General features: G+C 67.7%; 53 protein-coding genes (2 of these 53 cut by a window edge). 25 read left to right on the forward strand and 28 right to left on the reverse strand.

The features are described from left to right. Positions 1-173 carry the 3' end of a tRNA cyclic N6-threonylcarbamoyladenosine(37) synthase TcdA gene (tcdA, locus tag KVT39_RS19430; protein WP_034178864.1) on the forward strand. Its footprint begins 685 nt before the window's first position, so only the last 173 of its 858 coding nucleotides appear in the window; its start codon lies beyond the left edge, outside the window; it ends in the stop codon at positions 171-173. A gap of 107 nt (positions 174-280) precedes the next feature. Here the strand turns inward: tcdA and trxA are convergent, their stop codons facing one another. Next, positions 281-1,129, reverse strand: coding sequence for a thioredoxin (gene trxA / locus KVT39_RS19435; protein ID WP_034178863.1), 849 nt, complete (start codon positions 1,127-1,129; stop codon positions 281-283). Between the two features lie 52 nt (positions 1,130-1,181). Beyond that, on the reverse strand, positions 1,182-2,063 hold the full coding sequence (locus KVT39_RS19440; RefSeq protein ID WP_217590010.1) for a pirin family protein: 882 nt from the start codon (positions 2,061-2,063) through the stop codon (positions 1,182-1,184). Between the two features lie 232 nt (positions 2,064-2,295). Between KVT39_RS19440 and KVT39_RS19445 the strand changes: the two genes are divergently transcribed. Continuing rightward, positions 2,296-3,174 (forward strand): EamA family transporter, encoded by an 879-nt coding sequence (locus KVT39_RS19445; RefSeq protein WP_175749070.1) that lies wholly within the window; start codon positions 2,296-2,298, stop codon positions 3,172-3,174. A 54-nt stretch (positions 3,175-3,228) separates the two neighbouring features. Here the strand turns inward: KVT39_RS19445 and KVT39_RS19450 are convergent, their stop codons facing one another. Continuing rightward, positions 3,229-4,764, reverse strand: coding sequence for an N-acetylmuramoyl-L-alanine amidase (locus tag KVT39_RS19450; protein WP_217590011.1), 1,536 nt, complete (start codon positions 4,762-4,764; stop codon positions 3,229-3,231). After that, on the reverse strand, positions 4,746-5,297 hold the full coding sequence (gene tsaE, locus KVT39_RS19455; protein WP_034178860.1) for a tRNA (adenosine(37)-N6)-threonylcarbamoyltransferase complex ATPase subunit type 1 TsaE: 552 nt from the start codon (positions 5,295-5,297) through the stop codon (positions 4,746-4,748). The genes KVT39_RS19450 and tsaE overlap by 19 nt, the downstream gene beginning before the upstream one ends. Before the next feature lie 17 nt (positions 5,298-5,314). Between tsaE and queG the strand changes: the two genes are divergently transcribed. The 3 genes from queG to xerD all read left to right on the forward strand — a co-directional run bounded on the left by queG (position 5,315) and on the right by xerD (position 8,031). After that, entirely contained in the window at positions 5,315-6,550 is a 1,236-nt protein-coding gene (queG, locus tag KVT39_RS19460) for a tRNA epoxyqueuosine(34) reductase QueG (RefSeq protein WP_217590012.1), read from the forward strand. A gap of 63 nt (positions 6,551-6,613) precedes the next feature. Further along, entirely contained in the window at positions 6,614-7,081 is a 468-nt protein-coding gene (locus KVT39_RS19465) for a methylated-DNA--[protein]-cysteine S-methyltransferase (protein WP_111016246.1), read from the forward strand. Further along, complete coding sequence (gene xerD, locus KVT39_RS19470; RefSeq protein ID WP_034178857.1) at positions 7,081-8,031, forward strand: site-specific tyrosine recombinase XerD; 951 nt, start codon at positions 7,081-7,083, stop codon at positions 8,029-8,031. The genes KVT39_RS19465 and xerD overlap by 1 nt, the downstream gene beginning before the upstream one ends. Before the next feature lie 66 nt (positions 8,032-8,097). Here xerD and KVT39_RS19475 read toward each other — a convergent pair whose 3' ends face one another. Next, on the reverse strand, positions 8,098-9,660 hold the full coding sequence (locus tag KVT39_RS19475; RefSeq protein WP_217590013.1) for a class I adenylate-forming enzyme family protein: 1,563 nt from the start codon (positions 9,658-9,660) through the stop codon (positions 8,098-8,100). 238 nt (positions 9,661-9,898) lie between these two features. Here KVT39_RS19475 and ybaK point away from each other — a divergent pair, with 238 nt between their 5' ends. Both ybaK and plsY read left to right on the forward strand, forming a co-directional pair. After that, the gene (gene ybaK / locus KVT39_RS19480) at positions 9,899-10,390 is read left to right on the forward strand and encodes a Cys-tRNA(Pro) deacylase (RefSeq protein ID WP_012329097.1); all 492 of its coding nucleotides are present in this window, start codon (positions 9,899-9,901) and stop codon (positions 10,388-10,390) included. 110 nt (positions 10,391-10,500) lie between these two features. Further along, a complete protein-coding gene (gene plsY, locus KVT39_RS19485) occupies positions 10,501-11,139 on the forward strand; it encodes a glycerol-3-phosphate 1-O-acyltransferase PlsY (RefSeq protein ID WP_034178855.1) in 639 nt (212 codons plus the stop codon). 77 nt (positions 11,140-11,216) lie between these two features. Here the strand turns inward: plsY and KVT39_RS19490 are convergent, their stop codons facing one another. Beyond that, positions 11,217-11,702: a YajQ family cyclic di-GMP-binding protein gene (locus KVT39_RS19490; protein WP_011885818.1), complete on the reverse strand. Its 486-nt coding sequence runs from the start codon at positions 11,700-11,702 to the stop codon at positions 11,217-11,219. A 137-nt stretch (positions 11,703-11,839) separates the two neighbouring features. Here KVT39_RS19490 and murB point away from each other — a divergent pair, with 137 nt between their 5' ends. After that, on the forward strand, positions 11,840-12,889 hold the full coding sequence (murB, locus tag KVT39_RS19495; RefSeq protein WP_217590014.1) for a UDP-N-acetylmuramate dehydrogenase: 1,050 nt from the start codon (positions 11,840-11,842) through the stop codon (positions 12,887-12,889). Between the two features lie 92 nt (positions 12,890-12,981). On the opposite strand, the gene argF is transcribed toward murB, so the two are convergent. After that, entirely contained in the window at positions 12,982-13,911 is a 930-nt protein-coding gene (argF, locus tag KVT39_RS19500; protein ID WP_034178853.1) for an ornithine carbamoyltransferase, read from the reverse strand. A gap of 412 nt (positions 13,912-14,323) precedes the next feature. Here argF and KVT39_RS19505 point away from each other — a divergent pair, with 412 nt between their 5' ends. Further along, complete coding sequence (locus KVT39_RS19505) at positions 14,324-14,644, forward strand: DUF3579 domain-containing protein (protein WP_034178852.1); 321 nt, start codon at positions 14,324-14,326, stop codon at positions 14,642-14,644. A 170-nt stretch (positions 14,645-14,814) separates the two neighbouring features. Here the strand turns inward: KVT39_RS19505 and rpsT are convergent, their stop codons facing one another. Beyond that, positions 14,815-15,087 (reverse strand): 30S ribosomal protein S20, encoded by a 273-nt coding sequence (gene rpsT, locus KVT39_RS19510; RefSeq protein ID WP_006482211.1) that lies wholly within the window; start codon positions 15,085-15,087, stop codon positions 14,815-14,817. A 304-nt stretch (positions 15,088-15,391) separates the two neighbouring features. On the opposite strand from rpsT, the gene murJ reads away from it, so the two are divergent. Together murJ and KVT39_RS19520 are read left to right on the forward strand one after the other, a co-directional pair. After that, a complete protein-coding gene (murJ, locus tag KVT39_RS19515; protein WP_034178851.1) occupies positions 15,392-16,942 on the forward strand; it encodes a murein biosynthesis integral membrane protein MurJ in 1,551 nt (516 codons plus the stop codon). An 8-nt stretch (positions 16,943-16,950) separates the two neighbouring features. Further along, entirely contained in the window at positions 16,951-17,793 is an 843-nt protein-coding gene (locus tag KVT39_RS19520) for a SirB1 family protein (protein ID WP_034178850.1), read from the forward strand. A gap of 67 nt (positions 17,794-17,860) precedes the next feature. Here KVT39_RS19520 and KVT39_RS19525 read toward each other — a convergent pair whose 3' ends face one another. The 5 genes from KVT39_RS19525 to lpxK all read right to left on the reverse strand — a co-directional run bounded on the left by KVT39_RS19525 (position 17,861) and on the right by lpxK (position 21,952). Beyond that, positions 17,861-18,619 carry an SDR family NAD(P)-dependent oxidoreductase gene (locus KVT39_RS19525; protein WP_217590015.1) on the reverse strand — a complete coding sequence of 253 codons (759 nt, stop codon included), beginning with the start codon at positions 18,617-18,619 and terminating at the stop codon, positions 17,861-17,863. Positions 18,620-18,961: 342 nt separating this feature from the next. Continuing rightward, a complete protein-coding gene (gene adk / locus KVT39_RS19530; protein WP_034178848.1) occupies positions 18,962-19,624 on the reverse strand; it encodes an adenylate kinase in 663 nt (220 codons plus the stop codon). Between the two features lie 208 nt (positions 19,625-19,832). Then, positions 19,833-20,624, reverse strand: coding sequence for a 3-deoxy-manno-octulosonate cytidylyltransferase (gene kdsB / locus KVT39_RS19535; protein ID WP_059665170.1), 792 nt, complete (start codon positions 20,622-20,624; stop codon positions 19,833-19,835). Between the two features lie 124 nt (positions 20,625-20,748). Then, positions 20,749-20,943, reverse strand: a complete 195-nt coding sequence (locus KVT39_RS19540; RefSeq protein ID WP_010090898.1) for a Trm112 family protein — start codon at positions 20,941-20,943, stop codon at positions 20,749-20,751. Then, the gene (lpxK, locus tag KVT39_RS19545) at positions 20,924-21,952 is read right to left on the reverse strand and encodes a tetraacyldisaccharide 4'-kinase (RefSeq protein WP_217590016.1); all 1,029 of its coding nucleotides are present in this window, start codon (positions 21,950-21,952) and stop codon (positions 20,924-20,926) included. Before lpxK ends, KVT39_RS19540 begins: the two co-directional genes overlap by 20 nt. Before the next feature lie 450 nt (positions 21,953-22,402). Between lpxK and xseA the strand changes: the two genes are divergently transcribed. Together xseA and sodB are read left to right on the forward strand one after the other, a co-directional pair. Next, the gene (gene xseA / locus KVT39_RS19550; RefSeq protein ID WP_217590017.1) at positions 22,403-23,785 is read left to right on the forward strand and encodes an exodeoxyribonuclease VII large subunit; all 1,383 of its coding nucleotides are present in this window, start codon (positions 22,403-22,405) and stop codon (positions 23,783-23,785) included. Positions 23,786-24,011: 226 nt separating this feature from the next. Further along, entirely contained in the window at positions 24,012-24,590 is a 579-nt protein-coding gene (gene sodB, locus KVT39_RS19555) for a superoxide dismutase [Fe] (protein WP_011352986.1), read from the forward strand. Positions 24,591-24,696: 106 nt separating this feature from the next. On the opposite strand, the gene chrA is transcribed toward sodB, so the two are convergent. Both chrA and KVT39_RS19565 read right to left on the reverse strand, forming a co-directional pair. Continuing rightward, a complete protein-coding gene (chrA, locus tag KVT39_RS19560) occupies positions 24,697-25,908 on the reverse strand; it encodes a chromate efflux transporter (protein ID WP_217590018.1) in 1,212 nt (403 codons plus the stop codon). Positions 25,909-25,995: 87 nt separating this feature from the next. Then, on the reverse strand, positions 25,996-26,703 hold the full coding sequence (locus tag KVT39_RS19565) for a Crp/Fnr family transcriptional regulator (RefSeq protein WP_034178843.1): 708 nt from the start codon (positions 26,701-26,703) through the stop codon (positions 25,996-25,998). An 81-nt stretch (positions 26,704-26,784) separates the two neighbouring features. Here KVT39_RS19565 and KVT39_RS19570 point away from each other — a divergent pair, with 81 nt between their 5' ends. Together KVT39_RS19570 and KVT39_RS19575 are read left to right on the forward strand one after the other, a co-directional pair. After that, a complete protein-coding gene (locus tag KVT39_RS19570; protein WP_034178842.1) occupies positions 26,785-27,309 on the forward strand; it encodes a DUF962 domain-containing protein in 525 nt (174 codons plus the stop codon). Positions 27,310-27,462: 153 nt separating this feature from the next. Further along, positions 27,463-28,068 carry a bifunctional 2-polyprenyl-6-hydroxyphenol methylase/3-demethylubiquinol 3-O-methyltransferase UbiG gene (locus tag KVT39_RS19575; protein ID WP_175748891.1) on the forward strand — a complete coding sequence of 202 codons (606 nt, stop codon included), beginning with the start codon at positions 27,463-27,465 and terminating at the stop codon, positions 28,066-28,068. A gap of 19 nt (positions 28,069-28,087) precedes the next feature. Here KVT39_RS19575 and KVT39_RS19580 read toward each other — a convergent pair whose 3' ends face one another. Then, entirely contained in the window at positions 28,088-29,362 is a 1,275-nt protein-coding gene (locus KVT39_RS19580) for an EAL domain-containing protein (protein WP_034178840.1), read from the reverse strand. 184 nt (positions 29,363-29,546) lie between these two features. Beyond that, positions 29,547-30,983 (reverse strand): multidrug transporter subunit MdtD, encoded by a 1,437-nt coding sequence (gene mdtD, locus KVT39_RS19585; RefSeq protein ID WP_217590019.1) that lies wholly within the window; start codon positions 30,981-30,983, stop codon positions 29,547-29,549. A gap of 218 nt (positions 30,984-31,201) precedes the next feature. Between mdtD and KVT39_RS19590 the strand changes: the two genes are divergently transcribed. Beyond that, entirely contained in the window at positions 31,202-31,525 is a 324-nt protein-coding gene (locus KVT39_RS19590) for a DUF2917 domain-containing protein (protein ID WP_034178839.1), read from the forward strand. Here the strand turns inward: KVT39_RS19590 and KVT39_RS19595 are convergent. Then, a complete protein-coding gene (locus KVT39_RS19595; protein WP_217590020.1) occupies positions 31,498-32,730 on the reverse strand; it encodes a citrate/2-methylcitrate synthase in 1,233 nt (410 codons plus the stop codon). The genes KVT39_RS19590 and KVT39_RS19595 overlap by 28 nt on opposite strands. A 148-nt stretch (positions 32,731-32,878) precedes the next feature. Here KVT39_RS19595 and KVT39_RS19600 point away from each other — a divergent pair, with 148 nt between their 5' ends. Then, positions 32,879-34,270: a CoA transferase gene (locus KVT39_RS19600; RefSeq protein WP_217590021.1), complete on the forward strand. Its 1,392-nt coding sequence runs from the start codon at positions 32,879-32,881 to the stop codon at positions 34,268-34,270. Between the two features lie 21 nt (positions 34,271-34,291). Here KVT39_RS19600 and KVT39_RS19605 read toward each other — a convergent pair whose 3' ends face one another. After that, positions 34,292-35,038, reverse strand: coding sequence for a GntR family transcriptional regulator (locus KVT39_RS19605; protein ID WP_105390077.1), 747 nt, complete (start codon positions 35,036-35,038; stop codon positions 34,292-34,294). A gap of 166 nt (positions 35,039-35,204) precedes the next feature. On the opposite strand from KVT39_RS19605, the gene KVT39_RS19610 reads away from it, so the two are divergent. Further along, positions 35,205-36,050: an aldo/keto reductase gene (locus KVT39_RS19610; RefSeq protein WP_217590022.1), complete on the forward strand. Its 846-nt coding sequence runs from the start codon at positions 35,205-35,207 to the stop codon at positions 36,048-36,050. Positions 36,051-36,077: 27 nt separating this feature from the next. On the opposite strand, the gene KVT39_RS38040 is transcribed toward KVT39_RS19610, so the two are convergent. From KVT39_RS38040 to KVT39_RS19645, 6 genes are all read right to left on the reverse strand, one after another. Continuing rightward, on the reverse strand, positions 36,078-37,439 hold the full coding sequence (locus KVT39_RS38040) for a hypothetical protein (protein ID WP_254640562.1): 1,362 nt from the start codon (positions 37,437-37,439) through the stop codon (positions 36,078-36,080). Positions 37,440-37,728: 289 nt separating this feature from the next. Continuing rightward, positions 37,729-38,775 carry a HoxN/HupN/NixA family nickel/cobalt transporter gene (locus KVT39_RS19625; protein WP_105390080.1) on the reverse strand — a complete coding sequence of 349 codons (1,047 nt, stop codon included), beginning with the start codon at positions 38,773-38,775 and terminating at the stop codon, positions 37,729-37,731. A gap of 131 nt (positions 38,776-38,906) precedes the next feature. After that, a complete protein-coding gene (gene fusA / locus KVT39_RS19630; protein ID WP_034178833.1) occupies positions 38,907-41,018 on the reverse strand; it encodes an elongation factor G in 2,112 nt (703 codons plus the stop codon). A 219-nt stretch (positions 41,019-41,237) separates the two neighbouring features. Continuing rightward, positions 41,238-41,738, reverse strand: a complete 501-nt coding sequence (locus KVT39_RS19635; RefSeq protein WP_034178832.1) for a DUF192 domain-containing protein — start codon at positions 41,736-41,738, stop codon at positions 41,238-41,240. Positions 41,739-41,897: 159 nt separating this feature from the next. Next, positions 41,898-42,116, reverse strand: a complete 219-nt coding sequence (locus KVT39_RS19640; RefSeq protein WP_072444916.1) for a hypothetical protein — start codon at positions 42,114-42,116, stop codon at positions 41,898-41,900. A 279-nt stretch (positions 42,117-42,395) separates the two neighbouring features. Next, the gene (locus tag KVT39_RS19645) at positions 42,396-42,974 is read right to left on the reverse strand and encodes a pseudouridine synthase (RefSeq protein WP_217590024.1); all 579 of its coding nucleotides are present in this window, start codon (positions 42,972-42,974) and stop codon (positions 42,396-42,398) included. 276 nt (positions 42,975-43,250) lie between these two features. On the opposite strand from KVT39_RS19645, the gene icd reads away from it, so the two are divergent. Beyond that, entirely contained in the window at positions 43,251-44,507 is a 1,257-nt protein-coding gene (gene icd, locus KVT39_RS19650; RefSeq protein WP_034178829.1) for an NADP-dependent isocitrate dehydrogenase, read from the forward strand. Positions 44,508-44,789: 282 nt separating this feature from the next. Next, a complete protein-coding gene (locus KVT39_RS19655) occupies positions 44,790-47,018 on the forward strand; it encodes an NADP-dependent isocitrate dehydrogenase (protein WP_217590025.1) in 2,229 nt (742 codons plus the stop codon). A 123-nt stretch (positions 47,019-47,141) separates the two neighbouring features. Here the strand turns inward: KVT39_RS19655 and KVT39_RS19660 are convergent, their stop codons facing one another. Together KVT39_RS19660 and KVT39_RS19665 are read right to left on the reverse strand one after the other, a co-directional pair. After that, a complete protein-coding gene (locus KVT39_RS19660; protein WP_034178827.1) occupies positions 47,142-47,366 on the reverse strand; it encodes a hypothetical protein in 225 nt (74 codons plus the stop codon). Positions 47,367-47,689: 323 nt separating this feature from the next. After that, positions 47,690-47,965 carry a hypothetical protein gene (locus tag KVT39_RS19665; protein WP_217590026.1) on the reverse strand — a complete coding sequence of 92 codons (276 nt, stop codon included), beginning with the start codon at positions 47,963-47,965 and terminating at the stop codon, positions 47,690-47,692. A 71-nt stretch (positions 47,966-48,036) separates the two neighbouring features. Here KVT39_RS19665 and KVT39_RS19670 point away from each other — a divergent pair, with 71 nt between their 5' ends. Beyond that, the gene (locus KVT39_RS19670; protein ID WP_105390082.1) at positions 48,037-49,635 is read left to right on the forward strand and encodes a multicopper oxidase family protein; all 1,599 of its coding nucleotides are present in this window, start codon (positions 48,037-48,039) and stop codon (positions 49,633-49,635) included. Positions 49,636-49,817: 182 nt separating this feature from the next. On the opposite strand, the gene KVT39_RS19675 is transcribed toward KVT39_RS19670, so the two are convergent. After that, positions 49,818-50,021 carry a cold-shock protein gene (locus KVT39_RS19675; RefSeq protein ID WP_006478030.1) on the reverse strand — a complete coding sequence of 68 codons (204 nt, stop codon included), beginning with the start codon at positions 50,019-50,021 and terminating at the stop codon, positions 49,818-49,820. Between the two features lie 543 nt (positions 50,022-50,564). Here KVT39_RS19675 and clpS point away from each other — a divergent pair. From clpS to KVT39_RS19695, 4 genes are all read left to right on the forward strand, one after another. Then, on the forward strand, positions 50,565-50,879 hold the full coding sequence (gene clpS, locus KVT39_RS19680) for an ATP-dependent Clp protease adapter ClpS (protein WP_006398529.1): 315 nt from the start codon (positions 50,565-50,567) through the stop codon (positions 50,877-50,879). Beyond that, positions 50,876-53,176, forward strand: a complete 2,301-nt coding sequence (clpA, locus tag KVT39_RS19685; protein ID WP_034178825.1) for an ATP-dependent Clp protease ATP-binding subunit ClpA — start codon at positions 50,876-50,878, stop codon at positions 53,174-53,176. The genes clpS and clpA overlap by 4 nt, the downstream gene beginning before the upstream one ends. Positions 53,177-53,279: 103 nt before the next feature. Next, positions 53,280-54,659 (forward strand): amino acid permease, encoded by a 1,380-nt coding sequence (locus tag KVT39_RS19690; RefSeq protein ID WP_175749843.1) that lies wholly within the window; start codon positions 53,280-53,282, stop codon positions 54,657-54,659. A 154-nt stretch (positions 54,660-54,813) separates the two neighbouring features. Continuing rightward, positions 54,814-55,062, forward strand: partial view of a membrane protein gene (locus KVT39_RS19695; protein WP_034178824.1) — the start only. The gene runs 522 nt beyond the window's last position; 249 of the gene's 771 nt are visible here — the first part of the coding sequence; it begins with the start codon at positions 54,814-54,816; its stop codon lies beyond the right edge, outside the window.

Here is a 55,062-nt window from a genome sequence, read left to right on the forward strand (position 1 = left end):
ACCCGGAAGCGGCTGCATGCGACATCGAGGACGGCGCGGAGCCGTCCACGGCCGCGCACGTCGCGGGGCTCAACTGTGCGGGATTCGGTTCGAGCGTGTGCGTGACCGCGAGCTTCGGCTTCGCGGCCGCCGCGCATGCGCTGCGCGCGATCGCGGCGCAGGCCGCGGGCTGAGCTGCTGAGCGGCGACGCGCGGGCGTTGCTTCATGCTGCGGCGCGGGACACGCGCTGCCGGCGATACGGTGCCCCAGCCGGGCCATTGCGGCCCGGCCGGTCGTTCGTCAGTTGAGCGCCATGCTCAGCTTGCGCCGCCATCCGGCGACGATATCGGGGCGGTCGCCCGCCAGCTCGAACACCGAAATCATCGTCTTGCGGCCGAGATCGTCGCCGTACGCGCGGTCGCGCAGCACGATTTCCAGCAACTGCTCCAGCGCGCCTTCATACTCGCGCCGCGCGATCAGGCTCTGCGCGAGGTCGAAGCGCGCGTCGAGATCGCCGGGGTTCGCCGCAATGCGCGCTTCGAGCGCGTCGGTCGGCGGCAGGTCGGCCGTTGCGTCGAGCGCGTCGAAACGGGTCTTGATCGCCTGGTAGCGCGGATCGCCGTCCTGCACGATCTGCGGCGACAGGCGTTCGGCCTCGGCGCGCGCGACTTCGACCTGGTTGTTCGCGAGCAGCAGTTCGATCAGGTCGAGGCGCGCGTCGTCGAAACCGGGGTTCAGCGCGAGCGCCGCTTCGAGGTGCGTGAGCGCGTCGTCGTAGCGCGATTCTGCCATCGCGTACTGCGCGGCGCGGCGTTCGGCTTCCTCGGGCGCCGGCAGCAGCCGGTCGAGGAACGCGCGCAACTGGCCTTCGGGCAGCACGCCGACGAACTGGTCGACCGGGCGCCCGTCCGCGAACGCGATCACGTGCGGGATGCTGCGCGTCTGGAAGTGCGCGGCGAGTTCCTGGTTCTCGTCGACGTTGACCTTCACGAGCTTCCAGCGGCCGTCGTAATCGGCTTCGAGTTTTTCGAGCAGCGGGCCGAGCGTCTTGCAGGGGCCGCACCAGGGCGCCCAGAAGTCGACCAGCACGGGCGTGTCCAGCGACGCCTCGATGACGTCTTTCTCGAATGTGGCAAGCGTGGTGTCCATGTCGTTCTCTTCCGTTCGAATATCGTCAGGATGGGGGCGGCGCGCCCGTTTTTCAACGCGGCTTCGACTCGGGCAGCGGAATCCACTCGGTCTCGCCCGGCACCTTGCCCATTTCCTGGCGCGTCCAGGCTTCCTTCGCGCGCGCGATCGCGTCGCGGCTGCTGGCGACGAAATTCCATTCGATGAAGCGCTCGCCGTCGATCCTGTCGCCGCCGAGCAGCATCGCGCGCGCGCCGCCGGCGCTCGTCAGCGTGACCGCCGCGCCCGGCGCGAGCACGGCCATCTGCTCGGCCGGAACCGGCGTGCCGTCGATCGCGAGATCGCCGTCGACCACGTAGACCGCGCGCTCCTCGTGCGACGCGTCGAGTTCGATGCGGCCGCCGGCCGCGAATTCGGCCGCGACGTACAGCGTGCGCGAGAACGTCGTGACCGGCGAGCGCAGCCCGAACGCATCGCCGGCGATCACCGTCAGCGACACGCCGTCTTCGTCGCGCTTCGGCAGCGTGTCGGCCGCATGGTGCTCGAACGACGGTTCGGTGGTTTCGTGCGCGCGCGGCAGCGCGACCCAGGTCTGGATCCCGTGCACCGTGTGGCCGTTTGCGCGCTGCGCATCGGGCGTGCGTTCGGAGTGGACGATCCCGCGGCCGGCCGTCATCCAGTTCACGTCGCCCGGCACGATTTCCTGCCGCGAGCCGAGGCTGTCGCGGTGCAGGATCGCGCCGTCGAACAGGTAGGTGACGGTCGCGAGCCCGATATGCGGATGCGGCCGCACGTCGAGCCCTGTGCCGGCCGGCAGCGTGGCGGGCCCCATGTGATCGAAGAAGATGAACGGGCCGACGAGGCGCGCGGCGAGCGCGGGCAGCGTGCGGCGCACCTGCAGATTGCCGATGTCGCGCACGTGCGGCTTCAGCAGGGCTTTGATCGAGTCGGTCATGGCGGGTCCGGTGATGCGATGGGGATGCAGGTCATTGTAATAGCCGCCCGCCGACGATTCCATGCGCGCCGCGCGGGTATCGGGCCGGGCGGCGAAACCCGGTAGACTGACGCGCTTCTCAAGAAAACGCCGGGCCGCCCCAAGTTTTCCTGACCCCCTCAGGGGGCCTGGCGCGAAGCGACAGGGTTTGGGTACTTTGCACAACGATTCGACAATCGAGGAGACGCCGATGATGGCCCCGAAGGACTTGCTGCTCGCGCTGGTCGTGATCCTGGCGTGGGGCGTGAACTTCGTCGTGATCAAGGTCGGCCTGCACGGGATGCCGCCGATGCTGCTCGGTGCGCTGCGCTTCACGCTCGCGGCCGTGCCCGCGGTGTTCTTCGTGCGCCGGCCGCAGATTCCGTGGCGCCTGCTGCTGCTGTACGGCGCGACGATCCAGCTCGGCCAGTTCGTGTTCCTGTTCACCGGCATGTACGTCGGCATGCCGGCCGGCCTCGCGTCGCTCGTGCTGCAGTCGCAGGCGTTCTTCACGCTGGTGTTCGCGATGCTGTTCCTCGGTGAGCGGCTGCGTGTGCAGAACCTGGTCGGGCTCGCGATCGCCGCGGGCGGGCTCGTCGTGATCGCGGCGCAGGGCGGCCGCGCGATGACGCTCGCGGGTTTCCTGCTGACGATCTGTTCGGCCGCGATGTGGGCGTTCGGCAACATCGTCACGAAGAAGGTCGGGAAAGCGAACCTCGTGTCGCTCGTCGTGTGGGCGAGCCTCGTGCCGCCCGTGCCGTTCTTCCTGCTGTCGCTATGGTTCGAGGGGCCGCAGCGGATCGCGACCGCGCTCGCCGGGCTCGACGGTGCGTCGATCTTCGCGGTCGTCTATCTCGCGTTCGTCGCGACGCTGCTCGGCTACGGACTGTGGAGCCGCCTGATGTCGCGCTACCCGGCCGCGCAGGTCGCGCAATTTTCGCTGCTGGTGCCGATCGTCGGGCTCGCGTCGTCGGCGCTGCTGCTCGACGAGCACCTGACGCGCGCGCAACTGATCGGCGCGGCGCTCGTGATGGGCGGGCTCGCGGTGAACGTGTTCGGCGGGAAACTGATGCGCCGCTTTGCGGCGTCGTGACGCGCCGGCACGCGCTGCGTGCCGGCGGCGGGGCGGGGTGGCCGGGTACGGCCGTCAGGCCATCCGGTTCTTCGCGAGCGGCGGATTCGCGGCGAAATAACGCTTGATGCCGCGGAAGATCGCGTCGGCCATCTCGTCGCGATAGCTGTCGTCGTTGAGCCTGCGCTCTTCGTCCGGGTTGCTGATGAACGCGGTCTCGACGAGGATCGACGGAATGTCGGGCGCCTTCAGCACCGCGAACCCGGCCTGCTCGACCGAGCCCTTGTGCAGCTTGTTGATGCCGCCGACTTCCTTCAGCACGTAGTTGCCGTAGCGCATCGAATCGCGGATCTGAGCGGTCGTCGACATGTCGAACAGCGCGCGGCTCACGGCCGCGTCCTGCGTCTTGATGTTGATGCCGCCGATCAGGTCCGACGAATTCTCCTTGTTCGCGAGCCAGCGCGCCGCGGCGCTCGACGCGCCGTGATCGGATAGCGCGAACACCGACGAGCCGCGCGCGGACGGCGTCGTGAACGCGTCCGCGTGGATCGACACGAAGAGATCGGCGCCGACGCGGCGCGCCTTCTGCACGCGCACGTTCAGCGGCACGAAGAAGTCGGCGTCGCGCGTCATCATCGCGCGCATGTTCGGCGCGCCGTCGATCTTCGCGCGCAGCTTCTTCGCGATGTCGAGCGCGATGTGCTTCTCGTACGTGCCGCCGCCGCCGATCGCGCCCGGATCCTCGCCGCCGTGGCCCGGATCGATCGCGACCGTCAGCAGGCGCACGGTGCCGCCCTTGCCGGATTTCGGTGCGGTGAACTTGTAGGTGTCGCCGTCGTCGTCGCTGTCGTCGCGGCGCGCGATGACGGGCGGCGGCTTGACGGCCGGCTTCGCGGGCTTCGCGGGCGTCGCGGGCGTGCCGGCAGCCGGCGGCGTGTGCGGTGTGCCCGGCGTGTTCTGCGCGAAGCGCTGGAAGAACGCGTCGCTGTTGTCGTTGCCCGCGACGGGCGGCGTGGCCGGCCCGTTCAGCGCGCTCGGCGGCTGCATCTGCTGCGCGCGCGCCGTGTCGTTGAGCGCCTGTTCCTTGCGTTCCGTCTGCGCGATCAGGTCGGTCAGCGGATCGGGCGCGACGGCCGGATACAGGTCGAACACGAGCCGGTACTTGTAGGTGCCGACCGGCGGCAGCGTGAACACCTGCGGCTTCACCGAGCCTTTCAGGTCGAACACCATCCGCACGACGTGCGGCTGATACTGGCCGACGCGCACCGACTGGATCTGCGGATCGTTCGGCGCGATCTTCGACACGAGGTCGCGCAGCGCCTGGTCGAGATCGAGGCCGTTCAGGTCGACGACGAGACGGTCGGGACCCTGCAGCAGTTGTTGGCTATTCTGCAGCGGCTGGTCGGATTCGATCGTGACGCGCGTGTAATCGCGCGCGGGCCACACGCGCACGCCGAGCACCGATGACGCGTGCGCGAGCCGCGGCGCGACGAGGCCGAGCACCAGCGTCGACGCGCCCGCGCGCAGGATCTGGCGGCGCCGCCAGTTATGCGTCGCGGTGGCCGCCGATTCGATCGAGCGGAACGGTTTGATCAACATCTTTCGAGACATGCCTTTCCTGAAGCGCTGTACGCCCGGACGGTGAGGGCGCGGCCGTCGCCATCCACGTCGAGCGAGAAAACCAGGTCGGGCACGCCGAGCAGCACGCCCGCCTGTTGCGGCCATTCGACGAGGCAGATCGCGCTGGAATTGAAATATTCGCGAAAGCCTGCGTCGGACCATTCGGCCGGATCGTTGAATCGATACAGATCGAAGTGATAGACCTCAAGTTCCCCATCGCTGCGTTCGAGCGCGTACGGCTCGACGAGCGTATAGGTCGGGCTGCGCACGCGGCCCTGGTGGCCGAGGCCGCGCAGGATCGCGCGCACGAGGGTCGTCTTGCCCGCGCCGAGATCGCCGACCAGCTGGATCTGCAGCCCGTCGAACGCATGCGCGCGGGCGAGATCGAGGCGCGCCGCGTCGAGCGCATGCGCGAAGCGGGTGCCGAAGGCCTCGGTCGCCGCTTCGTCGGCGAGCGCGATCACGCGCTCCGCGAGCGGGGCGGGCAGCGTGGCGGCATGAGGCGTATGGGACGTGGCTGGCATTCTCGTAAAATAGTGCGATGAACCGATTACCGGAACTCGCCGCATCCGACAGGCCTTCGACTCATGCCGAAGGCGCGGCGCCGTGCGCGCTCGACGATGCGGCCTTGACTGCGCTCGCCGCGCGCATCAGGGCGTGGGGGCGCGAATTGGGTTTCGGGGCGATCGGCATCAGCGATACCGATCTCTCGGATGCCGAAGCAGGCCTCGCCGCCTGGCTGGAAGCCGGATACCACGGCGAAATGGATTATATGGCGAAACATGGGATGAAACGCGCGCGGCCGGCCGAACTTGTGGCCGGTACGCGACGCGTGATTTCCGTGCGACTCGCCTACCTGCCGGCCGAAACGCTCGCCCCTGGCGCGCCCGGCGATGTGCCCGGTGCGCTCGCGCCGCACGACTGGCGCGCACGCGAACGGGCGCGGCTCGACGATCCGCAGGCGGCCGTCGTGTCGATCTATGCGCGCGGCCGCGACTATCACAAGGTGCTGCGCAACCGGCTGCAGACGCTCGCGGAGCGCATCGAGCACGAGATCGGCGCGTTCGGCTACCGCGTGTTCACCGACTCGGCGCCCGTGCTCGAGGTCGAGCTCGCGCAGAAGGCCGGCGTCGGCTGGCGCGGCAAGCACACGCTGCTGCTGCAGCGCGATGCGGGTTCGCTGTTCTTCCTCGGCGAGATCTACGTCGATATTCCGCTGCCGACCGACGCGCACACGTCGCCCGATACCGCACCCGAGACCCCGGGCGCGCATTGCGGCAGTTGCACGCGCTGCATCGACGCGTGCCCGACCGGCGCGATCGTCGAGCCGTACCGCGTCGATGCGCGCCGCTGCATCTCGTACCTGACGATCGAGCTGAAAGGCAGCATTCCCGAGCCACTACGGCCGATGATCGGCAATCGCGTGTACGGCTGCGACGACTGCCAGCTCGTGTGCCCGTGGAACAAGTTCGCGCAGGCCGCGCCGGTGGCCGATTTCGACGTGCGGCACGGCCTCGACCGCGCGACGCTCGTCGAGCTGTTCGGGTGGGATGCGGAAGCGTTCGATACGCGGATGCAGGGCAGCGCGATCCGGCGCATCGGTTACGAAAGCTGGCTGCGCAATCTCGCGGTCGGGCTCGGCAATGCGCTGCGCGCGAGCGCCGACCGGCTTTCGCCGCAGGCGCGCGACGCGATCGTCGCCGCGTTGCGCGCGCGGGCCGACGATCCGTCGCCGGTCGTGCGCGAGCATGTCGAATGGGCGCTGCGCGCCGCGTGAAGGCGGCGTAAAGTGTCGTCGGCGCGCGGCGGTGCCGCGCCATCCATCGCTCAGGAGAGGGCAATGTTCAATGCAGTCATCGACGCGCCGTTCGGCAAGGTCGGCATCCGCACGGACGCCGCGGTGGTGCGCGAGATCGTCTATCTGCCCGAATCGGTGAAGTCGGTCGAGCCGGATTCGCCGCTCGCGAAGCGCGCGGTCAAGCAGATCGAACGTTATTTCGAGCGTGCGTCGGCGCGCTTCGACCTGCCGCTCGCCGAAGTCGGCAGCGCGTTCCAGCACCGCGTGTGGGACGTGATCAGCGATATCCCGCCCGGCACGGTGCTGACCTACGGGCAGGTCGCGAAGCGGATCGGCAGCGCGCCGCGCGCGGTCGGCCAGGCGTGCGGCGCGAACTACTTCCCGCTCGTGATCCCGTGCCATCGCGTCGTCGCGGCAGGCGGCCTCGGCGGCTTCGCGAACCACGACGACAACGGTTATTACCAGAAAGTGAAGCGCTGGCTGCTGGCGCACGAAGGCGTGCCGTACTGATGAGCGAACCGCTGATTTCCCCCGAAGCCGACGACGATGCCGCCGCGGCATCGCCCGCGCTGCTTGCGAGCCGCGCGTCGATCGACGTGTTCTGCGATGCGCTGTGGCTCGAGCACGGGCTGTCGCGCAACACGCTCGACGCGTACCGGCGCGATCTGGTGCTGTTTTCCCGATGGCTGGCCGCGACGCACGACGCGCCGCTCGATTCGGCCGACGAGGCGATGGTGACGGGCTACATTGCCGCGCGCAGCGACGGCAAGGCGACGTCGTCGAACCGGCGGCTGTCGGTGTTCCGTCGCTATTACGGCTGGGCCGTGCGCGAGCATCGCGCGAGCGCGGACCCGACGCTGCGGATCACGTCCGCGAAACAGGCGGCCCGGTTCCCGTCGACATTGTCCGAGGCGCAGGTCGAGGCGCTGCTCGGTGCGCCCGACATCGACACGCCGCTTGGCCTGCGCGATCGCACGATGCTCGAGCTGATGTACGCGAGCGGGCTGCGCGTGAGCGAGCTCGTGACGCTGAAGACCGTCGAGGTCGGCCTCAACGAGGGCGTCGTGCGCGTGATGGGCAAGGGCTCGAAGGAGCGGCTCGTGCCGTTCGGCGAAGTCGCGCACGGCTGGATCGAGCGCTATCTGCGCAATGCGCGGCCGGCGCTGCTCGGCGCACGCGCGGCCGACGCGCTGTTCGTGACCGCGCGCGGCGACGGAATGACGCGCCAGCAGTTCTGGAACATCATCAAGCGCCACGCGCAGCAGGCCGACGTGCGCGCGCACCTGTCGCCGCACACGCTGCGGCATGCGTTCGCGACGCACCTGCTGAACCACGGCGCCGACCTGCGCGTCGTGCAGTTGCTGCTCGGCCACAGCGACATCTCGACCACGCAGATCTATACGCACGTCGCGCGCGAGCGGCTGAGGACGCTGCACGCGCAACACCATCCGCGCGGCTAGCGCACGGGGGCGCGCGATTCCGGCACGGCGCGTTCTTCGCTGCGCGCGCCTGCCGGCCGGCTGGCGTCAGGCCAGGTCGCGCAGCTTGTGCTTCAGCACCTTGCCGGTCGATGCGGCCGGTAACGCGTCGAGCACGCGGATGTGAGCAGGGCGTTTGTAAGGCGCCAATCGCTCCGCGCACCATGCATGCAACGCCGCTTCGTTGGCCGCCGCACCCGGCACCAGCTCGACGAATGCGAGCACTTCCTCGTTGCCTTCGACCGCGCGGCCGATGACGGCCGCCTGCACGACGTCCGGATGCGCGTTCAGCACCTGCTCGACTTCGACCGGATACACGTTGAAGCCGGACCGGATGATCAGTTCCTTGCTGCGGCCCGCGATCGTCACCGCGCCGTCCGCGTCCTGCCGCGCGAGATCGCCGGTGCTCAGCCAGCCGTCCGGCGACACGGCCGCGCGCGTGGCGTCCGCGTTGCGGTAGTAGCCGAGCATCACGTTCGGCCCGCGCACGCGGATCTCGCCGACTTCGCCTTGCGGCACGTCGGTGCCGTCCGGCGCGACGATCCGCATGTCGACGCCCGGAATCGGCACGCCGACCGAGCTGTCGGCGCGCGGCGCGTCGAGCGGCGTCTGCGTGATGGTCGGGCTGCTTTCGGTCATCCCGTAGCCGTTGTGCAGCGGCACGCCGTACACGCGCTCGACGCGCGCCTTCAGGTTCGCATCGAGCGGCGAGCCGCCCGAATACGCGAAGCGCAGGCGCGGCGCGTGCCACGCGTGGCCGTGCGTGTGCAGGTGTTCGAGCAGCTTCGCGTGCATCGCGGGCACACCCTGGAAGATCGTGACGCCTTCGTCGGCGAGCGCGATGCGCACGGCCTCCGGCGCAAAGCGCGGTGCGAGCCGCAGCGTCGCGCCTGCGTACAGGCTGCCGAGGCAGACCGACGCGAGCCCGTACACGTGCGACACGGGCAGCACCGTATAGACGACGTCGTCCGGCGACACGCGGCGCAGCGTGCTCGACGTCGCCGCGATGAACAGCAGGTTGCGGTGCGACAGCATCACGCCTTTCGGCGTGCCGGTCGTGCCGGTCGTGTAGATCAGCGCCGCGCATTGCGCGGCACCGTCGGCGGCCACCGGTTCGGCAGGCGCGCTCGCATCGACGCGATACGACCATGTGCCGATGTCGACCGGCAGCGCGCCGGCGGGTGTCGCGCCGAGCCGCGCCGCGTGGGCACGTGCGTCGGGCGACGCGTCCGTCGCGAACGCGATCAGCTTCGGACGCGCGTGCGCGGCGATCGCATCGAGTTCGCCGGCAGACAGCCGCGCGTTCGACACGAGCGCCCACGCATCGACGCGGGCGACCGCGAACAGCAGCACGATCTGCGCGACGCAGTTTTCCGCGACGATCATCACGCGGTCGCCGCCTTGCACGCCGAGGCTCGCGAGCCGTGCGGCCGCCGCATCGACGGCCTGCGACAAGTCGCCGTACGACAGGCGGCGCGCGTCCTCGATCAGCGCCGGATGCGCGGGCGCCCGCGTGGCCCAGCGCGCGGGCACGTCGGCGATGCGGTTAGGCAGCGCGGCGAGCAGCGCATCGACGTCGAGCGACTCGGAAGAGCGGATGGGCGAGGGCATGGCGTCTCCAGAAAAGGGGCGGGCGGCGGCGTGACGATGTTTGCGAACGATCGTGCCATGACGATGCACGCGCCACAATCGGCCAAACGGGCAATAGCGTTTCGCGATGTCTGCAATGATGATGGGCGGAATCGCCACGGCGACGCCGCGGGCCGCCCGGCGGAAAACGGGCCGCGAGTATACCGCCGGCGCGGGCGCGCCATCGCGCGCGCCGGTCGTTCGCCATTAGAATGCCGCCATGAGTAAATCCAGACACGTGTCCGAAACCCCTGCGACCCAGCTGTTGCGCCGCCACGGCGTCGCGTTCGGCGAGCATCCGTACGAATACGTCGAACACGGCGGCACCGGCGAATCGGCGCGCCAGCTCGGCGTCGACGAGCACAGCGTCGTGAAGACGCTCGTGATGGAAGACGAGCACGCGAAGCCGCTGATCGTGTTGATGCACGGCGACCGCACCGTGTCGACGAAGAACCTCGCGCGGCAGATCGGCGCGAAGCGCGTCGAGCCGTGCAAGCCCGAGGTCGCGAACCGCCATTCGGGTTATCTCGTCGGCGGCACGTCGCCGTTCGGTACGCGCAAGACGATGCCCGTCTACGTCGAGGCGACGATCCTCGAATTGCCGACGATCTACCTGAACGGCGGCCGTCGCGGCTACCTCGTCAGCCTCGCGCCGGCGGTGCTCACGTCGCTGCTCGGCGCGCAGCCCGTGCAGTGCGCGAGCGTCGACTGAGGGTTTCACCTTCGTGGCAGGCCGCGCTCGTTCGGTAGAATGGGCGCCGTTTCGGCTTGCCGCGCACCGAGCCGTCCCTTTACCGATACGTTGAAAGAAGAGTCCTCCGCATGCAGATCCTGCTCGCCGCCCTCGTTGCCTACCTGATCGGTTCGGTGTCGTTCGCCGTCGTCGTCAGCGCCGCGATGGGCCTGGCCGACCCGCGTTCATACGGGTCGAAGAATCCCGGCGCGACCAACGTGCTGCGCAGCGGCAACAAGAAAGCCGCGATCCTGACGCTCGTCGGCGACGCATTCAAGGGCTGGATTGCCGTCTGGCTCGCGCGGCGCTTCGGCCTGCCCGACGTCGCGGTCGCATGGGTCGCGATTGCCGTGTTCATCGGCCACCTGTATCCGGTGTTCTTCCGCTTCCAGGGCGGCAAGGGCGTCGCGACCGCGGCCGGCGTGCTGCTCGCCGTGCACCCGGTGCTCGGGCTCGCGACCGCGCTGACCTGGCTGATCGTCGCATTCTTCTTCCGCTATTCGTCGCTCGCGGCGCTGGTGGCGGCGGTGTTCGCGCCGGTGTTCGACGTATTCCTGTTCGGCACGAGCCACAACCCGGTCGCATGGGCCGTGCTCGCGATGAGCGTGCTGCTCGTGTGGCGTCACCGCGGCAACATTTCGAAGCTGCTCGCGGGGCAGGAGAGCCGGATCGGCGACAAGAAGAAGGCGGCCGCGGACGGCGGCGCGCAGGACGGCGGGAAAGCCTGACGACGCGGCGCTTTCCGCGCGCCGGGCGCGCCGCGTGTGCGGGGCCCGGCGGGATGACGGGACGGATCGGCCGGCGATCAGTCGCGGAAGTTGTTGAAGTCGAGCGGCGTGTCGGTCACGTCCTTGCGCAGCATCGCGATCACGCTCTGCAGGTCGTCGCGCTTCGTGCCCGCCACGCGCACCGCGTCGCCCTGGATGCTCGCCTGCACCTTGATCTTGCTGTCCTTCACGAGCCGCACGATCTTCTTCGCGAGATCGCCCGTCACGCCTTTCTTCACGGTGACGATCTGCTTGACCTTGTCGCCGCCGATCTTCTCGACCTTGCCGTAGTCGAGGAAGCGCACGTCGACGTTGCGCTTGGCCAGCTTGCCGATCAGCACGTCCTTGACCTGGCCGAGCTTGAAATCGTCGTCGGCGAACAGCGTCAGCTCGCGTTCCTTCTGCTCGACGCGCGCGTCGGAGCCCTTGAAGTCGAAGCGCGTCGAAATTTCCTTGTTCGACTGCTCGATGGCGTTCTTCACTTCGATCATGTTCGCTTCGGAAACGACGTCGAACGATGGCATGGCATTCTCCCTTGAGATGCGGGCACCCGGCTCGCGCGCGGGCACTCGCTATAATTGCGGACTGTTTGCCATTTTACCGATGCCCCTCCGTTTGCCCAAGACCGGCCTTCCGCCGGCCCGGGCCGACGTGACCGCGAATGCCGATGCCTCCTGACGATTCCGCCCTGTCGCTGCTTCCCGACCATCCGCTCGCCGCGCACAACACGTTCGGCATCGACGCGAACGCGCGCTTCGCCGCGCGCATCACGCACGCGTCGCAGTTCGAGGCGCTGCATCGCGACCCGCGCGTCGCGAACCTGCCGCAGCTCGTGCTCGGCGGCGGCAGCAATGTCGTGTTCACACGCGATTTCGACGGCGTCGTGCTGCTCGACGAAATCGCGGGCCGCCGCGTCGTGCGCGAGGACGACGACGCGTGGTACGTCGAGGCCGGCGGCGGCGAGAACTGGCACGACTTCGTCGCGTGGACGCTCGAGCACGGGATGCCGGGCCTCGAGAATCTCGCGCTGATCCCGGGCACGGTCGGCGCCGCGCCGATCCAGAACATCGGCGCGTACGGCCTCGAGATGAAGGTGTATTTCGATTCGCTGGTCGCCGTCGAGCTATCTACGGGGCGCAGCGAGCGCTTCGATGCCGCGCGCTGCGCGTTCGGCTATCGCGACAGCTTCTTCAAGCGGGAAGGGCGCGGCCGGTTCGCGATCGTGTCGGTGACGTTCCGGCTGCCCAGGCGATGGGCGCCGCGGCTCGGCTACGCGGACGTCACGCGCGAGCTCGACGCGCGCGGCATCGCGCCCGATGCGGCGACGCCGCGCGACGTGTTCGACGCGGTCGTCGCGATCCGCCGCGCGAAGCTGCCCGATCCGCTCGTTCTCGGCAACGCGGGCAGTTTCTTCAAGAATCCGGTGATCGACGCCGCGCAGTTCGCTGCGCTGTGCGCCCGCGCGCCCGATGTCGTGTCGTATCCGCAGCCGGACGGGCAGGTGAAGCTCGCGGCCGGCTGGCTGATCGACCGCTGCGGCTGGAAGGGGCGCGCGCTGGGCGCGGCGGCCGTGCACGACCGCCAGGCGCTCGTGCTCGTCAATCGCGGCGGCGCGACGGGCGCCGACGTGCTCGCGCTGGCACGGGCGATCCAGGCCGACGTGCGCGAGCAATTCGGCGTCGAGCTCGAGGCCGAGCCGGTCTGCCTGTAGCGCGGGTCCGCGCCGGTTTTCACGTACCCAAACAAAAAGCGCCGATCGTCGATCGGCGCTTTTTGCGTCTGCTGCCGGATTCCGCCGGCGCGTCAGTGCTTGAGGCGGCCGAGCAGCAGGAACTCCATCAGCGCCTTCTGCACGTGCAGGCGGTTTTCCGCCTCGTCCCACACGACGCTCTGCGGGCCGTCGATCACGCCGGCCGTCACTTCCTCGCCGCGGTGCGCGGGCAGGCAGTGCATGAACAGCGCGTCCGGGTTCGCGTGCCCCATCATTTCCTCGTCGACGCACCAGTCGGCGAACGCCTTCATCCGCGCTTCGTTCTCGGCTTCGAAACCCATGCTCGTCCATACGTCGGTCGTCACGAGATCGGCGCCCTTGCATGCTTCGTTCGGATCGTCGAACACCTCGTAGAACGGTGCGCTGTCGGGCGACACGAGCTTCATGTCGAGCGCATAGCCGGGCGGCGTCGACAGGCGCAGCTTGAAGCCGAGGATCTGCGCGGCTTCGATCCACGTGTAGAGCATGTTGTTCGCATCGCCGACCCATGCGACGGTCTTGCCGGCGATCGGGCCGCGGTGCTCGTAGTACGTGAAGATGTCGGCGAGCACCTGGCACGGGTGGTATTCGTTGGTCAGGCCGTTGATCACCGGCACGCGGGAGTTTTCCGCGAAGCGCTGGATGACCTCCTGCTCGAACGTGCGGATCATGATGATGTCGACCATCCGCGAGATGACCTGCGCGGAATCCTCGACGGGCTCGCCGCGGCCGAGCTGCGTGTCGCGCGTGCTCATGAAGACGGCGTGGCCGCCGAGCTGGAAGATCCCGGCCTCGAACGACAGGCGCGTGCGCGTCGAGCTCTTCTCGAAGATCATCGCGAGCGTGCGGTCGTGCAGCGGGTGATAGGTCTCGTAGTTCTTGAACTTGCGCTTCAGGATACCCGTGCGTTCGAGCACGTACTCGTAGTCTTCCAGCGAGAAATCCTTGAACTGCAGGTAGTGACGAATGGTTTTGGCGGTCATGAAGCGAAATACGGCGGGTTTCACCCGGCAGCGAGGCCGGACGGCGCCGCCGTCGGGTGTGGATAACTCAAAGCAGCATAAAGGATTTTCTGTGCTTTGACGAGCCGCGAAGAGAAGCGGGGCGCGATCTCCGCGCGCGGCCGGCGGTACGGGAAGGGGGCGTCGGGACGACGCGCGATGGCGCGCTGCGGTATAATCCAAAAGTTTTCTCCAGCCCGGCAGGCAAGCCTCTTCGCGCTCTGCCGGACACAAGCTGTGCGCTGCACAAATCCGGTGCGGCACACCGGCAGCACGCGTCGGCGTCCTGTTTTCGGGATATCGGAATGCTTGTGCCGCCGTCCATTCCAGCTTTGTGTTCGCGTATCCAGGCGCCGTCGCCTGGGCATCGCCGGGCCGTCACTTGGGTAACCACATGGCTGAAACCCCTCCGACCGAATTCTTTATCCAGGGCATTACGAAAGACGGGAAAAAGTTTCGCCCGAGCGACTGGTCGGAACGTCTGGCCGGTGTGATGGCCTGCTTCGGGCCGGGGGCGAGCGGGCCGAATGCACGTCTCAAGTATTCGCTGTACGTGCGTCCGACGATGCTCGGCGACCTGAAATGCGTGATCCTCGATTCGCGGCTGCGCGACATCGAGCCGATGGCTTTCGATTTCGTGCTGAATTTCGCGAAGGACAACAACCTCGTCGTCACCGAGGCGTGCGAGCTGCCGGACTACGGCGCGAAGAAGTGATGCGGTGATGCCGAAGGGCGAGGGCGCCTGGTGCGCCCGCCCTGGCTGTCGTCGGTCGGCACGATCGCCGTACGACAGGCAACAAAAAAACCCGCCTAGGCGGGTTTTTTTGCGATCGCAGGAAACAGGAACGCCCGCGTGAGCGGGCGCCCTTGCCGGTCACACCGGATTTACGCTGCTGCCTGCAGGCCCTTGACGGCTGCGGCGAGGCGGCTCTTGCTGCGAGCGGCCTTGTTCTTGTGAACGATCTTCTTGTCGGCGATCGTGTCGATCGTCTTCACGGCAGCCTTGAACAGCTCGGCAGCCTTTGCCTGGTCGCCGGCTTCAACAGCCTTGCGAACCGACTTGATCGCGGTACGGAATTTCGAGCGCAGCGCCGAGTTGTGCGAGTTTGCCTTCGCGGCCTGGCGGGCGCGCTTGCGTGCTTGTGCGGAGTTAGCCATGACGGTTCCTTATCCTGTCCTGTTTCCAGAGCTTGGAGCCTGACGGCCAAGCGCTGCTTTTCGATCCGTCCCCTGAGAACGATTGCCCAGGGGCGCATAAAAAAACGGTGATTTTAACCGAGGCCGGAACATGGAAACGGCAGTTGCCGTACATGTACAGGCCTAGAAACGGGCGATTATAGCAACAAAATCAAGCGAGTGGCAAGATCGATGTGACACCCGCCGGGCGGGGCGCCGGCGGCGGGCGCGCTTTTCGGCATCGGGCGGTGGCCGGGTCACGCAACGTCCGTATAATAAGCGCCCCATGAATCTATTCCGAGCCCTGCTGACGGTCAGCGGCTTCACGCTGCTGTCGCGCGTGACCGGACTGGCCCGCGAGACGCTGATCGCCCGTGCGTTCGGCGCCAGTCAATACACCGACGCGTTCTACGTCGCCTTCCGCATTCCGAACCTGCTGCGCCGCCTTTCCGCGGAAGGTGCGTTCTCGCAGGCGTTCGTGCCGATCCTCGCCGAGTTCAAGAACCAGCAGGGGCACGATGCGACGAAGGCGCTCGTCGACGCGATGTCGACCGTGCTTGCGTGGGCGCTTGCCGTGCTGTCGGTCCTCGGGATCGCCGGCGCGTCGTGGGTCGTGTTCGCGGTCGCGTCCGGCCTGCACACCGACGGCCAGGCGTTCCCGCTCGCGGTCACGATGACGCAGATCATGTTCCCGTACATCGTGTTCATCTCGCTGACGACGCTCGCGTCCGGCGTGCTGAACACGTACAAGAGCTTCTCGCTGCCCGCGTTCGCGCCGGTGCTGCTCAACGTCGCATTCATCGCCGCGGCCGTGTTCGTCGCGCCGCACCTGAAGGTGCCGGTGTTCGCGCTCGCGTGGGCCGTCATCGTGGGCGGCGTGCTGCAGTTCCTCGTGCAGCTGCCGGGCCTGAAGAAGATCGACATGGTGCCGCTGATCGGCCTCAACCCGCTGCGCGCGCTGCGGCACCCCGGCGTGAAGCGCGTGCTCGCGAAGATGGTGCCCGCGACGTTCGCGGTGTCGGTCGCGCAGCTGTCGCTGATCATCAACACCAACATCGCGTCGCGGCTCGGGCAGGGCGCCGTGTCGTGGATCAACTACGCCGATCGTCTGATGGAATTCCCGACGGCGCTGCTCGGCGTCGCGCTCGGCACGATCCTGCTGCCGAGCCTGTCGAAGGCGCACGTCGACGCCGATTCGACCGAATATTCGGCGCTGCTCGACTGGGGGCTGCGTGTCACGTTCCTGCTCGCGGCGCCGAGCGCGCTCGCGCTGTTCTTCTTCGCGACGCCGCTCACCGCGACGCTCTTCAACTACGGCAAGTTCGACGCGCATACCGTCACGATGGTCGCACGTGCGCTCGCGACCTACGGGATCGGCCTGGTCGGCATCATCCTGATCAAGATCCTCGCGCCGGGCTTCTATGCGAAGCAGGACATCAAGACGCCCGTGAAGATCGCGATCGGCGTGCTGATCGTCACGCAGATCTCGAACTACGTGTTCGTGCCGCTGATCGGCCATGCGGGCCTCACGCTGAGCATCGGCGTCGGCGCGTGCCTGAACTCGCTGCTGCTGTTCCTCGGGCTGCGCAAGCGCGGCATCTACCAGCCGTCGTCGGGCTGGCCGCGCTTCTTCATGCAGCTGGTCGGCGCGACGCTCGTGCTCGCGGGTGTGATGCACTGGTTCTCGATCAGCTTCGACTGGACCGGGATGCGCACGCAGCCGCTCGATCGCATCGCGTTGATGGCCGCGTGCCTGGTGCTGTTCGCTGCACTATATTTCGGTATGTTGTGGGTGATGGGCTTCAAATACGCTTACTTCAGAAGGCGCGCCAAGTGACGACCGCTATGACCCGCGTCCTCGACTACTTCAGCACGCTCGTGGCGGACGACGACAGCCTGCCCGTCACGGAGACCGCGCTGTCGCTGGCGCAGGACGCGTATCCCGACCTCGACCTGCAGGGCACGCTGGCCGAACTCGACATGCTGGCGGCGCGGCTGCGCCGGCGGCTCGCCGACGATGCGGACCTGAAAGGCCGCGTCGCCGCGCTGAACGACTTCTTCTTCCGCGAACTCGGCTTCGCGTGCAATCACAACGATTACTACGACCCCGATAACAGCCACCTGAACGCCGTGCTGAAACGGCGGCGCGGGATTCCGATCTCGCTGTCGGTGCTGTATCTGGAGCTCGCCGAGCAGGTCGGCGTGCCGGCGCGCGGCGTATCGTTCCCCGGCCATTTCCTGCTGCGCGTCACGCTGCCGGACGGCGACCTGATCATCGATCCGACCAACGGCCATTCGCTGTCCGAAGCCGAGATGGTCGAGATGCTCGAGCCGTACGTCGCGCGCGCGGCCGGCGCGGTCGACAGCGCGTTGCGCGCGCTGCTGCAGCCCGCGACGAGCCGCGAGATCATCGCGCGGATGCTGCGCAACCTGAAGACGATCTATCTGCAGACGGAACGCTGGCAGCGGCTGCTCGCGGTGCAGCAGCGGCTCGTGATCCTGTTGCCCGAGCAGCTCGACGAGGTGCGCGATCGCGGTTTCGCGTATGCGCGGCTCGACTACCTGCGCCCCGCGCTCGAGGATCTCGAGCAGTATCTCGGCGAGCGGCCGGAGGCGGACGATGCGACCGTCGTCGAGTCGCAGGTGACCGAATTGCGGCAGCGGATGCAGCGCGACGACGAGGACTGAGCCGGTCGCGCGACGGCCGGAACCCGGAATGAAGAACGCCCGCATCGCGGGCGTTTTGCATGCGGGCTTACTTCGGCTGCATCCGGATCGCGCCGTCGAGGCGGATCACTTCGCCGTTGAGCATCGGATTCTCGACGATCTGGCGCACCAGCATCGCGTATTCGGCCGGTTTGCCGAGCCGCGGCGGGAACGGCACCATCGCGCCGAGCGCGTCCTGCACGTCCTGCGGCATGCCGAGCAGCATCGGCGTCTCGAACAGGCCGGGCGCGATCGTCATCACGCGGATGCCGCTGCGCGACAGGTCGCGCGCGATCGGCAGCGTCATGCCGGCGACGCCGGCCTTCGAGGCCGCGTACGCGGCCTGGCCGATCTGCCCGTCGAATGCGGCGACCGATGCGGTACTGACGATCACGCCGCGCTCGCCGTCCGCGGTCGGCGCGGTTGCGGCCATCGCGGCCGCTGCGAGCCGGATCATGTTGAACGTGCCGACGAGGTTCACGTTGATCGTCTTCGCGAACACGTCGAGCGGATGCGCGCCGTCCTTGCCGACGGTCTTCGCGGCGGGCGCGATGCCCGCGCAGTTGACGAGGCCGCGCAGTGTGCCCGCGTGCGTCGCCGCGTCGACGGCTGCCTGCGCGTCGGCTTCGCTCGACACGTCGCAGCGCACGAATTCGCCGCCCAGCTCGGTCGCGAGCGCGACGCCCGCCGCGTCGTTCAGGTCGGCGAGCACGACCTTGCCGCCGGCCTGCGCGAGCATCCGCGCCGTTCCGGCGCCGAGGCCCGACGCGCCGCCTGTGATCAGAAAGACGTTGCCGCGAATCTCCATGACTGTCTCCTTTGTCGACCGCCCTTAGCGCTTTAGCGCTTAGGGAGGTCCCATGCAAGGCGGTCGACCGCCCTTAGCGCTTTAGCGCTTAGGGAGGTCCCATGCAAGGCGGTCGACCGCCCTTGGCGCTTTAGCGCTTGGGAAGGTCCCATGCAAGGCGGCTGTACTGTCCGATGCCAAGCGATCGGTTGAAAAACCGTGCGGCGGTTGGCAGCGCGCATGCATCCGACCGATTGTACGGGGCGCCATCGCGCGGCGGCGAGACAGGCACGGTCGTGCGAATCTCGGCCGGGCGAAAAAAAACCGCCCGGAAAGGGCGGCTTGAGGTGCGCGATGCGGTGCTTACTTCAGTGCGTCGAACGCGCGCTCGCGGATTTCCTCGACGCTGCCGAGGCCCGAGATCTTGCGATACTGCGGCGCCTTCAGGCCGTTTTCCTCGCCGCGCTGCGCCCAGTCGCCGTAGTACTTGATCAGCGGCTTGGTCTGCGCTTCGTACACTTCGAGACGTTTCTTGACGGTTTCTTCCTTGTCGTCGTCGCGCTGGATCAGCGGTTCGCCCGTCACGTCGTCGTGGCCTTCGACCTTCGGCGGGTTGAACTTGACGTGATACGTGCGGCCCGATGCCGGGTGCGTGCGGCGGCCGCTCATGCGCTCGATGATTTCCGAGAACGGCACGTCGATTTCGAGCACGTAGTCGATCGCGACACCGGCGTCCTTCATCGCGTCGGCCTGCGCGATCGTGCGCGGGAAGCCGTCGAACAGATAGCCGTTCGCGCAATCGGATTCCTTCAGACGCTCCTTGACGAGGCCGATGATCAGGTCGTCCGTCACGAGCTTGCCTTCATCCATGAAGCGCTTCGCTTCGATGCCGAGCGGCGTGCCGGCCTTCACGGCCGCGCGCAGCATGTCGCCCGTCGAGATTTGCGGGATGCCGAATTTTTCCTTGATGAAGTTTGCCTGGGTGCCCTTTCCCGCGCCGGGCGCGCCCAACAGGATCAAACGCATGGTGATATCTCCAAGTATGTAGATTCGTGTGGCGAGACGCTAAGGCGCCGGCGACAACGTGCGCGGGGCTTGCCTGGCGCGCGGCGGACCGGTCTGATGCGGCGCGTCGGCTTCGGCGACGCGCGGCTGCCGGCAGGGCCGCGGGCGGGGTCAAGCGAGGACGCGCTGGTCGCGGACGGCTCGCACAATCGCCTGATTATGCCACGGGTTATTTTGAACCCGGCTGAAAAAGGGCCTGCACGCGCGCGAGATCGGCCGGCGTGTCGATGCCGGCTTCGGGTGCGGACTCGGTGATCAGCACTGCGATGCGCTCGCCGTGCCACAGCGCGCGCAGCTGTTCGAGCTGCTCGGCTTGTTCGATCGGTGCCTGCGCGAGCGTCGGATACGTGCGCAGGAAACGCGCGCGATACGCATAGAGACCGATGTGCCGATAGACCGGAAATGCAGGGGCCGGCATCGCCGCGACGTCCGGCCAGTGCGGCTGGTATGCGTCGCGGCTCCACGGAATCGGCGCGCGCGAGAAGTACAGCGCGACGCTCTGCGCGTCGAGCGCGACCTTCACGACGTTCGGGTTGAACACGTCGGCTGCATCGTGGATCGGGTGGGCCGCGGTCGCGATCGCGCAGGCCGGATGCGCGGCCAGGTGCGACGCTACGTCGCGCACGAGCACGGGGTCGATCAGCGGCTCGTCGCCCTGCACGTTGACGACGACGGTGTCGTCGCTCCACCCGAACGTCGCCGCGACTTCCGCGAGCCGGTCGGTGCCGGACGGATGGTCGGCACGCGTCAGCACCGCCTCGAAGCCGTGATCGCGCGCCGCATCGAGCACGCTTTGCGCGTCGGATGCGACGAGCACCTGCTGCGCGCCCGCTTCGCGCGCGCGCTCGGCGACGCGCACGACCATCGGCTTGCCGCCGAGATCGGCGAGCGGCTTGTTCGGGAGGCGCGTCGACGCGAGCCGGGCGGGAATGACGGCGATGAAGGGTTGCGGGTGAGTCATCGGAGGGAACGGTGAGAGGGACGGGGCGGGTGGCGCGTCCGGCGCCGGTCGCCCGGCGGCGTTCGGCGACCGGCCGGGGCCGGGTCGCCTTCAAGCGATTGCGCCGGTCGAGCGGCCTGGCGGTTTATCGGCCGGCCGGGTCGACCGGCGTGCCTTCGACGGTCTGGCGCGCTTCGTCGACGAGCATCACGGGGATGCCGTCGCGGATCGGGTAGGCGAGCTTGTCCGCGTTGCAGATCAGCTCCTGCGCGGCGCGGTCATAGTGGAGCGGGCCTTTGCAGATAGGGCACACAAGGATTTCAAGCAGGCGAGCGTCCACGGAGTTTCTCCACAACGAGGGCAATGAGGCGAGGGTCGAGCGCGGCTTCGACAGGGACGACCCAGAGTCGAGCGTCGCGCCAGGAAGCGCCCAATTTTACTGCATCCTTCTCGGTGATCAGGATCGCATCGACGGCGTCGTCGACGAACGGATTGTCGGCGAACGCGTAGTGGTCGGGCAGCGCGCGCGTCGCCGGCGCGAGACCGGCCGCGCGCAGCGTCGCGAAGAAGCGTTCCGGCGCACCGATGCCGGCTGCGGCGAGCACGCGCTCGTGCGCGAACTGCGACAGCGGGCGGCGCATTGCGGGCTGGTCGAGGTGCCATGCGGCGCCCGGCGTGAGCGCGAGCGCGTAGGTGTCGGGCCACGGCGGCAGCGCGCCGCTGTACGGGTCGTTGACGAGCGTGGCGTCGCGGTGCCGCGACAGCGGCTCGCGCAGCGGGCCGGCCGGCAGCAGGAAGCCGTTGCCGCCGAGCCGGTGGTCGAACACGACGAGCTCGACCGTGCGCGCGAGGCGGTAGTGCTGCAGGCCGTCGTCGCTGACGATCACGTCGACGTCCGGATGCGCGGCGCGCAGCGCCTGCGCGGCCGCCACGCGGTCGGGGCACACCCAGACGGGCGCGGTGGTGCGGCGCGCGATCAGCAGCGGCTCGTCGCCGCCCACGCTCGCGCGCGACGCGGGCGTGACGGCGGTCGGCGCTTTCACGTTCGCGCCGTAGCCGCGCGACACGACGCCGGGCGTGAAGCCGGCCGCGCGCAACGCGTCGACGAGCGCGATCACGGTCGGCGTCTTGCCGGTACCGCCGACGGTCACGTTGCCGACCACGACGACGGGCACGCCGACGTCGACCGGTTTCTTCCAGCCCTGTGCGTAAGCGGTGCGCCGCAGCGCCGCGCACAGGCCGAACACGCATGCGAACGGCGTGAGCGCCCACGCGAGCGCGCCGCGCCGCAGCCATTCGCGTGTCAGGCGCGCTTCGAGCCGGGCGAGCGGGCCGCCGGGCGCGCTCATCGGACCGGGCGCGGCGCGTCGTGCGCCGCGGCGTGGGACGGATTCGTCAAGGCGGATTCTCCGTTGGGCGGCGCATGCCGCGGGGTCTGCGGAAGGCGGCACTCTAGCGCGCCGCATGCGGACGCGGCAAGCGCGACCGGCCGACGCGGCCCGCGGGGCCGGATCGCGCCGGGTTGTGGATAACTCTGTGAAGAACTCCCCGGTCGATGGCCTCAAACGCCCGCCGGGTGGGCCTCGAATCGGATGAGAATCATTCCGAAAGGTTTAAAAATATATAAAAATCAATGTGTTATCGGGAATTGTCTGGTTTTTTTCGCGGTTTCCAAGCGTTTTAGGCGGACGATTGCCAGAATGTGGACACCTTTCGAGCGCCGCGACGCATGCGCTCGGTGCTGGACGCCGCGCGTGTGTCGGACTATCGTGTCGCCGCCAGCATTCATCCGACCGTCCATGCCTTCCGACTCCTCTTTTGCTGCACCCGGCGCGACCCGCGGCGGCGACGAAGTGATTCCCGTTTCGGCGCTCAATCGCGCGATTTCGACGATGCTCGAGCGCTCGTTTCCGCTGCTGTGGATTTCGGGTGAAGTATCGAATTTCACGCGCGCCGCGAGCGGCCACTGGTATTTCTCGATCAAGGACCAGCAGGCGCAGATGCGCTGCGTGATGTTCCGCGGCCGCGCCCAATACGCGGAATTCACGCCGCGCGAAGGCGACCGGATTGAGGTCCGCGCGGTCGTCACGATGTACGAGCCGCGCGGCGAAGTGCAGCTCAACGTCGAGGCCGTGCGGCGCACCGGGCAGGGGCGCCTGTACGAGGCGTTCCTGCGGCTGAAGGCGCAGCTCGAAGGCGAAGGGCTCTTCGCGCCCGAGCGCAAGCGGCCGCTGCCGGCCCACCCGCGCGCGATCGGCATCGTCACGTCGCTGCAGGCCGCCGCGCTGCGCGACGTGCTGACCACGCTCGCACGCCGTGCGCCGCACATTCCGGTGATCGTCTATCCGGCGCCCGTGCAGGGTGCCGGTTCCGCCGAAAAGCTCGTCGCGGCCGTCGAGGCCGCGAATGCGCGCCGCGAGGTCGACGTGCTGCTGGTCTGCCGCGGCGGCGGCTCGATCGAGGATCTGTGGTCGTTCAACGACGAGGCGCTGGCGCGTGCGATCGCGGCGAGCGAGCTGCCGGTCGTCAGCGGCGTCGGGCACGAAACCGATTTCACGATCGCGGACTTCGCGGCCGACGTGCGCGCGCCGACGCCGACCGGCGCGGCCGAACTCGCGAGCCCGCAGCGCGCGCTGCTGCTGCGCGAGGTCGGCGAGCGCCAGCGTGCGCTCGCGCGCGGCATGGAACGCCGGCTCGAACAGCGTGCGCAGCAACTCGACTGGCTCGCGCGCCGGCTCGTGAGCCCGGCCGAGCGGCTGCAGCGGCAGCGCACGCACGTCGAGCAGCTCGCGGCGCGGCTCGCGTCGGCGGCGTCGCGGCCGGTGCGCGACGCACGCGCGCGCTTCGCGCTCGCGCAATTGCGCTGGCAGCGCGCGCGGCCCGATCCGTCACAGGCGCGCCAGGCGCTCGCGGGGCTGTCGCAACGTCTCGCGCTCGCATTGCAGCGCCGTCACGAACGCGACACGGCGCGTGTGTCAGCCTGTGCGGCGCGGCTCGAGGTGCTGAGCCCGAAGCGCACGCTCGAGCGCGGCTATGCGGCGCTCATCGATGCGCAGACGGGCCGCGCGGTGCGCGCGCCGAGCGCGCTGAAGCCGCAGCGGCGCCTGACCGTGCATCTCGCCGAAGGCTCGGCCGACGTGTCGCTCGCCGACGTGCAGCCGAGGTTGACCGATACGATCTGACGTAACCGGCGCAAGCGAAACGAAGGTCCCGCAACGGACGCGTCCCATGCGGGAACGGATACTGCGCATCGCCGGTTGGTCCTGCCGGACGTTGCGCAAACAGCGCTTTTCCGCATACCGCGGATAAATTGCCCGTGAGTTTGCGGGGTTATTCGTCCTCGCCTACAATCGGACGCTCGGCAGCATTCAACACAAGCCCCCCTACATACTCAACGAAGGAATCGCCATGGCTCATACGCTCCCGCCGCTCCCGTACGCTGAAGACGCACTCGCGCCGACCATCTCGCTCGAGACGATCCAGTACCACTACGGCAAGCACCATCAGGCTTATGTGACGAACCTGAACAATCTGATCCCGGGCACGGAATTCGAAAACCTGTCGCTGGAAGAGATCGTGAAGAAGTCGTCGGGCGGCATCTTCAACAACGCCGCGCAAATCTGGAACCACACGTTCTTCTGGAACAGCCTGTCGCCGAACGGCGGCGGCGCACCGACGGGCGCGCTGGGCGATGCGATCAACGCGAAGTGGGGTTCGTACGACGCATTCAAGGAAGCGTTCACGAAGGCTGCAGTGGGCACGTTCGGTTCGGGCTGGGCATGGCTGGTGAAGAAGGCCGACGGTTCGCTCGACATCGTGTCGACGAGCAACGCAGCCACGCCGCTGACGACCGCCGACAAGGCACTGCTGACGATCGACGTGTGGGAACACGCGTACTACATCGACTACCGCAACGCACGTCCGAAGTTCGTCGAAGCGTTCTGGAACATCGTGAACTGGGACTTCGCAGCGAAGAACTTCGCGTAAGGTCCGGCGCCTGCGCGCCGCTGCGGCGCGCGGCACCCACGAAAAAGCCCTCGTAACGAGGGCTTTTTTTGTTTTGGTCCGGCAGGATCGTGCCGCGCTTGCCGGCTCAGCCGACCATGCCGAGCACCCAACCGAGCGCCGCGCTCGCGATCACGACGGCCCACGGTGGCACGCGCCAGAACACCAGCGCGACGAATGCGACGAGCGCGGCGGCCAGGTCGCGCGGCGCCACGACCGTGTCGGTCCAGACCGGGTGATAGAGCGCGGCGAGCAGCAGCCCGACGACGGCCGCGTTCACGCCCGCGAGCGCGGCCTGCATGCGCGTGCTGCGGCGCAGGCGCTCCCAGAACGGCGCGGTGCCGGCAACGAGCAGGAACGACGGCGCGAAGATCGAGACGAGCGCGATCGTGCCGCCGAGCCAGCCGTTCGGCGCATCGCGCAGCGAAGCGCCGAGGAATGCCGCAAACGTGAACAGCGGCCCCGGCACGGCCTGCGCGAGCCCGTAGCCAGCGAGGAACGCCGAATCGCCGACCCAGCCGGGCGCGACCACGGCCGCCTGCAGCAGCGGCAGCACCACGTGCCCGCCGCCGAACACGAGCGCGCCGGTGCGGAAGAACGCATCGACGACGGCAAGCGTATCGGAGCGGAGCGCGCGTGCCGCGAACGGCAGCGCGACGAGCAGCGCCGCGAACAGCGCGAGCCACAGCACGCCCGCGCGGTGCGATACGTGCAGCGGCAACGGCTCGTGGGCGTCGCGCGCCGGCTGCGGCAGCAGGACGAGACCGGCCGCACCGGCCGCGACGATCACCGCAATCTGCGTCCACGCGGCCGGCGCGAGCAGCGCGACGCACGCGGCCGCGGCCATCAGCGTGACGCGGCGCGCATCCGGGCACAGCGTGCGCGCCATGCCCCAGACGGCTTGCGCGATCACCGCGACCGACACGATGCGCAGCCCGTGCAGCGCGCCGGCTTCGATCGGCGCGCCCGTCGCGTGAACGCCGAGCGCAAACAGCATCATCAGCAGCGCCGACGGCAGCGTGAAGCCGAGCCACGCGGCGAACATTCCCGCATAGCCGGCGCGCGCGAGGCCGATCGCCATCCCGACCTGGCTGCTCGCGGGCCCCGGCAGGAACTGGCACAGCCCGACCAGATCCGCATACGTGCGCTCGGTGAGCCAGCCGCGCCGCGTGACGAATTCGGCGCGGAAGTAGCCAAGATGCGCGACCGGGCCGCCGAACGACGTAAGGCCGAGCCGCAGGAATGCGACGAACACGGGCCACGGATGACGGGAAGGGACGGGGACGGTCGATGTGTTCAAGACGGGGCACGCGATGGGCGGAGCGAGCCGACACGATAGCGCAACGCGGCGACGGCGGGGTGTCGCGTGGCGGGCATTGCGCGACGTTCAGGGCGTATCGCCGGCCAGCCCGCTCGCGCGGCGCAGTGCGTCGATGTCGACGAGTTCGATCTCGCCGACATGCAGTCGCACGACGCCGTCGGCCTGCAGCGCCTTCAGCAGCTGGTTGGTGGTCTGCCGCGTCAGCGACAGCATCGACGCGAGCGTTTCCTGCGACAGCCGCACGCGCGTGCGCCCGGCGCTGATGCCGCCGTAGCCTTCGGCGATCATCAGCAGGCGCGCGGCGAGCCGTTGCGCGGCCGGCATCACGCTCATCGATTCGACGGTCAGGAAGCTCAGGCGCAGCTTCTGCGCCATCAGCAGCGCGAACTGCCGCCAGTATTGCGGCGTCGCGTCGAGCAGCGCGAGCAGCGCGGCCTGCGGCACGTGCAGCAGCAGCGCGTCGTCGAGCGCGATCGCGTCGTGCGTGCGCGGCTGGCCGTCGAACAGCGCGATTTCGCCGAACCACGTGACGGGCTCGGCGACCGTCAGCAGCGCTTCCTTGCCCTGCGGATCGACCGCACCTATCGTGAGTGAACCGGCCAGTACCGCGTACAGCCCGCACGGCGGGTCGCCGCGCCGGAACAGCGGCTGGCCGGCCGGCAGGCGGCGCAGCGCCGCACGGTCGAGCAGGTCCGCGCGCAACGCGGGCGGCAGCGCGGCGAACCACGGGTTCGCCTCGATCTGCGGCAGGTAGGGGGCGAGCGACGAGGGCATGGGTACGCGATGTCGGGTAGCTGACAGAGGTTCTCGGGCGTGACGCGCATCATAGCGCTCGACGACCGACCAGGAGACGCGATGAAGACGCTCGAAGACCATCTTTCCCAGTATGCGGCCTACCATCGCGACGCGCGCAACATCGCGACGCATCTGGTCGGCATTCCGATGATCGTGTTCGCGGTCGAGGTGCTGCTGTCGCGGCCGGCGATCGGCATGCTGGCCGGCATCGCGCTGTCGCCGGCGCTGCTGCTCGCCGTCGCGTTCGCGGTGTTCTACCTGCGTCTCGACCTGCGGTTCGGGATCGTGATGACCGCGCTGTTCGCGCTCGGCCTGTGGGCCGCGCAGGCGCTCGCGCTGCTGCCGACCGCGCAATGGCTCGGCATCGGCATCGGTGCGTTCGTCGTCGGCTGGATCGTGCAGTTCGTCGGGCACTGGTTCGAAGGGCGCAAGCCCGCATTCGTCGACGATCTGGTCGGCCTGATGGTCGGGCCGCTGTTCGTCGTCGCCGAAGTCGCGTTCTTCGCGGGGCTGCGCGGCGACGTGCGCCGCGAAGTCGAGCGGCGGGCCGGGCCCGTGCACGGCGGCGCACACTCGCATGTCTGACGCGATCCGCGCGCGGCCGAAGTGCGGGTCGCGTAGGGCCGGCTTTGCGCCGGCTTTGCGCCAGCGTTGCGTGGGCCGCGCGCGATGCCACAGGCGGGGCGCAACGGCTAAGATGCGGGATGCGTCATACGACGCCTATGCGGAGCAATCGCCATGGTGGATCGCCCGACTCTCGACGCCTACGATGCCCATGCCGCGCAATATGCGCAGGACTGGCTCGACCAGGCCGCGCCCGACGACATGTACGCGCTGCTCGAACAGCATTTCTCGCCGGGGCCGACCGCGGACGTCGGTTGCGGAGCAGGGCGCGACACCGCCTGGCTCGCTTCGCGTGGCTTCGACGCGCGCGGCTACGACGCGAGCGCCGCGCTGCTCGACGAGGCGCGACGGCGCCACCCCGACCTGATCTTTGAATTGGCCGCACTGCCGGCGCTGGCCGGCGTGCCATCGGGCGCGTTTCGCAACGTGCTGTGCGAGACGGTCGTCATGCACCTCGAACAGGCGGACGCGGCGGCCGCCGCCGCGCGGCTGGCCGATCTCCTGATGCCGGGCGGCACGTTGTACCTGAGCTGGCGGGTGGCCGGAAACGGTGCGCTGCGCGACGAGCGCGGCCGCCTCTATACGCCGCTCGACTCCGCGCGGATGCATGCGGCGCTCGGCGCCGGCATGCACGTGATCGACGAGCACGAGGTCGTCAGCGCGTCGTCCGGCAAGCGCGTGCATCGGCTGATCGTGCGCAAGGCGGCCGCCGCCGCGTGAAGGCGGCACGCCGTCGCGTTCACTCGCGGTTGAGCGCCGCTTCCCAGTTGATGTCGACGCAGAGCACCTGCATGCCGGCCGCGGCGGGCGCGGCGACCGATGCGGTCACGCACAGGTGCGCCTCGTTGATCGACAGGTAGGGCGGCGTCAGATGCACGCGGCCCGGCGCGCGCATCGCGTCGATGAAGTACGGGCGGCGCTCCCAGCTCGCACCTTCGGAATGCAGCAGCGGCCGGAAGCGCTTGGCGCGCTGCGACACGCTGCCGCGTGCGAGCACGTTGTCGCCGATCTGGCGCCCCGATGCGTCGAGCAGGAAGCAGCGCGCGGTCTCGGGCAGCCCGAGCACGGCGGCGGCCGCATCGGTGAGCGATTCGCCCGCAGCGAGCTTCCGGCTCGCTTCCTCGAGCGCGGCGACATACGGTGCGAGCCGTTGCGCCTGCGTGCGCTCGCGTTGCGCGACGCGCAGCCGCAGCGCGGCCGACAGCGTATCCATGCAGCCCGCCGCAGCCTGCGGTTGCACGGGGTCGACGCTCGGCCCCGCGAAATACTGGCCCTGCACGAAATCGACGTTGCACTCGAGTGCGATCAGCGCATCGCGCTCGGTCGACAGGCCGCCCATCAGCACGAGCTGGCCGGATTCGTGCAGCAGCGACACGAGCCCCGGCAGCACGCGTTCGAGGTGCGAGTGCTCGCTCGCCTGCGCGAGGATGCCGCGGTCGAGCGTGACGATGTCGGGATGCAGGTGCCACACGCGGTCGATGTTCGAATGCTTCGCGCCGAACCCGCCGAGCGCGATCAGGAAGCCGGCCTTGCGCAGCCCGTCGACGATCGCCGCATAGCGCGGCGTCTCGCCGCCCGCCTGCTCGGGCACCTCGAGCACCACGCGGTGCGGCGGCAGCCCGAGCGCCTTCAGGTTCGCGAGCAGCGCGTCGCCGTAGACGGTGTCCATCAGCGCGGCCGGATGCAGGCTCAGGAAGAGCCATTCGTCGTGACTGTCGAACGCGTGGAAATTGCCGAGATGCAGCGATTCGGCGAGCCGGCCGAGTTCGAGCAGGTCGCCGCGCCGTGCCGCCTGCGTGAACACCTCGTGCGACGCCACCTGACGGCTTTCCTCGTCGTGCGCGCGCAGCGATGCGTGATAGCCGATCGCGCGGCGGTGCGACACCGAGAAAACGGGCTGGAACACGCTGAACACGGTGTAGCCGCCGTACAGCACGGTGCGCCGGTTCCCGTCGTCGCCGGCGACGGGGCGGGGCGGCTGAAAGCCGGGGGGATCGATTTCGATCATGCTCATGATGTCGGCCGAAGGAAGACTGCCAGTTTACCTAGAGAATAGGCGAGCAAGAAGCGTGCACGGCATCGTGCCTCATGCGGCGGCCCGTCGCGGCCGGTGGACGGGATATCGCAGCGCGCATCGCAGGGGCGGGCTGCACCGCGATGGTGCGAGCGGTGGCGGTGCGGTGCCCGAAACGCGCGCGTTATGCGCGCTCGGACGGGTCGGTCTTGCGCGCGGTGCTGCGAATTTCGGGCGCGAGCTGCGCGAAGATCCAAGCGGACGCGGCGGTGATGATCCCGACGCAGATGAACGTCGCGTGGAACGCCGGCAGCGTGTTGCTCGGCGTCACGGTGCGCAGCATGCCGGTGAACGTTGCGAGCAACGCGCCGGCGACCGTGACGCCGAGGCTCATCGACAGCATCTGCACGAGCGAGAACAGGCTGTTGCCGCTGCTCGCGCCGCCCGTGCCGAGATCCTTCAGCGTCAGCGTGTTCATCGCGGTGAACTGCATCGAGTTGAAGCCGCCGAACAGCGCGAGATGCACGACCTTCACCCAGACGGGCACCGTGTCGCGCATCAGCGCGAAGCTCGCCATCATCACGCCGACTATGATCGTGTTCGCAAGCAGCACCTTGCGGTAGCCGTGCTGCGTGATCAGCCGCGTGATGATCCGCTTCGAGAACATCCCGGCCGCCGCGACCGGCAGCATCATCAGCCCGGCCTCGAACGCCGAGTAGCCGAGGCTCACCTGCAGCAGCAGCGGGATCAGGTACGGCATCGCGCCGCTGCCGATCCGCGCGAACAGGTTGCCGAGCAGCCCGACGCTGAACGTGTGGATCCTGAACAGTTCGAGCGAGAAGATTGGTTGCGGCGCGCGCACCGCGTACAGCCCGTACGCGACGAAGCACGCGAGGCTCAGGATCAGCAGCACGAGCACGGCTGCGTGCTGCATGCCGAGATCGGCGAGCCCGTCGAGCGACAGCGAGATCGCGACCATGCCGATCGTCAGCAGCAGATAGCCCTTCAGGTCGAAGCGGCCGACGGCCGGGTTGCGCGAATCGGGCATCGAATAGAAGGTCGCGATGCAGCCCGCGACGCCGACCGGCACGTTGATCAGGAAGATCCAGTGCCACGACGCGATCTTCACGAGCCAGCCGCCGAGCGTCGGCCCGATCAGCGGGCCGATCAGGCCGGGAATCGCAACGAACGACAGCGCGGACAGGTAGCGTTCGGCCGGGAAGGTGCGCAGCACCGCGAGCCGCCCGACCGGTAGCAGCATCGCGCCGCCGACCCCCTGCACGACGCGGAACGCGACGAGTTGCGTCAGCGTATGCGCGTTCGCGCACAGCAGTGAGCCGAGCGAGAACACCAGGATCGCGCTGAAGAACACGCGCCGCGTGCCGAACGTATCGGCGAGCCAGCCCGACACGGGGATCATCACCGCCATCGTCAGCGAGTACGCGATCACGACCGACTGCATCCGCAGCGGCGATTCGCCGAGGCTCGCGGCCATCGACGGCAGCGCCGTGTTGACGATCGTCGCATCGAGCGTCTGCATGAAGAAGCCCGTCGCAACGAGCCAGAGCATCACGGTGAGGTTCTTTTCGCCGGGAGCGGCGGCGGGCGGGCTTTGGAACATGAAGGCGTGGCGGTGGCGCGGGACAGCCGACATTGTAGGGAAAGCCGCCGTGCCGTGCAGGTTCGGTGCAGGTGCAACGCGAAGTCCGGCCGGGGGATGCCCGTCTCCGTCGATTGACCAGTACAGTTCAGCCGAAAGTGTCTGTAGCCGTATCTGTCCGTGTGCTGCCACTGTCCGAAATACTGGAGGCATCGAACCCGTGCGACCAGGAGGCTGCCATGCGCGAACTGCGACTCTACGTGATGGACGGTGACGAGCCGGCAGGACGGTGGCGGATCGTCGATCGCACCGTACTCGAGGTGGCCGAAGGCGACGTCTGGGTGACCGTCGAGGGCCGTCCCGACGACCACTGGCTCGCTGCCGGCGATTCGCTGACGTTGCTGTCAGGCATGCGCGTATGGGTCAGCGCGGGGCCGCACGGCGCGACGTTCGCGTTCGGCCCGCTCGCAGTGCCGGCCGTGCGCGCCGCGCAGGCGTGGTGGCGGCCGCTCGTCGCGTGGCGCGACGGCCGTCGTCACGCGGCCGCGTCGCTGCCGACGTAGCGCGCCCGGGGCCGGATCAGCTTGCCGTCCGCGTATTGCTCGAGCGCATGCGCGATCCAGCCGGCCGTGCGGCCGGCCGCGAACAGTGTGAACGCCGCGCCGTCCGGCAGCGCGAGCGTGCGCTCCAGCACCGCGAGCGCGAAATCGATCGCCGGCCGCAGGCCCGTTGCCGCTTCGACGCGCGCGGCGAGCGCGCGCGCCAGGTGCAGCGCCGGGCGGTCGGGCACCGCCGCGTGCAGTGCGTCGAGCAGCGCCAGCGCGCGCGGATCGCCGTCGGGATAGAGCGGGTGCGCGAAACCGGACAGTGCCGTGCGGCCGCCGTCCGCGCGTTCGTCATGCGCCAGCCGCAGCGCGAGATAGCGATCGAGGTCGGCGGCGCGGGCCGCTTCGTCGAGCAACGTGCCCGCGCGGAACGTCTCGCCGCCGTGGCGCGGCCCGGACAGTGCAGCCAGCCCGCCCGCGATCGCGCCGAACAGGTGAGTGCCGGTCGACGCGATGCAGCGCACCGCAAAGGTCGACGGATTCAGTTCGTGATCGGCGCACAGCACGAGCGCGCGGCGCAGCAGGTCGGCTTCGTCGCGCCGTCGCAGGCGCCAGGCGGCAGCGAGCTGCCGGTGCACGGGCGCGTCGCCCGGCGCGATGCCGGCGAGCGCGGCCGTCGCGACGCGCAGCAGCAGCGCGGCCGAGTCGAGCTGCGCGTCGCGCCCCTGCGCCCACAGGCGCGGCAGCGCCGCGGCCGCGGCGGGCAGCAGCACCAGCGTGCGTTCGAGTGGCGCGAGATGCGCCCAGCGGCGCGCCCAGTCGTCCCACTGCGCGGCGTCGAAACCGGTCGACGCGAGCGATGCTGCGGCAAGCCGCGCGGGCGAACACTCCCAGAGCCTGGCGGCCGTCTGTTCCAGCGTCGCCTCGTCGGCAAGCGCGATTGCATCGGCGCCGCGGTAGCGCAGGCGGCCGTCGGCGATCTGCGTGATCCGCGATTCGAGCACCGGCACGCCCCAGTCGAGCGACCGCTCCGCGACGCCGCCCGCGCGTTTCGCGTCGGCGCGGCGGCGCGCGAGCAGGCGCACCTCGTTCGCGTCGTAGCGGCGGCGCTTGGTCGCGCCGTCGGGCAGCGAGCGCAGCAGGCCGCGGCTCACATACGCATAGAGCGTGCTCACGCTGACACCGAGGGTGCCGGCGGCTTCCTGCGCGCTGAGGGATGTCATGCCGGTCGCTCCTGTCGGGGCGCATGAAGCGCGGCCCCGCTACAACTATTCGTTATGTATTGATTCTCGCAATCAAGATTGATCGCGCCTGTCGCGAATTCTAGACTCGATTCCGTCTCTTCCACGACGCTGAGGCGCTCACTTCACCATGACACCCGAACTCGCATTGACACATCTGTGGCAACTCGCGCACGGCGACCGCGACGCGCTGGCCCGCGCGACCGTGACGGGCCGGGACCCGACGCTGCCGTCGACGTTCCATGTCGGCACGCTCGCCGCGGCGACGATCGCGGCCGCCGGGCTCGCGGCGGCCGAATGCCACCGGCTTCGCACGGGCGTCGCGCAATCCGTCGACGTGTCGGTGCGCGACGCGCTCGTCGCGTTCCGCAGCGAACGCTACCTGCGCGTGGACGATGGCCCGCCGCCGGAGTTGCGTCACCCGGTGACGGGCTTCTTCGAGACGCGCGACGGGCGCTGGATCCAGTTGCACGCGAATTTTCCGCATCACCTGCGCGGGATCCTCGACGTGCTCGGTTGCGATGCGCATCCGGCCGACGTCGCCGCGGCGATCCGTACGTGGGATGGCGCGGCGCTCGATACCGCGCTGGCCGAGGCCGGCCTGTGCGCGGCATTGATCAGAACACCTGATGAATGGGCGGCGCACGAGCAGGCGCGCGCGATTGCGTCGCTGCCGCTGTTCGAGATCGAGCGGATCGGTGACGCGCCGGTCGAGCCGATCGGCCGCGGCGAAGCCGGCCATCCGCTCGCCGGCGTGCGCGTGCTCGATCTCACGCGCATCATCGCGGGGCCGGTCGCGGGCCGCACGCTGGCGTCGCACGGCGCGCAGACGCTGCTCGTCAATGGCCCGCACCTGCCGAACATCGCGCCGCTCGTGATCGACAACGGGCGCGGCAAGCGTTCGACGTGGATCGACCTGCGCGATGCGGCTGGCGTCGATGCGCTGCACGCACTCGCGCGCGGCGCGGATGTGTTCCTGCAGTCGTACCGGCCCGGCGCGCTCGCGGCGCGCGGTTTCGCACCGCAGGCGCTGGCGGAGTTGCGGCCGGGCATCGTGTGCGTGTCGGTGTCCGCATACGGGCACGCGGGGTCATGGGCGAAGCGGCGCGGCTTCGACAGCCTCGTGCAGTCGGCGAGCGGGATCGCATGGCAGGAGCAGCAGGCCGCGCACGCGAACCAACCGCGCCATCTGCCGTGCCAGGCGCTCGATCATGCGACGGGTTATCTCGCGGCGTTCGGCGCGATGATTGCGCTTGCGCGCCGGGCGCGCGAAGGGGGAAGCTGGCACGTGCGGCTGTCGCTCGCGCAGACGGGGCGCTGGCTGCAGTCGTTCGGCGCCGTGCCGGACGGCCTGCAGGCGCCCGATCTCGCGGCTGCCGACGTGCGCGACCGGATCGATCGCATCGCATCGCCGTTCGGCACGATCGATGCCGTGCGGCCGGCCGAGCGGTTGTCGGCGACGCCGCCGTCGTTCGCGCGGCCGCCCGTGCCGCTCGGCACCGACGATGCGAGCTGGCTGTGAGCGCCGGCGGCGCGGCTTGCGTTACTTGCGCAGCTCGACGACGAAGTCGTAGTAGTCGTTGCGGCAGTAGGTATCGGTCAGCTCGATCGCGCGCTGGTCCGACGTATAGCCGATCCGCGTGATCAGCAGCAGCGCGTCGTGTGGCGCGATGCCCATCTGTTCGGCGATCTCGTCGGTCGCGTTGACCGCGCGGAAATGCTGCAGCGCGCGCACGATCGGCGTGCCGCGCGCTTCGAGATAGCTGTACAGCGAACCGCCGATTGCCTGCGGATCGGGAATCAGCGTCGCGGGGAACGTCGAGTTCTCGACGGCCATCACGATGCCGTCGGCGAGGCGCAGGCGTTTCAGGCGCGTAACCGACGCGGCCGGCGACAGTCCGAGCTGGATCACCTCGTCGCGGTTCGCGGGCTGGATCTCGCGCGCGATCCATTGCGAACTCGGCTTGAAGCCGCGGCGCTCGAGCATTTCGCTGAAGCTCGACAGCCGCGACAGCGGATCCTCGTAGCGCGGCTGGATGAAGTTGCCGGCGCCTTGCGTGCGGCGGATCAGGCCCTGCTCGACGAGCAGCGCGATCGCCTTGCGTGCGGTGATGCGCGACACGCCGAGCGCATCGGACAGCACGCGCTCGGACGGCAGCGCCTCGCCGGCCGTCCAGCGGTTCTCGTGGATCGCGTCGCCGAGCTTGCGGGCGAGCTGCAGGTAGAGCGGCGTGTCGTTGTCGGGGTCGGGGCGCAGGTCCTGCCAGCGGTCGTCCGTGGGTGACTTCATGGAATGGGTATCGATCAGGTTGCGGCCATTCTAAGTCATCATGCGGCGCCGTTATAGCCGGTTTTTGCCTTGCAATAGGCCGGTGCCGCGCCGATTGACTACACTGATGCGTCGTATTCCATGCTTCGGCCGCGGTGCGCGGCCACGAATCCGCAGCGAGGAGCGCATGACAGACACGATCGCCACGGTCGTCCTGCCGGACGGCGAGACGATTCCGAAGCTCGGCCAGGGCACCTGGGAAATGGGCGAGCGGCCGGCCCGCCGCGCGGACGAGATCGCTGCGCTGCGCGAAGGCGTCGAGCTCGGGATGACGCTGGTCGACACCGCCGAGATGTACGGCGAAGGCGCGACCGAGGCGCTCGTCGGCGAGGCGCTCGCCGGCCTGCGCGACGACGTGTTCCTCGTCAGCAAGGTCTACCCGCACCATGCGAGCCGGCGCGGCGTCGTCGCCGCGTGCGACGCGAGCCTCAAGCGCCTGCGTACCGATCGGCTCGACCTGTACCTGCTGCACTGGCGCGGCTCGGTACCGCTCGAGGAGACGGTCGAGGGCTTCGAGGCGCTGCGACGCGCGGGCAAGATCCGTCACTGGGGCGTGAGCAACTTCGATACCGCCGACATGGCCGAGCTCGTCGACGACGCGGGCGGCGACGCGTGCGTGACCAACCAGATCCTCTACAACATCGCGCGGCGCGGCGCGGAATTCGACCTGCTGCCGTGGCTTGCCGAACACCGGATGCCGGCGATGGCGTACAGCCCGGTCGATCACGGACGGCTGCCGAAGCGCTCGCCGCTCGACGAGATCGCGCGGCAGCGCGGCGTGTCGGTGATGCGCGTCGCGCTGGCATGGGTGCTCGCGCAGCCGGGCGTATTCGCGATTCCGAAGGCGGCGCGGATCGAACATGTGCGCGACAACCGTGCCGCGCACGATTTCGTGTTGAGCGATGACGAGCGCGCGCAGCTTGACGCGTACTTCCGTGCGCCGCGCAGCAAGCGCGCGCTCGAGATGCTCTGACGTCACCCGGCCGGGCAACGCTTCCGGTCAGTGGTTGCCTCCGGACGATCCGCCACCGCCGTGACCGCCGCCGTTGCCGACACCGTTGGCACCGCCATTGCCGGCGCCACCACTGCCGTTGCCGTTGCCATTGCCACCGCCATTACCATGGCCGCCGTTGCCGCCGTTGCCGCCGTTGCCGCCGTTGCCGCCGGCGCCACTGCCGTTACCCGTGCCGCCACTGCCGTTACCACCGCCATTGCCGTGGCCGCCATTGCCGCCGGCGCCGCTGCCGTTACCGCCGCCGTTACCCGTGCCGCCACTGCCGTTACCACCGCCATTGCCGTGGCCGCCGTTACCGCCGGCGCCGCTGCCGTTACCGCCGCCGTTACCCGTGCCGCCACTGCCGTTACCACCACCATTGCCGTGGCCACCGTTGCCGCCGCCGCTGCCGTTACCGCCGCCGTTACCCGCGCCGCCACTGCCGTTACCACCATTGCCGTGGCCGCCGTTGCCGCCGGCGCCACCGCCGTTACCCGCGCCGCCTCCGTTGCCACCGCCATTGCCGTGGCCGCCGTTGCCGCCGGCACCGCCGCCGTTACCCGCGCCGCCTCCGTTGCCACCGCCATTGCCGTGGCCGCCGTTGCCGCCGGCGCCACCGCCGTTACCCGCGCCGCCTCCGTTGCCACCGCCATTACCGTGGCCACCGTTGCCGCCACCGTCGCCATGGCCACCACCGTTGCCGTGGCCACCGCCATTGCCTTGGCCGCCTCCGTCACCGCCGCCATGGCCACCATGGCCTCCGCTACCGGAGGTACCGCCACCCGAAGTGCCGCCGCCCGAAGTACCGCCACCCGAAGTGCCGCCGCCCGAAGTGCCGCCACCCGAAGTACCGCCACCCGAAGTACCGCCACCCGAAGTACCGCCACCCGAAGTACCGCCACCCGACGTGCCGCCACCTGAAGTGCCGCCACCCGAACCGCCGGTGCCGGACGCATTGCCCCCGCGGCCCGTGCCGCCCGTGCCACCGGACGTTGCGCCTGTCGCTCCGCCGACACCAGCTGGTCCGACAGCGCCGTTTCCGTTATTTCCGCCGCTCCCGCTCCCGCTCCCGCTCCCGCTCCCGCTGCCGGGGTTACCGCCACTGCCGCTCGCGCCGGCGCCGTGACCGCCGATGCCACCGCCGGCATAGACCTGCGCCGCGCACGCAGCTGGATTGGCTGCGCACGACGAAGCGTCGTCGACCAGCATCATGACGGTGTCGGCGTTGGCGATCGCGTCGGGCGCGGAGTCGGGCGCCGCATTCTGCGCGACTGCATACGAGCAGCAGCACGCAAACGCGGCTGCGGCGATCAAGGTCGCGCGATAGCACCGTCCCGCCGCGCGGAACGGCTGTTTTGTCTTCAGCATTATGGCCTCCCAATGCGCGCGAAGCCTCGTAGCCGCGCGGCTATCTACGTGTGGTGCAGGGGGCCAGCAATGATTCGTTGTCCTTTCGGTTGCCGATTGCCTTCGGGCTGGCGCTTGAAGTCAGCCGCGAACGCGGATCGGCACGCGGGCCCGCCGTGCGAGGCCCTATGTGCGAGATTCGTGCCATCGGCCGCTTATGCCCGTGGCGCAAGGCGCACGCATGCGTGCGACGGCGCATGAAACGTCGTTGCGGGGGTTTTGTTTCCGAAATGAAACGTCTGAACGATGCTCAGCGCGCCGGCGCGTCGGCCGCGCGCTGCCAGCGGTGGAACAGGATCGATGCGATCCAGCAGACGAGGAACAGCGCGACGATGCCGTAGCCGATCGAGCCGAAGCGTTCGCCGAGCGCATCGAGCGCGTCGCGCACGGGGCCCGTCAGCGACAGCTTGTCGGCGAGCAGTCCGGCCGCCTCGATCCCGCCGATCGCAAGCGCGACGGCCGCCGACACGAACGTGATGCTCGCGTTGTAGAGCAGCTTGCGCTGCGGATCGTCCATCGCCCAGCCGTACGCATGAATCATCAGCACGTTGTCGGTCGAGTCGATCAGCGTCATGCCGGCGGTGAACAAGGCGGGAAACAGCATGACCGTATAGACCGGCAGGCCCTGGCTCGCCTGTGCGGCGGCAATCGCGAGCAGGCCGATTTCGGTTGCAGTATCGAAACCTAACCCGAACAACACGCCGACCGGATACATGTGCCAGCTTTTCGACACGAACCGGAACAGCGGGCGCAGCAGCCGCGACACGAGTCCGGCCGGGCGGTGCACGTGCGGCGCGCCGTGCGCGTGCTCCGGCGCGCCGCGATAACGCCGCCACACGTCGCGCAGGATCATCAGGTTCACGCACGCGAGCACGAGCAGGAAGGTGGCCGACACCGCCGTGCCGATCGTGCCGCCGATCTCGCGAAACGCATCGAACCGGTCGCGCAGCGCGAACGCGGTCAGCGCGATGCCGAGCGTCGCGGCGATCACGATCGTCGAATGGCCGAGCGAGAAGAACAGCCCGACGCTCACCGGACGCTGGCCGTCCTGCATCAGCTTGCGCGTCGCGACGTCGATCGCGGCGATGTGATCGGCGTCGACCGCATGACGCAGCCCGAGCCCGTACGCGATCGCCGCGGTGCCGAGCAGCAGCGGATGGTCGCGCAGCACCGCGAGCGCCCACAGCCAGACGGCGACGTTGGCGGCGATCAGGCCGGCGTAGAGCATCAGCAGACGGCGCAGGGCAGAAGTGGGCGGCGGCATCGGGACGGTTCCATCAGACGAATCGCATGGCATTGTGGCATGCGAAAAAAACGCGTGGCGGGCCGATCAAAAAGCCGCGAACGGTGCGCATCGGACAAAAAAAGCCCGTCCGGCGGAACCGGACGGGCTTTGCATGATGCGGCAGGGCGCAAGCGCCCGGCGCCTTACTTCGTCTTCGCGTTGATCACGCCTTCCGATACGTTGGCCGGCGTTTCCGCGTAGTGCTTGAACTCCATCGAGTACGTCGCGCGGCCCTGCGTGGCCGAACGCAGCGACGTCGAATAGCCGAACATCTCCGCGAGCGGCACTTCGGCGCGCACGAGCTTGCCGCCGCCGCCCGCGATGTCCTCCATCCCCTGCACGATGCCGCGCCGGCTCGACAGGTCGCCCATCACGTTGCCCATGAAGTCCTCGGGCGTCTCGACCTCGACGGCCATCATCGGCTCGAGCAGCACGGGTTTCGCGCGGCGCATCGCTTCCTTGAACGCCATCGAGCCGGCCATCCGGAACGCGTTTTCGTTCGAGTCGACGTCGTGGTACGAGCCGAACGTCAGGTGCACCTTCACGTCGACGACCGGGTAGCCCGCGAGCACGCCGCTCTTCAGCGTTTCGGTGATGCCCTTGTCGACGGCTGGGATGAACTCACGCGGAATCACGCCGCCCTTGATCTCGTCGAGGAACTCGTAGCCCTTGCCCGGGTTCGGCTCGAGCGTGATCACCGCATGGCCGTACTGGCCGCGGCCGCCCGACTGCTTGACGAACTTGCCCTCGACATCGGACGCCGTCGTGCGCACCGTCTCGCGATACGCGACCTGCGGCTTGCCGACCGTCGCTTCGACGCCGAACTCGCGCTTCATCCGGTCGACCAGGATTTCGAGGTGCAGCTCGCCCATCCCCGAAATGATCGTCTGGCCGGACTCCTCGTCGGTCTGCACGCGGAACGACGGGTCTTCCTGCGCGAGGCGGTTCAGCGCGAGGCCCATCTTTTCCTGGTCGGCCTTCGTCTTCGGCTCGACGGCCTGCGAGATCACCGGCTCCGGGAATTCCATCTTCTCGAGGATGATCGGCTTGGTCGGATCGCACAGCGTGTCGCCCGTCGTCGCTTCCTTCAGGCCGACGGCCGCCGCGATGTCGCCCGCGCGCACTTCCTTGATCTCCTTGCGTTCGTTCGCGTGCATCTGCAGGATCCGGCCGAGCCGTTCCTTCTTGTCCTTCGTCGCGTTCAGCACCGTGTCGCCGGATTCGACGACGCCCGAATACACGCGGAAGAAGATCAGCTGGCCGACGAACGGGTCGGTCATGATCTTGAACGCGAGCGACGAGAACGGCTCGTCGTCGCTCGGATGACGTTCCGCCGGCTTTTCCGGATCGGCGAAGTCGTGGCCGAGGATCGCCGGCACGTCGACCGGCGACGGCAGGTAGTCGATCACCGCGTCGAGCATCGCCTGCACGCCCTTGTTCTTGAACGCGCTGCCGCACAGCATCGGCACGATCTCGTTCGCGATCGTGCGCTTGCGCAGCGCGGCCTTGATCTCGTCCTCGGTCAGCGATTCGTGGTCGTGCAGGTACTTCTCGAGCAGTTCCTCGCTCGCTTCCGCCGCGGCCTCGACCATCTTCTCGCGCCATTCGTGCGCGAGCTCGACGAGATTCGCGGGGATCTCCTCGTACGAGAACTTCACGCCCTGGCTTTCGTCGTCCCAGACGATCGCCTTCATCTTCACGAGATCGACGACGCCCTGGAAATGATCTTCCGCGCCGACCGGAATCTGGATCGGCACGGCGACGCCCTTCAGGCGCTCGCCGATCTGCCGCTGCACGCGGAAGAAATCGGCGCCGACGCGGTCCATCTTGTTGACGAACGCGATGCGCGGCACCTTGTACTTGTTCGCCTGGCGCCACACGGTTTCGGACTGCGGCTGCACGCCGCCGACCGAGTCGTAGACCATGCACGCGCCGTCGAGCACGCGCATCGAGCGCTCGACCTCGATCGTGAAGTCGACGTGGCCCGGGGTATCGATGATGTTGATCCGGTGTTCCGGATAGTTGCCGGCCATGCCTTTCCAGAAGGCGGTGGTCGCCGCCGACGTGATCGTGATGCCGCGTTCCTGCTCCTGCTCCATCCAGTCCATCGTGGCCGCGCCGTCGTGCACTTCGCCGATCTTGTGGCTCACGCCGGTATAAAACAGGATGCGCTCGGTCGTCGTGGTCTTGCCGGCATCGATGTGAGCGCTGATCCCGATATTGCGATAGCGCTCGATGGGGGTTTTGCGGGGCACGTGAACCTCCTGGTGGTTCGGATCGTAAGCGGGCAGGCTGGGCCGGCCCGGGTTTGGAACAAGCTAGACTTAAAGCATAGCGCTTGCGCGTGGCTTTTGCAGATGGGGCCGGCGCCGGCGGAGTCAAGCCGGGCGGCGGCGCCGGCTGGCGAAAAAAAAGCCGGCGCGCAACGGGCAGCCGGCTTCGGTCGGGGCGCGGCGCGAGGCCGCGGACCGCCGTTACTGGGCCTTCGGCAGGCCTTCGAGCTTCATGCCGGGCTTGATGCCCTTCGCGGCGAACCAGCCCTTGCTCATTTCGAGCGCATAGACGCCGTTGTTGCGCGGGCAGTGGTTGTCGGTCGTCTCTGCCTTCATTTCGTCGATGTCGGTGATCGTGCCGTCCGCGCGGATGAACGCGATCGACAGCGGGATCAGCGTGTTCTTCATCCAGAAGCAGTGCACGGCATTCTCGTTGAACACGAACAGCATGCCTTCGTTCGGCGCGAGCTGCGAACGGTACATCAGCCCCTGTTCGCGGTCGGCGTCGTTCGCGGCGACGGCCGCGTCGATCACGTACATGCCGGCGCGCAGCTTCACGTGCGGGAACTCGCTCGGCTGCTTGGCGCCGGGCGGCATCTGCGCGCTGGCGGCCTGCATGCCGAGCGCGAGGACGGCGAGCGCGGCGGGAAACACGGCGGCGCGCGCAAGGCGGCCGAGCGACGAGCGCAGGGAGAATTGCACAGCAAGGCTCCTATCTGGAAAACGAGACCCGCATGGTACGCGATGCGCGCCGGCGGGCACAAAAAGAAAAAGGCAGATCGCCTTGCGGTGATCTGCCTTTCAACGCCGTAAGAACGGCAAGACTGCGTGTTCTTGACTGCGTTATTACAACTTGCTTGCTTAGTTCGAAGCAGCTGCCGGGGCTTCGGCTTCGCTAGCTGCCTTCTTCGCAGCGTGGTGCTTCTTCGCTGCGTGGTGCTTCTTGTGCGTTGCCTTCTTAGCCGGTGCCGAAGCAGCTTCTGCCGGAGCAGCAGCAGCCGGAGCGGCCGGAGCCGAAGCTTGTGCGAAAGCAGCCGTTGCGAAGAGACCAGCGACCAGAGCGGCGATCAGTTTGTTCATGTTGTGTTCCTCAGCTTTAGTTAATTAACCAAATGACCCGGCATAGGAGTCATGACGTCTAACGGTGCCATCCACCTTTCGGTTGACAGACGCTTCGAGAAATTTCTCATTGCGCTGCGGGCGCCGAATCGTATTCGAAAAAGACGTCGCTTTCGTGACGCAAACACGTTCGGCTGCCGATACCGGATAGCTCAGAGTGGCATCTGCGTGGTTTAACGCGCGATCTTTGCAGGTGGTTGACGAAAAAGACGACGAAAAAAATCGTGCGTCCCGAATCCGTCATCCGGCGGGCGCGAAACCGTCCCACGGCGCGCGCGGCGGCAGTGCGATTGTTTCGCCTGGTGCAATGCCGAGCGCGAATATATCCAGCGCGCCGATGCCGACGCGCACCAGACGCAACGTCGGGAAGCCGACGGCCGCCGTCATCCGGCGCACCTGTCGATTCTTGCCTTCGGTGATCGCGAGCTCGATCCACGTGGTCGGGATCGCGGCGCGGTAGCGGATCGGCGGGTTGCGCGGCCACAGCGCGTCGGGCGGCTCGATGAATTCGGCGCGGCACGGGCGCGTCACGTAGTCGCCAAGATCGACGCCGCGCGCGAGCGCTTTCAGGTCGGCGAGGCCGGGCGCACCTTCGACCTGCGCCCAGTAGCGCTTGACTAGCTTGTGGCGCGGCTCCGCGATGCGCGCCTGCAGCGCGCCGTCGTCGGTGAGCAGCAGCAAACCCTCGCTGTCCGCGTCGAGCCGGCCGGCCGCATAGACACCGGGCGTTTTTACCCAGTCGCCGAGCGACGGCCGCGTCTCGTGCGCGGAAAACTGGCAAATTGTGCCGAACGGCTTGTTGAGGGCGATCAGGTTCATGGCGGGGCGCCCGCCCGGCGGGCCGCGGGAAGCGGGCAGGGCGGTCTATGGCAAATGGCGGAATCTTAATGCATAATACGGAACGGCAAGTCCTCTGTCTTATATAAGACATAAGTGAGGTCTTGATACGCAGTGCCGCGCTTCATGCCGAAGTGCCCGGTTGGGGCGCTAGAATAGCGGCTCGCTGTTGCCGTCACGGGGTGGCCATGCCGCGCCCCCGCCGCGCGCGCAGCTTCGACCAGCATCACCTGCTCAGCCACGTCACTGGAGTCGATCATGCCGTATCAGCACATCAAGGTTCCGGAAGGCGGTGACAAGATCACCGTCAACAAGGACTTCTCGCTCAACGTTTCCGATCAGCCGATCATTCCCTATATCGAAGGCGACGGTACGGGCTTCGATATCACGCCGGTCATGATCAAGGTCGTCGATGCGGCGGTCGCGCATGCCTACAAGGGCAAGCGCAAGATCCACTGGATGGAGATTTTCGCGGGCGAGAAGGCGACGAAGGTGTACGGGCCGGACGTGTGGCTCCCGGACGAAACGCTGCAGGTGCTGAAGGAATACGTGGTGTCGATCAAGGGGCCGCTCACGACCCCGGTCGGCGGCGGCATCCGTTCGCTGAACGTCGCGCTGCGCCAGGAACTCGACCTGTACGTGTGCCTGCGTCCGGTCCAGTATTTCAAGGGCGTGCCGTCGCCGGTGCGCGAGCCGCAAAAGATCGACATGGTGATCTTCCGCGAGAACTCGGAAGACATCTACGCGGGCATCGAATGGGCCGCGGGCTCCGAGCAGGCGAAGAAGGTGATCAAGTTCCTGCAGGACGAGATGGGCGTGAAGAAGATCCGTTTCCCGGAAACCTCGGGGATCGGCGTCAAGCCCGTGTCGACCGAAGGCACCGAGCGCCTCGTGCGCAAGGCGATCCAGTATGCGATCGACAACGATCGCAAGTCGGTCACGCTGGTGCACAAGGGCAACATCATGAAGTTCACGGAAGGCCTGTTCCGTGACGCCGGCTATGCGCTCGCACAGAAGGAATTCGGCGGCGAGCTGATCGACGGCGGCCCGTGGATGCGCGTGAAGAACCCGAAGACGGGCAACGAGATCGTGATCAAGGATTCGATCGCCGACGCGTTCCTGCAGCAGATCCTGCTGCGTCCGGCCGAATACGACGTGATCGCGACGCTGAACCTGAACGGCGACTATATCTCCGACGCGCTGGCCGCGCAGGTCGGCGGCATCGGGATCGCGCCGGGCGCGAACCTGTCGGATTCGGTCGCGATGTTCGAGGCGACGCACGGTACCGCGCCGAAGTACGCGGGCAAGGATTACGTGAACCCGGGTTCCGAGATCCTGTCGGCGGAAATGATGCTGCGCCATCTCGGCTGGACGGAAGCGGCCGACACGATCATCGCGTCGATGGAGAAGTCGATCCTGCAGAAGCGCGTCACGTACGACTTCGCGCGCCTGATGGAAGGCGCGACGCAGGTGTCGTGCTCGGGCTTCGGCGAAGTGCTGATCGAGAACATGTAAGTCCCCTTCCGGGGTGGGCCGGAGCGTTTCCGGCCGCCCCGGCGCCTACTGCCGGCGCCGGGGCGTTTCGTGGATGGCAGGTTTGTTGGCAGGGTGGTCCGGCATGCGGGCCGCGGCGCCGCGATGCGGCCCGGATGCCCTGCAAGGTAGAACATGACGGCCCTCGCAATACCACCGCCCGGCTGAGCCGGCGCGGCCCCATTCGTGACCGATCCGGTCGCCCCTCCGCCGGTTACCGCCGGCGTTCTTCAGTTCCAATATTCACGTAGCAACGCATCGACCATGTCCACTTCGCCCAAGATCATCTACACCCTCACCGACGAAGCGCCCGCGCTCGCGACCTATTCGCTGCTGCCGATCGTCAAGGCCTTCACGCGTTCGTCCGGCGTCGCCGTCGAAACGCGCGACATCTCGCTCGCCGGCCGCATCATCGCGGCATTCGCAGACGTCCTGCCGCCGGAGCAGAAGGGTTCCGACGATCTGGCCGAGCTGGGCCAGCTCACGCTGAAGCCGGAAGCGAACATCATCAAGCTGCCGAACATCAGCGCGTCGGTGCCGCAGCTCAAGGCCGCGATCGCCGAACTGCAGGCGCAGGGCTACAAGCTGCCGGCCTATCCGGAAGACCCGTCGACCGACGAGGAAAAGGCCGTCAAGGCCCGCTACGACAAGATCAAGGGCAGCGCGGTGAACCCGGTGCTGCGCGAAGGCAACTCCGACCGCCGCGCGCCGCTGTCGGTCAAGAACTACGCACGCAAGCATCCGCACAAGATGGGTGCGTGGCAGGCCACGTCGAAGGCGCACGTCGCGCACATGAGCGAAGGCGACTTCTACGGCAGCGAGAAGTCGGCGCTGATCGCCGATGCCGGCAGCGTGAAGATCGAACTCACGACGACCGACGGCGCGAAGAAGGTGCTGAAGGAAAAGACCGCCGTGAAGGCCGGTGAAGTCATCGATGCATCGGTGATGAGCCGCAACGCGCTGCGCAGCTTCATCGAAGCGCAGATCGCCGATGCGAAGGCGCAGGGCGTGCTGTTCTCGGTGCACCTGAAGGCGACCATGATGAAGGTCTCCGATCCGATCCTGTTCGGCCATTTCGTGTCGGTGTTCTACCGCGACGCGCTCGCGAAGCACGCGGACGTGCTGGCGCAGATCGGTTTCAACCAGAACAACGGGATCGGCGATCTGTACGCGCGCCTGAAGGACCTGCCGGCCGACACGCGCGAAGCGATCGAAGCCGACATCAAGGCCGAATATGCGGTGCGCCCGCGCCTCGCGATGGTCAACTCGGACAAGGGCATCACGAACCTGCACGTGCCGAGCGACGTGATCGTCGACGCATCGATGCCGGCGATGATCCGCGAGTCGGGCTGCATGTGGGGCCCGGACGGCGAGCTGTACGATGCGAAGGCCGTGATTCCGGACCGCTGCTACGCGGGCGTCTACCAGGCCGTGATCGAGGACTGCAAGCAGCACGGCGCATTCGATCCGGTCACGATGGGCAGCGTGCCGAACGTCGGCCTGATGGCGCAGGCGGCCGAAGAATACGGTTCGCACGACAAGACGTTCCAGATCCCGTCGGACGGCGTCGTGCGCGTCACCGATGAAGCCGGCAACGTGCTGCTCGAGCACGCGGTCGAGTCGGGCGACATCTGGCGCATGTGCCAGACGAAGGACGCGCCGGTGCAGGACTGGGTCAAGCTCGCGGTGAACCGCGCGCGGGCAACCGGCGTACCGGCCGTGTTCTGGCTCGATCCGGCGCGCGCGCACGATGCGCAGATCATCGCGAAGGTCGAACGCTACCTGAAGGATCACGACACGAACGGCCTCGACATCCGCATCATGACGCCGGAGGACGCGACCCGCTTCTCGCTCGAGCGCATCCGCGCGGGCAAGGACACGATCTCGGTCACCGGCAACGTGCTGCGCGACTACCTGACCGACCTGTTCCCGATCATGGAGCTCGGCACCAGCGCGAAGATGCTGTCGATCGTGCCGCTGATGGCCGGTGGCGGGATGTTCGAGACGGGTGCGGGCGGTTCCGCGCCGAAGCACGTGCAGCAGTTCGTCGAGGAAGGCTTCCTGCGCTGGGATTCGCTCGGCGAATTCCTCGCGCTGGCTGCATCGCTCGAACACCTCGGCCACGCGTACCAGAATCCGAAGGCGGTCGTGCTCGCGAAGACGCTCGACCAGGCGACCGGCAAGTTCCTGGACGAGAACAAGTCGCCGGCGCGCAAGGTCGGCGGCCTCGACAACCGCGGCAGCCACTTCTACCTGTGCCTGTACTGGGCGCAGGCGCTCGCCGAGCAGACCGAGGACGCCGCGCTGAAGGCGCAGTTCGAAGGCGTGGCGAAGGCGCTGTCCGGCAGCGAAGCGCGCATCCTGGAAGAACTGGCGGCCGCGCAGGGCAAGCCGCAGGCCATCGGCGGCTACTACCGTCCGAACGTCGATCTGACGAGCCAGGCGATGCGCCCGAGCGCGACGCTGAACGGCATCGTCGACGCGGTCGCCTGACGCCGGCCGCGCAATCGCGCGGGCCGATGCAGGAGTCGGCGCGGCGGGTTTCACCGTCCGCCGCTCTACGCAAAAGAAAAACGCCCCGGACGCCCGGGGCGTTTTTCGTTGCAGGCTAGCCATTCAGACGTGAACGATTTCCCACTCGGCGATTTCGTGCGGCACTTCGAGCGTCGCCGTGTCCATGTCGGACAGTTGCGGGCAGTCGCCGCGGGAGATGTGGTCGGCTGCCACTTCGGGGCACGAGAACGCGCCGAGCAGGGCGTTGCCGAACGTCGCTTCCCAGCCGCCGTTACCCGGCAGGATGTAGAACGACCCGAGCGCTGAACCAAAGCGAAATCCCTTCATTTCCGTTCTCCCTTTCTGATCACAAGCGATTCTGTTGTGCCGCCTGCCGGCTCGGCCGGCTATGGCCCGACTGGCTGCTTGCGCCGGGTTCCGTATCGAACGTCGTGGCGAAGCGTCAGTGCATGGAACAAAGTCTACGTCCGCGACCCGCTCGGATGGTGCGTGTAGAACAGCTTCTCGAAACAAAAATTCCCTTTTAAAAACATTGCGTTATTTCTGTCGTTTTGTATTGCGGAACGTTTTTTGGCATCGCGAAACAGGAAATTTGTGCCCTGCACCAAGAATTTTTACAACGCAGAGACTTGTTCCACATCATGAAATATTTACGGGTTCGCGGGGGATGACGCGACGAGCGCCAATGCAGGGACGAACGACAGGCGCCAAGCGGTGGCCGGGAGTCCGCAATTGGAGCGGATGAGTGGCGGCGGCGGTTGCCGGTGAACCGGTGTACAGCGCTGCTCGATGATGCCGGTCGATGCGTATCGAATTCGGTGCGGCACCATCGCGCGCTGCGGCGTATTGCCGCCCGACCGGCGGCGGCGCGTTTCGATGGGGCTCGCGGTTATGATGACGCGGGCATCAGGTTTCGCGTCGCGCATCGGCATTCGAGCCGGCCGGCGCGGGCGTCGCGGCTGCCGCGCGACGCAGCATGGATAACGAGGAACGATTGATGATACGGAGAACTTTCCTGTCGCGCGCCATCGGTGTCGCGGCCGCGTCGCTGTTCGCGCGCACCGCGTGGGCGCAGCATGCCGGTCATGAGGGCATGGCCGGCATGGATTCGATGGACGACATGCCCGGCATGTCAGGGATGTCGGGGCACGCGCAGCACGGCAAGCCCGCGCCGGCCGCGCTCGCGGCCGCCGACGCGCTGCCGGCCGGCGCGCCGCTCGCGGCGTTGCGCACGCTTGCGAACGAAAGCCGCGAGCCCGGCACGTTCCGGGCCACGCTGGTGGCGCAGCCCGTTGCGCGGCCGATGCTGCACGGTGCGCGGCCGACCGCCTTCTGGCAGTTCGGCGCGGGCACGCAGGGCCCCGTCGTCGGCCCGCTGATCGACGTGCGCGAGGGCGATACGGTCGAGATCAAGTTCGTGAACAAACTGCCGCAGCCGTCGACGATCCACTGGCACGGGCTGCCCGTGCCGCCCGACCAGGACGGCAATCCGTCCGATCCGGTCGCGCCCGGCGCGTCGCGCGTGTACCGCTTCACGTTGCCGAAGGGTAGCGCCGGCACCTACTGGTACCACCCGCATCCGCACATGATGACGGCCGAGCAGGTGTTTCGCGGGCTGGCCGGCCCGTTCGTCGTGCGCGCCGCGGACGATCCGCTCGCCGGCTGGCCCGAGCGCAACCTGTTCGTGTCGGACCTGAAGCTTGCGCGTGACGGCACGATTGCACCGAACGACATGATGGACTGGATGAACGGCCGTGAAGGTCAGTTCGTGCTGGTCAACGGCGCACGCCGGCCGCGGATCGACGTCGCCGGCGACGAGCGCTGGCGGGTATGGAATGCGTGCAGCGCGCGCTACCTGCGCGTCGCGTTCGACGACGGCCGTGCGTTCGAGCATGCGGGCACCGACGGCGGGCTGTTCGACGCGCCGCGCCGCGTGACGTCGCTGCTGATTGCGCCGGGCGAGCGCGCGGAGTTGCTGGTGCGCGCCGGCGATCGTGCGTCGCGCGCGGTGCTGCAGGCGGCCGAATACGACCGGCGCAAGATGGCGATGTCGCACGACGACGGCCACGGCAGCCTGCCGCCCGATCCGGCGCTGGCGCTGGCCGATGTCGCGTTTGCGCCCGCCGCGGCGCGCGCGCTGCCCGCCGTGCTGCGCGCGGTGCCGCCGCTGGGCGAACCGGTTGCGCACAAGACGGTCGCGTTCGGCGAGGAAATGGACATGGACGCGATGATGAAGGGCGCGGCGCACGGCCGCCCGGCAGGCATGCGCTTCACGATCAACGGCGACACCTACACGCCGCACCGCGCGACGCTGACGAGCCGCCGCGGCGACGTCGAGCGGTGGGAGATTCGCAATACCACCGACATGGATCACCCGTTCCACCTGCACGGCACGCAGTTCCAGGTGATCGAGCGCGCGTCGGGCGGCTCGCGCACGAGCGAACCGTTCCGCGCATGGCGCGATACCGTGAATGTGCGCAGCGGCGAAACCGTGACGATTCTCGTCACGCAAGACATGCCCGGCGAGCGCATGTTTCATTGCCACATTCTCGAACACGAGGATCTCGGCATGATGGGCACGCTGAAGGTCGTGTAACGAAACGGTGAATGTGTTTCACATGCCGGATCGGTATTCGATCTGCATGCGTGACAAGACAATGAATGTTCAATTACCGGGATTGAACGAAAAGGCCGGCCAATCGATTATCGATTGGCCGGCCTGAAAAAAAAGAAACCCGGCGCAATGCGCCGGGTTTCTTCGTCCGATATCCGATGCCTTTATGCGGCCTGGATGTTCGACGCTTGCTTGCCCTTCGGTCCTTGAACGACGTCAAAGCTCACCTTCTGGCCTTCCTTCAGCGTCTTGAAGCCATTCATGGTGATAGCCGAGAAGTGCGCAAACAGATCCTCACCGCCCTCGTCGGGAGTGATGAAACCGAAGCCCTTCGCGTCGTTGAACCACTTAACGATACCAGTTGCCATACCTACTTCCCCTGTCACACAGTCGCTGCTACTTACCACGAGCACGCTCGAAAAGCTAAACGACCGGAAAATGCAGCCGTTCCCCCCTCACAAGCTCACCTCGGCCTCTTTCATTTCACCAACCGGCGATATGAAAAAAGTGCCAGCTTGATTGTTGGCGCTCTTTATTGGAGTGTCAAGTGGAATTTTTAGACGGTTGGAGGGCCGTTGTAAAGAACCCATTTTCAGGGTTTTTCCGGCTTTGCTTCGCAGCATGCGGCCAAGCGCGAGGACTTGAAAAGCCGCATAATCGGCTCATATACCAGGCTCGAGTGACACGCGTTCGAGTCGTCCCGGCTTGTGGGATACTGGATGCGGATACGACGTTCCGGTGCGGTTCCCCTGACGGTTCGTGTTCCGCGCCACGCGTGAAAGCCGGCACCGCAGCCGGCTTTCGTATGGCACGAAGAAGATCGCGTGTTCCGGGATACCGGGGAGGGCGCCGGCCGGTCGGTCGGGTAATGGCAGGATTGCGGGCCTGTCCGAGTTGTTTAGAATGGGTGTATGGCGATTATCCCGGACAAGCAGGACAGTACCGTCCTGGAACGCAAGCAGCAGAAGCTCAAGCCGCCTTCGATGTACAAGGTGGTGCTGCTGAACGACGACTTCACGCCGATGGAATTCGTCGTGATGGTCGTCCAGGAGTATTTCAAGAAGGATCGCGAGACGGCCACGCAGATCATGCTGAAGGTCCATCGCGAAGGGCGAGGAGTTTGTGGGGTCTATACGCGGGACATCGCGTCGACCAAGGTTGAGCAAGTCGTTACCCATGCGCGGCAGGCCGGGCATCCGCTGCAGTGCGTGATGGAGGAAGCATGATTGCCCAGGAATTGGAAGTCAGCCTGCACATGGCGTTCATGGAAGCACGCCAGGCGCGCCATGAGTTCATTACGGTCGAGCATCTGCTGCTGGCCCTGCTGGATAATCCGACGGCAGCCGAGGTGTTGCGCGCGTGCGCGGCAAACATCGAGGACCTGCGTCAGAACCTGCGCAATTTCATCCACGACAACACGCCTACCGTCCCGGGCACCGACGACGTCGATACGCAACCGACGCTCGGTTTCCAGCGCGTGATCCAGCGCGCGATCATGCACGTGCAGTCGACGTCGAACGGCAAGAAGGAAGTGACCGGCGCGAACGTGCTGGTCGCGATCTTCGGCGAGAAGGATTCGCACGCCGTGTACTACCTGCAGCAGCAGGGCGTCACGCGCCTCGACGTCGTGAACTTCATTTCGCACGGCATCGCGAAGACGAACAGCGGCGAGGCCGCGAAGTCGACCGATGCGAACGCGGAAAGCGAAGACGCGAATGCGCAGAAGGAAACGCCGCTCGCGCAGTTCACGCAGAACCTGAACCAGATGGCGAAGGACGGCCGCATCGATCCGCTGATCGGGCGCGAGCCCGAGGTCGAGCGCGTCGTGCAGGTGCTGTGCCGCCGCCGCAAGAACAATCCGCTGCTCGTCGGCGAGGCCGGCGTCGGCAAGACCGCGATCGCGGAAGGGCTCGCCTATCGCATCACGCGCGGCGAAGTGCCCGACATCCTCGCGAATGCGCAGGTTTATTCGCTCGACATGGGCGCGTTGCTCGCGGGCACCAAGTATCGCGGCGATTTCGAGCAGCGCCTGAAGACGGTGCTGAAGGAACTGAAGGAGCGCCCGCACGCGATCCTGTTCATCGACGAGATCCATACGCTGATCGGCGCGGGCGCCGCGTCGGGCGGCACGCTCGATGCGTCGAACCTGCTGAAGCCGGCGCTGTCGTCGGGCACGCTCAAGTGCATCGGCGCGACCACGTTCACCGAGTATCGCGGCATCTTCGAGAAGGATGCGGCGCTGTCGCGGCGCTTCCAGAAGGTCGACGTGAGCGAGCCGACCGTCGAGCAGACGGTCGCGATCCTGCGCGGGCTGAAGTCGCGCTTCGAGGAGCATCACGGCGTCAAGTATTCGTCGGGTGCGCTGTCGGCCGCGGCCGAACTGTCGGCGCGCTTCATCACCGACCGTCACCTGCCGGACAAGGCGATTGACGTGATCGACGAAGCGGGCGCCGCGCAGCGCATCCTGCCGAAGTCGAAGCAGAAGAAGACGATCGGCAAGAGCGAGATCGAGGAAATCATCTCGAAGATCGCGCGCGTGCCGCCGCAGAGCGTGTCGCAGGACGATCGCAGCAAGCTGCAGACGCTCGACCGCGACCTGAAGAGCGTCGTGTTCGGCCAGGATCCGGCGATCGACGCGCTGGCGGCATCGATCAAGATGGCGCGCGCGGGCCTCGGCAAGATGGACAAGCCGATCGGCGCGTTCCTGTTTTCCGGCCCGACGGGCGTCGGCAAGACCGAAGTGGCGCGCCAGCTCGCGTTCACGCTCGGCATCGAGCTGATCCGCTTCGACATGTCGGAGTATATGGAGCGTCATGCGGTGAGCCGCCTGATCGGCGCGCCGCCGGGCTATGTCGGGTTCGACCAGGGCGGGCTGCTGACCGAAGCCGTCACGAAGAAGCCGCATTGCGTGCTGCTGCTCGACGAAATCGAGAAGGCGCATCCGGACATCTACAACGTGCTGCTGCAGGTGATGGACCACGGCACGCTGACGGACAACAACGGCCGCAAGGCGGATTTCCGCAACGTCATCATCATCATGACGACGAACGCGGGCGCCGAGTCGATGCAGAAGGCGACGATCGGCTTCACGACGCGCCGCGAAACGGGCGACGAGATGACCGACATCAAGCGCCTGTTCACGCCGGAGTTCCGCAACCGCCTGGATTCGATCATCAGCTTCCGCTCGCTCGATGAGGAAATCATCATGCGCGTGGTCGACAAGTTCCTGATCCAGCTCGAGGAACAGCTGCACGAGAAGAAGGTCGACGCGCTCTTCACCGACGCGTTGCGCAAGCATCTCGCGAAGCACGGCTTCGACCCGCTGATGGGCGCGCGGCCGATGCAGCGGCTGATCCAGGACACGATCCGTCGCGCGCTGGCCGACGAGCTGCTGTTCGGCAAGCTCGTCAACGGCGGTCACGTGACCGTCGACGTCGACGAAAACGACAAGGTGCAGTTGTCGTTCGACAAGCTGGCGAATCCGCCGCACAAGCCGAACGAAGAGACGGTCGAAGTCGAGTAAGCGATAATTCGTTGTTCATGCGAACGGCGCGGGAAGTTCTCCGCGCCGTTTCGTTTTATCCGGCGCCGGCGGCGCAATGGTGGTGCAGGGGAGTGGTAACGCAGTGACACAACAACAACGATCGTTCGACAACATCGTCGCGCGCGAACAAGGGTTGCGCCACGCGCTGACGTCGGGGCAAATGGCGATGATCGCGATCGGCGGCGCGATCGGCACGGGGCTGTTCCTCGGCAGCGGGTTCGCGATTGGGCTCGCCGGCCCGAGCGTGCTGGTTTCGTATGCGATCGGCGCGCTGATCGCGCTGCTGCTGATGGGCGCGCTCGCGGAAATGACCGTCGCGCATCCGACGGCCGGCTCGTTCGGTGCGTATGCCGAACACTACGTCGGCCCGCTCGCGGGCTTTCTGGTGCGCTATGCGTACTGGTTCGCGGTCGTGTTCGCGATCGGCACCGAAATCAGCGCGATCGCCGTGTTCATGAAGTACTGGTTTCCGGCCGTGCCCGGCTGGTACTGGGTGATCGGCTTCTCCGCGCTGCTGATCGCCGTGAACCTCGCGAGCGTCACGCTGTACGGCTCGGTCGAGTATGCGTTCTCGCTGCTGAAGATCGCGGCGATCGTCGTGTTCATCGTGCTCGGCGCGTATTTCGTGTGGTCGGCGCCGGCCGCATCGGGCATCGGTTTCGCGAACTACACCGCGCACGACGGCTTCATGCCGAAGGGGCCGTGGGGCACCTGGGTCGCCGTGATCGTCGCGATCTTCAGCTACATGAGCATCGAGGCCGTCGCGATCGCGGCCGGCGAAGCGCGCGATCCGCAGCACGCGGTCACGCGCGCGTTCCGCTCGACGGTGTTCCGGCTCGTGCTGTTCTACCTGCTGACGCTGTCTCTGATGCTCGCGATCGTGCCGTGGACGCAGGCCGGCACCGACGAAAGCCCGTTCGTGAAGGTGATGGCCGCGACGCACGTACCGTACGCGGCGGGCGTGATCAACTTCGTGCTGCTGATCGCGGCGCTGTCGGCGATGAACAGCCAGCTCTACGTGACGACGCGGATGATGTTCAGCCTGTCGCGCGCGCGGCTCGCGCCCGCGGTATTCGGCCGGCTCGGCACGAACGGCGTGCCGCGTGCGGCGCTGTGGATCTCGACGAGCGGCGTCGCGGTGGCGGCCGTGCTGGTCGCGCTGGCGCCCGACACGGCGTTCACCGTGATGATGGCGATCGCGATGTTCGGCGCGCTGTTCACGTGGCTGATGATCTTCGTCACGCATCTGCGCTTCCGTTTGCGGTATCGCGGCCCCGCGCTCGCGTTCCGGATGTGGGGTCACCCGTTCGGCAGCCTGCTCGGCGCGGGGCTCGTCGCGGCGATCCTGTTCACGACCGCGTTCACGCGCGAATTCCGGATGACGATGGTGGTCGGCGTCGTGTTCGTCGTGCTGCTGACGCTCGCGTATGCGCTGCACTACCGGCACCAGCACGCACGCTGACGGCGCCGACGCGGTCACGACGACCGCGCCCGCCGACCATCCCGCTCTTCACATTCGCTAAGGTTCCGTTAAGCCGACGGCGACTACATTCGATCCTGTCTGCGACGCGGGCCGGCACGCGCCGGCTCGCCGCGTTCCTGCAAAAGGGGTTCGAATGAACAAACTTCCCGAAATCACGCTTGCGTTCTGGATCATGAAGATCTGCGCGACGACGCTCGGCGAAACCGGCGGCGATTTGCTGTCGATGACGCTGAACGTCGGTTATGCGGTGAGCTCGGTCCTGCTGTTCGGCTTCTTTCTCGTGACGCTGGGCGCGCAGCTCAAGACGACGCGCTATCGCCCGGCGGTCTACTGGGCCGTGATCGTCGCGACGAGCACGGCCGGCACGACGATGTCCGACTTC

Origin of the sequence: Burkholderia sp. GbtcB21 (genome assembly GCF_019091065.1) — a bacterium.
GTDB lineage: Bacteria > Pseudomonadota > Gammaproteobacteria > Burkholderiales > Burkholderiaceae > Burkholderia > Burkholderia pyrrocinia_C.

What these genes read in the sequence shown, in the direction of transcription:
- trxA (WP_034178863.1), bottom strand. Translation starts at nt 1,129, where the DNA reads ATGGACACCACGCTTGCCACATTCGAGAAAGACGTCATCGAGGCGTCG.
- KVT39_RS19440 (WP_217590010.1), bottom strand. Translation starts at nt 2,063, where the DNA reads ATGACCGACTCGATCAAAGCCCTGCTGAAGCCGCACGTGCGCGACATC.
- KVT39_RS19445 (WP_175749070.1), top strand. Translation starts at nt 2,296, where the DNA reads ATGGCCCCGAAGGACTTGCTGCTCGCGCTGGTCGTGATCCTGGCGTGG.
- KVT39_RS19450 (WP_217590011.1), bottom strand. Translation starts at nt 4,764, where the DNA reads ATGTCTCGAAAGATGTTGATCAAACCGTTCCGCTCGATCGAATCGGCG.
- tsaE (WP_034178860.1), bottom strand. Translation starts at nt 5,297, where the DNA reads ATGCCAGCCACGTCCCATACGCCTCATGCCGCCACGCTGCCCGCCCCG.
- queG (WP_217590012.1), top strand. Translation starts at nt 5,315, where the DNA reads ATGAACCGATTACCGGAACTCGCCGCATCCGACAGGCCTTCGACTCAT.
- KVT39_RS19465 (WP_111016246.1), top strand. Translation starts at nt 6,614, where the DNA reads ATGTTCAATGCAGTCATCGACGCGCCGTTCGGCAAGGTCGGCATCCGC.
- xerD (WP_034178857.1), top strand. Translation starts at nt 7,081, where the DNA reads ATGAGCGAACCGCTGATTTCCCCCGAAGCCGACGACGATGCCGCCGCG.
- KVT39_RS19475 (WP_217590013.1), bottom strand. Translation starts at nt 9,660, where the DNA reads ATGCCCTCGCCCATCCGCTCTTCCGAGTCGCTCGACGTCGATGCGCTG.
- ybaK (WP_012329097.1), top strand. Translation starts at nt 9,899, where the DNA reads ATGAGTAAATCCAGACACGTGTCCGAAACCCCTGCGACCCAGCTGTTG.
- plsY (WP_034178855.1), top strand. Translation starts at nt 10,501, where the DNA reads ATGCAGATCCTGCTCGCCGCCCTCGTTGCCTACCTGATCGGTTCGGTG.
- KVT39_RS19490 (WP_011885818.1), bottom strand. Translation starts at nt 11,702, where the DNA reads ATGCCATCGTTCGACGTCGTTTCCGAAGCGAACATGATCGAAGTGAAG.
- murB (WP_217590014.1), top strand. Translation starts at nt 11,840, where the DNA reads ATGCCGATGCCTCCTGACGATTCCGCCCTGTCGCTGCTTCCCGACCAT.
- argF (WP_034178853.1), bottom strand. Translation starts at nt 13,911, where the DNA reads ATGACCGCCAAAACCATTCGTCACTACCTGCAGTTCAAGGATTTCTCG.
- KVT39_RS19505 (WP_034178852.1), top strand. Translation starts at nt 14,324, where the DNA reads ATGGCTGAAACCCCTCCGACCGAATTCTTTATCCAGGGCATTACGAAA.
- rpsT (WP_006482211.1), bottom strand. Translation starts at nt 15,087, where the DNA reads ATGGCTAACTCCGCACAAGCACGCAAGCGCGCCCGCCAGGCCGCGAAG.
- murJ (WP_034178851.1), top strand. Translation starts at nt 15,392, where the DNA reads ATGAATCTATTCCGAGCCCTGCTGACGGTCAGCGGCTTCACGCTGCTG.
- KVT39_RS19520 (WP_034178850.1), top strand. Translation starts at nt 16,951, where the DNA reads ATGACCCGCGTCCTCGACTACTTCAGCACGCTCGTGGCGGACGACGAC.
- KVT39_RS19525 (WP_217590015.1), bottom strand. Translation starts at nt 18,619, where the DNA reads ATGGAGATTCGCGGCAACGTCTTTCTGATCACAGGCGGCGCGTCGGGC.
- adk (WP_034178848.1), bottom strand. Translation starts at nt 19,624, where the DNA reads ATGCGTTTGATCCTGTTGGGCGCGCCCGGCGCGGGAAAGGGCACCCAG.
- kdsB (WP_059665170.1), bottom strand. Translation starts at nt 20,624, where the DNA reads ATGACTCACCCGCAACCCTTCATCGCCGTCATTCCCGCCCGGCTCGCG.
- lpxK (WP_217590016.1), bottom strand. Translation starts at nt 21,952, where the DNA reads ATGAGCGCGCCCGGCGGCCCGCTCGCCCGGCTCGAAGCGCGCCTGACA.
- xseA (WP_217590017.1), top strand. Translation starts at nt 22,403, where the DNA reads ATGCCTTCCGACTCCTCTTTTGCTGCACCCGGCGCGACCCGCGGCGGC.
- sodB (WP_011352986.1), top strand. Translation starts at nt 24,012, where the DNA reads ATGGCTCATACGCTCCCGCCGCTCCCGTACGCTGAAGACGCACTCGCG.
- KVT39_RS19565 (WP_034178843.1), bottom strand. Translation starts at nt 26,703, where the DNA reads ATGCCCTCGTCGCTCGCCCCCTACCTGCCGCAGATCGAGGCGAACCCG.
- KVT39_RS19570 (WP_034178842.1), top strand. Translation starts at nt 26,785, where the DNA reads ATGAAGACGCTCGAAGACCATCTTTCCCAGTATGCGGCCTACCATCGC.
- KVT39_RS19575 (WP_175748891.1), top strand. Translation starts at nt 27,463, where the DNA reads ATGGTGGATCGCCCGACTCTCGACGCCTACGATGCCCATGCCGCGCAA.
- KVT39_RS19580 (WP_034178840.1), bottom strand. Translation starts at nt 29,362, where the DNA reads ATGAGCATGATCGAAATCGATCCCCCCGGCTTTCAGCCGCCCCGCCCC.
- mdtD (WP_217590019.1), bottom strand. Translation starts at nt 30,983, where the DNA reads ATGTTCCAAAGCCCGCCCGCCGCCGCTCCCGGCGAAAAGAACCTCACC.
- KVT39_RS19590 (WP_034178839.1), top strand. Translation starts at nt 31,202, where the DNA reads ATGCGCGAACTGCGACTCTACGTGATGGACGGTGACGAGCCGGCAGGA.
- KVT39_RS19595 (WP_217590020.1), bottom strand. Translation starts at nt 32,730, where the DNA reads ATGACATCCCTCAGCGCGCAGGAAGCCGCCGGCACCCTCGGTGTCAGC.
- KVT39_RS19600 (WP_217590021.1), top strand. Translation starts at nt 32,879, where the DNA reads ATGACACCCGAACTCGCATTGACACATCTGTGGCAACTCGCGCACGGC.
- KVT39_RS19605 (WP_105390077.1), bottom strand. Translation starts at nt 35,038, where the DNA reads ATGAAGTCACCCACGGACGACCGCTGGCAGGACCTGCGCCCCGACCCC.
- KVT39_RS19610 (WP_217590022.1), top strand. Translation starts at nt 35,205, where the DNA reads ATGACAGACACGATCGCCACGGTCGTCCTGCCGGACGGCGAGACGATT.
- KVT39_RS38040 (WP_254640562.1), bottom strand. Translation starts at nt 37,439, where the DNA reads ATGCTGAAGACAAAACAGCCGTTCCGCGCGGCGGGACGGTGCTATCGC.
- KVT39_RS19625 (WP_105390080.1), bottom strand. Translation starts at nt 38,775, where the DNA reads ATGCCATGCGATTCGTCTGATGGAACCGTCCCGATGCCGCCGCCCACT.
- KVT39_RS19640 (WP_072444916.1), bottom strand. Translation starts at nt 42,116, where the DNA reads ATGAACAAACTGATCGCCGCTCTGGTCGCTGGTCTCTTCGCAACGGCT.
- KVT39_RS19645 (WP_217590024.1), bottom strand. Translation starts at nt 42,974, where the DNA reads ATGAACCTGATCGCCCTCAACAAGCCGTTCGGCACAATTTGCCAGTTT.
- icd (WP_034178829.1), top strand. Translation starts at nt 43,251, where the DNA reads ATGCCGTATCAGCACATCAAGGTTCCGGAAGGCGGTGACAAGATCACC.
- KVT39_RS19655 (WP_217590025.1), top strand. Translation starts at nt 44,790, where the DNA reads ATGTCCACTTCGCCCAAGATCATCTACACCCTCACCGACGAAGCGCCC.
- KVT39_RS19660 (WP_034178827.1), bottom strand. Translation starts at nt 47,366, where the DNA reads ATGAAGGGATTTCGCTTTGGTTCAGCGCTCGGGTCGTTCTACATCCTG.
- KVT39_RS19665 (WP_217590026.1), bottom strand. Translation starts at nt 47,965, where the DNA reads ATGCGCGACGCGAAACCTGATGCCCGCGTCATCATAACCGCGAGCCCC.
- KVT39_RS19670 (WP_105390082.1), top strand. Translation starts at nt 48,037, where the DNA reads ATGATACGGAGAACTTTCCTGTCGCGCGCCATCGGTGTCGCGGCCGCG.
- KVT39_RS19675 (WP_006478030.1), bottom strand. Translation starts at nt 50,021, where the DNA reads ATGGCAACTGGTATCGTTAAGTGGTTCAACGACGCGAAGGGCTTCGGT.
- clpS (WP_006398529.1), top strand. Translation starts at nt 50,565, where the DNA reads ATGGCGATTATCCCGGACAAGCAGGACAGTACCGTCCTGGAACGCAAG.
- clpA (WP_034178825.1), top strand. Translation starts at nt 50,876, where the DNA reads ATGATTGCCCAGGAATTGGAAGTCAGCCTGCACATGGCGTTCATGGAA.